Genomic DNA, 56,007 nt, shown 5'->3' with positions numbered 1-56,007 from the left:
AGTCGCAAGGCGACAACGTGGCCGATGCGTCGACGCCGGCCGGTCATCGTGACGCCGCGCAGTCGCGTGCTGCCCGCAACGCCGTCGACGACCTGTACGCGCATTCGTGATCCGTTGCCGCGCCTGCTGCATGCAGGCGCGGCCACCCCAGCAGCACTTCAATTGAACAACACGACAGAGAATGGAGCATGACGATGGCCGGTAAGATGAAACGGGTTCTGGTATCCGCCGCGGTGATCGGCGGACTGTTCGGTGCGGTCGCGGCGCAGGCTGCGCCGCAGGACGACCTGAAGGGCACGAATGTCGTGCTCGTGCACGGCGCGTTCGCCGACGGGTCGAGCTGGAACCGCGTGATTCCGCTGCTCGAGGCGCGCGGGCTGCACGTCGTGTCGGTGCAGAATCCGCTGAGCTCGCTCGCCGACGATGCGGCTGCAACGAAGCGCACGATCGACGAGCAGAAAGGGCCGGTCGTGCTGGTCGGCCATTCGTGGGCCGGCGTCGTGATCAGCGACGCCGGCAACGACGACAAGGTGAAGTCGCTCGTCTACGTCGCCGCGTTCGCGCCTGACAACGGTCAGTCGATCGCCGACGTCACGCAGGGGCTGCCGGCGCCCGCATGGGCCGGTGAATTGCGCAAGGATGCGGGTGGTTTCGCGCGGCTGTCGGACAAGGCGATCGCGCAGGATTTCGCGCCGGACCTGCCGCCCGCGCAGCAGCGCATCGTTGCGGCGACCCAGGGGCCGTGGTATGGCGGTTGCATCTCGGAGAAGGTCGCGCAGGCCGCGTGGCATGCGAAGCCGTCGTCATTCGTGGTCGCGACGCAGGACCGGATGATCGATCCGAAGCTGCAGGAAGCGATGGCGAAGCGGATCGGTGCGACGGTCACGCGCGTGAACGGCAGCCATGTCGCGATGCTGAGCCAGCCGAAGGCTGTGGCCGACGCGATCATCGCGGCCGCGGAACGCGCGAAGCAGGATACGCAGTGAGTGAACGCGGTATCGCGCCTTCGTTGAAGGGCGGCGCCGCGCGTGATTGTGATGTCCTTTCCCAAGGAGAAGTCATGACGCAACTCTGGCAACTGTCGGCAACCGAACTTGCGAAACGCGTGCGGCAACGTGAAGTGTCCGCGCGCGAAGTGGCGGACGCCGTGCTCGATCGTCTCGACGCGGTGAATCCGGCGATCAACGCGGTGATCGAACACCGGCCCGACGACGTGCGGCGGCAGGCCGATGAAGTCGATCGCGCGATCGCGCGCGGCGACGATCCAGGGCCGCTCGCGGGTGTGCCAGTGACCGTGAAAATCAACATCGATCAGGCGGATTTCGCGACGACCAACGGCACGCGTCTGCAGGGGAACCTGATCGCGCGCACCGACAGCCCGTCGGTCGGCAACCTGAGAAAGGCCGGCGCGATCCTGCTCGGCCGCACCAATTCGCCGACGTTCGCGTTGCGCTGGTTCACGTCGAATCTCGTGCACGGCCACACGCGCAATCCGCGCAACCCGTCGCTCACGCCGGGCGGATCGAGCGGCGGCGCGGCCGCCGCCGTGGCTGCCGGGATCGGCCCGCTTGCGCTCGGCACCGATATCGGCGGTTCGGTCCGTTACCCGGCGTATGCATGCGGCGTGCACGGGATCCGGCCGTCGCTCGGTCGCGTGCCGGCATTCAACGCGTCGTCGCCCGAGCGTCCGATCGGTGCGCAACTGATGTCGACGACGGGGCCGATCGCGCGCACGATCGACGATCTCGCGCTTGCGCTGCAGGCGATCGCCGCGCCCGACCCGCGCGATCCGTGGTACGTGCAGGCGCCGATCGAAGGGCGCGCGATGCCGAGGCGCGCGGCGTTGTGCGTGCGTCCGGGCGGATTGCAGGTCGTGCCCGAAGTCGAGGCCGCGTTGCGCGATGCCGCACGCCGGCTCGTCGATGCGGGTTGGACCGTCGACGAGATCGACGATACGCCGCCGATGCGCGAAGCTGCGCTGCTGCAGGAACAGCTTTGGCTCGGCGACGGGTTCGATGCTTTGGCGGACGCGGTTGCCAGCGACGGCGACCCGGGCGCGGCGGCGGTGATCGCCGCCGTGCGCGGCAAGGTGCGCGGCCTCCCGGCCGACGTGATCGGCCGCGCGCTGGTCCGGCGTACCACGCTGACACGGCAGTGGCGGCTGTTTCTCGACGGGTATGCGGTGCTGCTGCTGCCCGTGTCGGCGGAACTGCCGTTCCCCGACGATCTCGACCGGCAGGGGCCGGACGGCTTCGAGCGCGTGTGGGAAGCGCAGCTCACATTGCGCGCGCTGCCCGCGATGGGGCTGCCGGGGCTGGCCGTGACGACGGCGCTCGTGAACGGCGTGCCGGTAGGCGTGCAGGTGGTTGCCGCGCATCATCGCGAGGATCTGTGCCTGCTCGCGGGGCGCGACATCGAGGCGCGCGGCGTGCCGGTTGCGCCGGTCGATCCGGTGCTGTGATGAATTGACGAATGAGGGCATCGGCTGGATGCCTAAAGGCGTTTAGCCGATGCCTCGCGCCATCCGCGCAGGCGCATACCCTCCATTTCGGATTCCATGACAACGCGCCGCACGCCGCGTTGATCGTCTCCCGCCATTCCTTTCAAAGCCCTTCGATGCATGACATCGAACGGTCATCGTCCCGCATTTCCCGCACGCGAGCGGACCCGCGCCGATAGCGCGCGTCTGCTATTGCATTTCGCACGGCGCTGATTAGGAAATGAATTTTTATTGGTTCTGCTTCCCCGGTCGCACTCGCATAGTGGCGCTGACGGCTATAGACAGCACGCAAGCTGCAACAGCCGCATTCCCGGTGTTTTTGATCATACGAATCTGCGAAAACAAGGAAGTGTCATGACGGTTGCATTGGAAGAACGAACCGCTGCGCAGCAGGCGCTCGTAGACGCCCGCGCGGCGGCCGCCTCGGCCGGCACACCCTACGCGGGCGGCGTCGCGCCCGAAGCCGCGTGGGCGCTGTTCTCGGCCGGCGACGCGCTGCTGGTGGACGTGCGCACCGCGGAAGAACGGAAATTCGTCGGCCACGTGCCGGCGTCGCTGCATGTGCCGTGGGCGACCGGCACGAGCCTGACGCGCAACCCGCGTTTCGTGCGCGAACTGGAAGCGAAGACCGGCAAGGATGCCGTGGTGCTGCTGCTGTGCCGCAGCGGCAACCGGTCCGCGCAGGCGGCCGAGGCCGCAACGAAGGGCGGCTTCACACGGGTGTTCAACGTGCTCGAAGGGTTCGAGGGCGACCTCGACGAGGGGCAGCATCGTGGCGGCCGCAACGGCTGGCGCTTTCGCGGCCTGCCGTGGGCGCAGGACTGAGTCACGGCCGATACGGGGAGAAGTCATCATGGCCGCATTCGAAATCGACGACATCGTTCAGTCGCTGCAGACCGTGCGCCGCGCGTGGCGCGAGAAGCAGCGGCGCTCGCTCGAACCGGGCGGGCGCGACCTGCCCGCGCGCGAGGCGCTCGCGCAGATCATCGGCGCGCTGAAGGGCGTGCTGTTCCCGATGCGGCTCGGGCCGCCCGACCTGCGCCAGGAGAGCGAGAACTTCCATGTGGCCCATGCGCTCGACGCGGCGCTGAACGCGCTGCTCGCGCAGGTGACGCTCGAGCTGCGCTATGCGGCGCGCCAGCGCAACGCCGACGGGCCGATCGACACAATCGGCGAAGTCGACACAGTGGCCGCGACGGCGGTGCAGGCGTTTGCCGCGCGGCTGCCCGAGATTCGCCGGCTGCTCGACAGCGACGTGCTGGCCGCGTTCCATGGCGATCCGGCGGCCGGCAGTGTCGACGAGGTGCTGCTGTGCTACCCGGGCATCCTCGCGATGATCCACCACCGGCTCGCGCACGAGCTGTACCGGCTCGGCCTGCCGCTGCTTGCGCGGATCATCGCTGAGCAGGCGCATGCGGAAACGGGCATCGACATTCATCCGGGCGCGCGCATCGGCGCGGGCTTCTTCATCGACCACGGCACGGGCGTCGTGATCGGCGAGACGGCGATCATCGGCGAGCGCGTGCGCGTGTACCAGGCCGTCACGCTCGGCGCGAAGCGCTTTCCGCGCGATGCGGCCGGCCATCTGGAGAAAGGGCTCGCGCGCCATCCGATCGTCGAGGACGACGTGGTGATCTATGCGGGCGCAACGATCCTCGGCCGCGTGACGATCGGGCGCGGTGCGGTGATCGGCGGCAACGTGTGGCTCACGCAGGACGTGCCGGCCGGCGCGAACGTCACGCAGGCCGTGCTGCGCAGCGAAGCGAACGCCGCGCCGCGCGCGGCGGCGTCGGTCGCATAGGGCGCGTCATGAGCGACCTCATCCATCACTTCGGCGCCAACGTGCGCAAGCTGCGCGAAGCGCGCACGTGGTCGCAGGAGCAGCTCGCCGAGCATGCGGGGCTGAACCGCTCGTATGTCGGCGAGATCGAGCGCGGCGAGGCGATCGTGTCGATCGTCACGGCCGACAAGATCGCGCGCGCGTTCGACGTGTCGATCTCGACGCTGCTGCCCGGCGCGTACGTCACCTGAGGTTGCGCCGTTTCCGTTTCGGTTGCACGACATGACGGCTATAGCATGTTGAGCCGGCAGGTGCGTGCTTCCGATAATCACCGAGCGTCATAAGCAATCCCGTTTTTCATCTTAAGAACCCGGAGCCACACATGTCGACCGTTGCAAGCGGCACGGCCGCGCTGAGCGATCACGCCGCCCGCCAACTAGCGAACGCTACCAAGACCGTCCCCCAGCTTTCCACGATCACGCCGCGCTGGCTGACCCATCTGCTGCAATGGGTGCCGGTCGAGGCCGGCATCTATCGCCTGAATCAGGTGAAGAACCCGGAAGCCGTGCGCGCCGCGTGCACGCAGCTCGAGGACGAAAGCGTGCTGCCGCAGACCTTCGTGCCGTACGAGGAACAGCCGCGCGAATACTTCCTGAACGCGGTGAGCACGGTGCTCGACGTGCATACGCGGATCTCCGATCTTTACAGCAGTCCTCATGACCAGATCAAGGAACAGCTGCGCCTGACGATCGAGACGATCAAGGAACTGCAGGAAAGCCAGCTGATCAACAATCCCGACTACGGGCTGCTGGCGAACGTGAGCGACGAACAGCGGATCTTCCCGCTGACGGGCGCGCCGACGCCGGACGATCTCGACGAACTGCTGACGAAGGTGTGGAAGGAGCCCGCGTTCTTCCTCACGCACCCGCTCGCGATCGCCGCGTTCGGCCGCGAATGCACGCGGCGCGGCGTGCCGCCGCCGACCGTCAGCCTGTTCGGCTCGCAGTTCCTCACGTGGCGCGGCATTCCGTTGATCCCGTCGGACAAGGTGCCGGTCGCGGACGGCAAGACCAAGATCCTGCTGCTGCGCGTCGGCGACAAGCGGCAGGGCGTCGTCGGCCTCTATCAGCCGGGCGTCGCGGGCGAGCAGGGGCCGGGCCTGTCGGTGCGCTTCATGGGGATCAACAACCAGGCGATCGCGTCGTACCTGATCTCGCTGTATTGCTCGCTCGCGGTCCATTCGCCGGATGCGCTGGCTGTCCTCGATGACGTCGAAATCGCCAAGTTCCATGACTATCCCGACACCTACCGTTAATCCCGGCCTGGCTGGCGGCGACGCGCTCGCGCTGCCGCACGCGCCGCTGCCGGCCGGGTTGCCCGACCCCGCGACGCTGGCTCGGCTCGCGTCCGAGTTCTTCTCGACACCGCCCGGGCAGGCCACCGCGCCCGGGCTGTCGGCGGGCAGCGGCGCGGTCGGCGGCGTGCCGTCGGCGTTGCCGGCCGCCGCGCCGATCCTTGCGTCGGTGAGCAACCCGGCACCGGCCGGCTCGCCGCTCGCGGGGCCGGGCGGCACGGGCACCGGCGTGCCGGGCCTCGCGCTGCCGCAGGGCAAGGCGGCCGGCACGAACCTCGCGCCGTCCGCGCCGACGCACGTGTTGTCGCTCGGCAATCGCGTGCCCGCGCTCGCGCCGCATGTGGCTGCGCAGAACGGGCTGCCCGACACTGTCGTGTCGATCGCGCCCGCGCTCGAGCCGCGCATCGGCGGCGCGGCGCTCGGCGTGCCGCCGGTGAATGCGGCGGCACCGGAAAGCGCGGCGAAGGCGTCGCCATACTACTTCACCGACGGTTCGCTGCAGGGCTGGCAGGCCACGCCGCAGGACATCGTGGTGCCGTCGAACGGCCTTGCGTCACCGGAAGCGTTCGGGCTGCCGGGCGACGATGCGCTGCGCGAACTGCTCGCCGTGCATCGCGACGTGCCGGTCTCGCGCGCATCGGGCGCCGATGTGCCGCGTTATTTCGTCGACGATGCGCGCGCCGCCGAGCCGCAAGGTCAGCTGCATCGCGGCGCGCACCCGCCGTTCGACGTGAACGCGATCCGCCGCGATTTCCCGATCCTGCAGGAGCGCGTGAACGGCAAGCCGTTGGTCTGGTTCGACAATGCGGCGACGACGCACAAGCCGCAGGCCGTGATCGACCGCCTCGCGTATTTCTACGCTCACGAGAACTCGAACATCCATCGTGCCGCGCATGCGCTGGCCGGTCGCGCGACGGATGCATACGAGCATGCGCGGGACACCGTGCGGCGTTTCATCGGCGCGTCGTCGCCCGACGAGATCGTGTTCGTGCGCGGCACGACCGAGGCGATCAACCTGATCGCGAAGACGTGGGGCGTGCAGAACGTCGGCGAAGGCGACGAGATCGTCGTGTCGCATCTCGAGCATCACGCGAACATCGTGCCGTGGCAGCAGCTCGCCGCGCAGAAGGGCGCGACGCTGCGCGTGATTCCGGTCGACGATTCGGGGCAGGTGCTGCTCGACGAATACCGGAAGCTGCTCAACGACCGCACGAAGATCGTGTCCGTCACGCAGGTGTCGAACGCGCTCGGCACGGTCGTGCCGGTGAAGGAGATCGTCGAACTCGCGCATCGCGCGGGCGCGAAGGCGCTCGTCGACGGTGCGCAGTCGATCTCGCACATGCACGTCGACGTGCAGGCGCTCGATGCGGATTTCTTCGTGTTCTCCGGGCACAAGATCTACGGGCCGACCGGGATCGGCATCGTGTACGGCAAGCGCGCGATCCTCGACGACATGCCGCCGTGGCAAGGCGGCGGCAACATGATCGCGGACGTGACGTTCGAGCGCACGGTGTTCCAGCCGCCGCCGAACCGCTTCGAGGCCGGCACCGGCAACATCGCGGACGCGGTGGGGCTCGGTGCCGCGCTCGACTACGTGAGTCGCGTCGGCATCGAGAACATCGCGCGCTACGAGCACGACCTGCTCGCGTATGCGACGAGCGTGCTCGCGCCGGTACCGGGCGTGCGGCTGGTCGGCACCGCGCGCGACAAGGCGAGCGTGCTGTCGTTCGTGCTGAAGGGCTATGAGACCGAGGAAGTCGGGCAGGCGCTGAACGAGGAGGGCATCGCGGTGCGCTCGGGGCATCACTGCGCGCAGCCGATCCTGCGTCGCTTCGGGCTCGAGGCGACGGTGCGGCCGTCGCTCGCGTTCTACAACACGTGCGACGAGGTCGATGCGCTCGTCCGTGTCGTGCGGCGTCTCGCGACACGGCGCTGACGTCGCTCGCTGGTGGCGGCCCTTGCGGGGCGCCGCCAGCGATTTCCTGTCATCCGGTCAGAAGCGCACGACCGGCTTCTGCTCGACGCTGAAGCCGTCGCGCAGCACGCACGCCGAATCGGCGAAGTAGCGGCGGGTTTCCGACAGCAGGTCGGTATTGCCGCGACGACAGAACACCACGCCCGACCCTTCCTCCGTCAGCAGTTCGTCGATCAGCGACTCGGGTTGCCCGATATCGGCGAGATGGACGTTCTGCACGCCGTGCGCGAGCGCATCGAGTGCTTCCCGCACGCGGGGCGCGACATCGGCTGCCGGATGCTCGGCGAGCCATTGCTCGAGTTCCGTGATGCCGTACAACCCCGCGAGTTCACCGAGTTCACGCAGCGGTGCGCTTTCGACCATCATCACCAGCGTCACCGCGCCCGTACGTTGCGCGAACAGGCTGCCGAGCCGTTCCGGGCGCAGCGCGCGATCCTGACCGGCGTCATCCGGCGCGACGGGCATCACGACGGGCACCAACCCGTTCCCGAGCAATGCGTTCAACGCGGCGCAGTCGAATCGCGCGACCGGGCTCGTGTTCGTCCGGTCGGATTCGGCACCGGCGACCAGCAGGCCACCGTCGTGACCGTCGATGCCGATCGCCTTGGCGCCGTGACTGCCGACCAGGCGTACCAGTTCGTGGTTGACCTCGGCCATCGCGATGCATGCGGCCACCGACACCCATCAGCAGCAGGCCGGCCGTCGTATCGAGCACGGCCTTGCGCCGAACCAGCAGCCTGCGCACCGACGGGTGCGACGCGAGCAGCGCCATCGTGCAATACCACGCGGCCGATATCGCGATCGACAGCGCGACGACCGCGAGATCGAGCCATGCCGGCGCATGGGCCGGCACCATCAGCGCGAAGATGCTGCCGTAGAACGCGATGGATTTCGGGTTCGTCATGCTGACGACATAGCCTTTCTTCGCGGCGTTCCAGTCGGACGTCTCAGCCGGCGCGGAAATGGGCAACGGCTTGCGCGCTGCGGTGTTCCGTCGATCCCAAGCAAAAAACGCGTGACGACTTTCGTCGCCGCGCGTTGTGTCGTTCCCGCGAGACCGGGCGCACGCCGGCGAACCGGCACGTAAAACCAGCCGTCAGAAATCGAACCCCGGCCCGCCCGCGCCCGGGCCGCCCGGCGTCGCGGCCGGCGCCGCATCCTTGGGCGCTTCGAACACGGTCGCATCGGTCGTCAGCAGCAGCCCCGCGACCGACGCCGCGTTTTGCAGCGCCGTGCGCGTAACCTTGGTCGGGTCGAGTACGCCCGATTCGACGAGGTCGCCGTATTCGCCCGTCTGCGCGTTGTAGCCGAAGTTGCCCGAGCCTTCCGCGACCTTCGCGACCACCACGCTCGCTTCCTCGCCCGCGTTCGCGACGATCTGGCGCAGCGGTTCCTCGAGCGCGCGCAGCACGATCTTGATGCCCGCGTCCTGGTCGGCATTCACGCCCTTCAGTTCGCGGATCGCCTGCCGCACGCGGATCAGCGCGACGCCGCCGCCCGGCACGATGCCTTCCTCGACGGCCGCGCGCGTCGCGTGCAGCGCGTCGTCGACGCGGTCCTTCTTTTCCTTCACCTCGATCTCGGTTGCGCCGCCGACCTTGATCACCGCGACACCGCCCGCGAGCTTCGCGACGCGTTCCTGCAGTTTCTCGCGGTCGTAATCGGACGATGCCTCTTCGATCTGCACGCGAATCTGCTTCACGCGCGCCTCGATGTTCTTCGCATCGCCCGCGCCGTCGATCACGGTCGTGTTTTCCTTGCCGACCTCGATGCGCTTCGCCTGGCCGAGTTCGGCGAGCGTCGCTTTCTCGAGCGTCAGGCCGGTTTCCTCGGCGATCACTTGCCCGCCGGTGAGGATCGCGATGTCCTCGAGCAGCGCCTTGCGGCGATCGCCGAAGCCCGGCGCCTTGACCGCGACCGTCTTCAGGATCCCGCGGATGTTGTTCACGACGAGCGTCGCGAGCGCTTCGCCCTCGACATCCTCGGCGATGATCAGCAGCGGGCGACCCGATTTCGCGACCTGCTCGAGCACCGGCAGCAGGTCGCGGATGTTCGCGATCTTCTTGTCGTGCAGCAGGATGTACGGATTCTCGATCTCGGCGATCTGTTTGTCGGGATTGTTGATGAAGTACGGCGACAGGTAGCCGCGGTCGAACTGCAGCCCCTCGACGACATCGAGCTCGTCGGCGAGCGACTTGCCGTCCTCGACCGTGATCACGCCTTCCTTGCCGACGCGGTCGATCGCTTCCGCGATGCGCTGGCCGATCGATTCCTCGCCGTTCGCGGAGATCGTCGCGACCTGCGCGATTTCCTTGCTCGTGGTGGTCGGCTTGCTGATCTTCTTCAGCGCGTCGACGGCCTGCGCGACGGCCTTGTCGATGCCGCGCTTCAGGTCGAGCGGGTTGAGCCCGGCCGCGACGTATTTCTGGCCTTCGCGCACGATCGCCTGCGCGAGCACGGTGGCGGTCGTCGTACCGTCGCCGGCCGCGTCGCTGGTGCGCGACGCGACTTCCTTCACGAGTTGCGCGCCGATGTTCTGCAGCTTGTCCGCGAGTTCGATTTCCTTCGCGACCGACACACCGTCCTTCGTGACGACGGGCGCGCCGAAGCTGCGTTCGAGCACGACGTTGCGGCCTTTCGGCCCGAGCGTGACCTTCACCGCGTTCGCGAGGATGTTCACGCCCTCGGTCAGTTCCGCGCGGGCGACGTCGCTGAAGATGATTTCCTTGGCTGCCATGATCCGGTTTCCTTGCGTTATTGATTGACGACCGCGACGATGTCTTCCTCGCGCAGTACCAGGAATTCGTCACCGTCCACCTTGACGGCCTGGCCCGCGTATTTGCCGAACAGCACGCGCTCGCCGACCTGCAGGTCGAGCACGATGCGCTGGCCGTCCGCGTCCTTGCGGCCGGGGCCGACCGCGATCACTTCGCCCTGGTCGGGCTTTTCCGCGGCGCTGTCGGGAATCACGATGCCCGAGGCGGTGGTGGTGTCCTGGTCGAGTCGTTTCACGATGACCCGGTCGTGCAAGGGGCGAAGGCTCATCTTTCGGTCCTGTCCTGTTCTGTTCTGTCGAGTGGGTTGGCACTCTGCATGAGAGCGTGCTGACGAGTATAGGAACGGGCGCCGACGCGATCCAATAACGGATTCGGAAAAGCATTTGCGCGGATGCGCTTTGGGAGCGAGCCCGGCGGCGCGGCACGGAGGCCGCCGCCGGAAGCAACGAGCGAGGCGGGCGCGTCAGATCAGCAGCGACACCGTCCTGAACAGCGCGAGATCCTCCTTGCGCGCGGAGCGCGCGTGCCGCCGGATGACCTGCAGCAGGCAGTCGATGAAGCAGCGCGCGGCATCGCTCTGCGTGCTGCTGCGGCGCGTGACGATGCCGAGCTCGCGCGGCTCGAAGGTCTCCTTCAGCGACAGCGCACGCATCCGCTCGCCGAACGGCGGCACGGCGGCGAGAATCGTCGGGCACCACGTGCACATGTCGGCCTGCTCGAGCATCGTCTGCAGCATCGCGACCGATTGCGCGCGCACGATGCGTCGCTCGTCGATCTGCGCGCCGTGGCGCGTGAACAGGTAGTCGACGAGTGCCGCCTGGCCGTCCGCCGCGAAATTCAGCACCCAATCGTTGTCGAGCAGGTCGTGGATCGACCGCGCGCGTTCGCGCGGATGGCCGGCGCGCACCATCACCGAGGTTTCGTAGCGCAGCATCGGCTCGAACGCGAATTCCTGCGCGCTGCCCGGCTGCACGTGCCCGAGCGCGAAATCCATGCTGCCGTCGCGCAGCAGCGGCTGCGCGACGGCGATCAACGCTTCGTAGAGTTCGAGACGCACGTCGGGCATCCGCTCGCGAAAACGCAACACCGTTTCCGCGAGGAACGTCATGGTGAGCCACGGCGTGACGCCGACGCTCAGCCGCCCCTCGACGCGCCCGCGCATCCGTTCGAGATCGCTCTGCGCGTGCTCCAGTTGCTTCAGCACGAGCTTCGCATGCGTGAGCAGCGTTTTCCCGTATTCGGTAAAGCCGATGCCCTCGGGCGCACGCACGAGCAGCGGCAGGCGCTCGCTCGCCTCCAGCTCGCGCAACGCGCGCGTGACCGCCGCCTGCGACAGCCCGAGCGTGCGCGCCGCGCCCCGGATGCTCCCGGCCTCCGCGCTGGCGACGAGCGCCTGCAATTGATGCAGCTTCATGGTGCAATACCCGACAACGAAAGGTTGTCATCATAACGAAACCGCGGCTGTTCGCCCGGATTTTCGCTGCATACGATCCCGTCACGATCCGCCATCCGGCGATCGGCAACCGGAACGCAGCGAAGGAGTATCGGGGTTGGATCAAACACGGATTTTTCCCGAAATGGCAGCCATCGAGGCCGAGATGATCGCGCTGCGCCGTCGGCTGCACGCGCATCCGGAGCTCGGCTTCGAGGAGCGCGCGACCAGCGATCTCGTCGCCGAGTGCCTGACAACATGGGGTTATCGGGTGGAGCGCGGCCTCGGCGGCACCGGCGTGGTCGGCACGCTGGCGCGCGGCGCCGGGAAGCGGCTCGGGCTGCGCGCGGACATGGACGCGTTGCCGATCCGCGAGACCACCGGGCTGCCGCATGCAAGCCGGCATGATGGCGTGATGCACGCGTGCGGCCACGACGGCCATACGGCGATGCTGCTCGCGGCCGCGCGCTGCATCGCAGAGCGCGCGCATTTCACGGGCACGCTGAACCTGATTTTCCAGCCGGCGGAGGAAGGGCTCGGCGGCGCGAAGCGCATGCTCGACGACGGGCTGTTCACGCGATTCCCGTGCGACGCGGTGTTCGCGATGCACAACGTGCCGGGGTTGCCGGCCGGCGTGCTCGGCTTCTGCGACGGCCCGGCGATGGCGTCGGCCGACGAGGTGCGCGTGCGCGTGTCAGGCCGCGGCGGGCATGGCGCGGCGCCGCACACGACGGTTGATCCGGTGGTGGTCTGCGCATCGATCGTGATGGCGCTGCAGACGATCGTGTCGCGCAACGTAAATCCGCAGGAGCTGGCGATCGTCACGGCGGGAGCGATCCACGCGGGCACCGCGTCGAACGTGATTCCGCCGCACGCGGAACTCGCATTGAGCGTGCGCGCGCTGTCGCCGGACGTGCGCGCGCTGCTCGAGCGGCGCATCCGCGAGATCGTGCAGGGGCAGGCCGCGAGCTATGGCGCGACGGCCGAGATCGACTACCGGCACGACTATCCGGTGCTCGTCAATCACGCGGCGGAAACGGCGTTCGCACGCGACGTCGCGCGCGAATGGGGCGGCGACGGCGCGCTGATTCCGCACCTGCGGCCGATCGCGGCGAGCGAGGACTTTGCGTTCATGCTGAACGCGTGTCCGGGCAGCTACCTGTCGATCGGCAACGGAGACGGCAACGGCGACGGCGCGACCGGATGCGGGCTGCACCACCCCGGCTACGACTTCAACGACGCGTGCCTCGCGACGGGCGCGAGCTACTGGGTCGCGCTGGCGGAGCGATATCTCGCGTGACGAGGCGCACGCGCGGTGAACCGGCGCCCGATGCGCCGGACGAATTCGATTCATGATTCACACAAGGAGACGGGAAATGAAACAGTGGATGGTGGCGCTCACGATAGCGCTGGCGGCAGGAGCGGCACATGCAGGCGACTGGACGGGCAAGGAGATCCGGCTCGCGGTCGATCCGACCTACCCGCCGCTCGAGTACAAGCTGCCGGACGGCACGCTGACGGGTTTCGGGATCGACATCACGAATGCGCTGTGCGAGGAGCTGAAGGCACGTTGCGTGTGGGTCGAGTCGAGTTTCGACGGAATGATTCCGGGGCTGCTCGCGCGCAAGTTCGACGTGATCGCGTCGTCGATGACGATCACGCCGAAGCGGATGCAGCAGATCGCGTTCACGAACAGGATCTCGAACGCGCCCGCGCGGCTGATCGCGCGCAAGGGTTCGCCGCTGCTGCCGACGGCCGAATCGCTGAAGGGCAAGCGCGTCGGCGTCGAGCAGGGCTCCGCGCAGGCCGACTATGCGGTCGCGAACTGGCAGCGGGCCGGCGTGCAGATCGTGTCTTACCAGAACCAGGATCAGGTCTACGCCGATCTCGTGACAGGGCGGCTCGACGCGGCGTTCCAGGCATCGATCGCGGCCAGCGACGGTTTCCTGAAGAAGCCGCAGGGCAAGGACTTTGCGTTCGCCGGTGCGGCGATCGACGACACGAAGTACTTCGGGCAGGGCGACGGGCTCGGTCTGCGCAAGCAGGACACCGACCTGCGCGATGCGTTCAATCACGCGCTCGCGGCGATTCTCGCGAACGGCACGTATCAGCGGATCAACCGGAAGTATTTCGATTTCGACATCTACGGCGCGAAGTGAACGGCGAGGTGCGGCGCGCTTTCGGGGCGCGTCGCGCATGAGGAGACGGCGCGCGATTAGCCGCGCGCCGGATGCATAAGAAAAACCGCCCGCACGGCCGGCGAATCAGGCAGGCAATCACGTGCGGGACCGGAAACATGAATAAGGATAACGAATGAACTGGAGAACTTTTTTCGTCGCGATTCCGGCGCTGTGCGCAGCGCCCGCGTTCGCGCAGGGCAGCGTCACGCTTTACGGTCTGGTCGATGCGGGCATCGACTATACGAACAACGTCGGCGGCCACAGCGCGTGGCAGATGGCGAGCGGTTTCGCGCAGGGCAGCCGCTGGGGGCTGAAAGGCACCGAGGATCTCGGCGGCGGCTACAGCGCGCTGTTCCAGATCGAGAACGGCTTCAACGTGAACAGCGGCACGCTCGCGCAGGGCGGCCGCATGTTCGGGCGGCAGGCTTACGTCGGGCTTGGCAGCACGCGCTACGGCACGCTGACGCTCGGCCGGCAATACGATTCGGTGGTCGACTACCTCGCGCCGACGACCGCGAACGGCAGTTGGGGCGTCTATCCGTTCTCGCACCCGCTTGACAACGACAACACGGGCAATACGTTCCGCGTCAACAACACGGTCAAGTACGCGAGCCCGGATTTCTCGGGCTTCTCGTTCGGCGGGACCTACAGCTTCAGCAACGACACGGGCTTCGCGAACAACCGGGTGTGGAGCGTCGGTGCGCAGTACGAGCAGGGCGGGCTGCTGGTCGGCGCGGCGTTCCTGAACGCGAACAACCCGGGCGCGACGTCCGGCGGCGCGGTGGCGGGTTCGGGTTCGGTCGGCGCCGATGCGAACTTTGCGTCGGCACGGCTGCGGATCTTCGGCGCAGGTGTCAACTACACGGCCGGGCCCGCGACAGTTGGCTTCGCGTACACGAACAGCAACGTCACGCGACCGACCGCGAACGTCGGCTACCTGTTCGGCGACGAGACGATCCAGCCCGTGACGGGGTCGCTCGCCGGCGGCACGGTGAGCGCGATCAAGTACCAGAACTTCGAGGTGAACGGCAAGTACCAGTTCACGCCGTCGTTCTTCGTCGGCGCGCAGTACGTGTACACGACGGTGCGCTACGACGCGACGACGGGCAGCGCGAAGCCGAAGATCCATTCGATCGGGCTGATGGCCGACTACAACCTGTCGAAGCGGACGGACGTGTACCTGATGGGCGCGTACCAGCGGGTTGCCGGCGACGCGACGGGTTCATCGCTCGATCAGGCGGTTATCCCCGGCGCGGCCGACCTGTCGTCGACGTCGAAGCAACTGATGGTGCATGCGGGGATTCGTCACAAGTTCTGACGGCGTGCGGGAGGAAAGGCGGTGGCGCGATCGCGCCACCGCCTGTGTGACGATTTATACGCCGGTGCTGCCCGTCGCGTATGCGCTGCTCGTGCTCGCATGGCGGATCGCGTCGCGACGCGCGACGCCGATGGCAGCGGGGCGCGCCGGTTGAGCGAAGCGGATGACGGCGACCGTACGCGTTTTTTCTGCCTGACGCACAATCGTGCGGAACGTACATGCGCCGTGCGGCAGCGCGCGCATCGCGCCGTCTTCGATTCTTTCGCCAAAGGCACGAATCATGTCATCTCGCACCTATCTCGTTACCGGCGCGTCGCGCGGCATCGGCCTCGCGGTCAGCGCAACGCTCGCCCGGCGCGGCCATCGCGTCATCGGCCTCGCGCGGCATGCGCAAGGCATCGATTTTCCCGGGGAATTGCTCGCATGCGATCTCGCCGATATCGAACAGACGGCGGCGACGCTCGCGCGCATCGGTGCGTCGGGCGATATCGACGGCATTGTGAACAACGCCGGCATCGCGTTGCCGCAGCCGCTCGGGCAGATCGACTTCCGCTCGCTGCAGGCCGTGTTCGATCTGAACGTGCGGGCTGCGATCCAGGTCACGCAGCATTTCGCCGACGCGATGAAGGCGCGCGGTCACGGGCGCATCGTCAATATCTGCAGCCGGGCGATCTTCGGCAGTCTCGACCGCACCGCCTACTCGGCCGCGAAGAGCGCGCTGGTCGGCTGCACGCGCACGTGGGCGCTCGAACTCGCCGAACATGGCGTGACCGTCAACGCGGTCGCGCCGGGCCCGATCGAGACGGAACTGTTCCGGCAGACGCGGCCGGTCGGCAGCGAAGCCGAACGCAAGATCCTCGCGACGATTCCCGCGCGCCGGCTCGGCACGCCCGACGACGTGGCCGCCGCGATCGCGTTCTTCCTGTCCGACGAAGCCGGTTTCGTCACGGGGCAGGTGCTGTCGGTGGACGGCGGCGGCAGCCTCGGCGGGCGGAGCTGACGCACGGCGGCGCGGGCCGCATTGCATATTCCCCCGCCCCGTTAGCATGTGACGAATCCGACTTTGGGCGCCGCGCGGGCGACGCTAAGATCGCCGATCCCGTAGATCGAGCGTTCCACAACAATGAAAAAGTCCGCGTCGCCGTTGCATGCTTTCCGTTTCCGTGTCGTCTGCGCCGCGATCGCCGGCGCGCTGTCGCTCGCGTCGTGCGGCGGCGTCGACAGCGATGCGCCGTCGCAGTCCGCCGCGACGCCGCCGCAAGTCGATCCGACGCCGGCCGCGAAACGCCCGAACATCCTGTACATCATGGCCGACGATCTCGGCTATTCCGACATCCATGCATTCGGCGGCGAGATCAACACGCCGAACCTCGACGCGCTCGTCGCGTCGGGCCGCATCCTGTCGAACCATCACACGGGCACCGTCTGCGCGATCACGCGCGCGATGCTGGTGTCCGGCACCGATCACCATCTCGTCGGCGAAGGCACGATGGGCGTGCCGACCGACGAGCGGCGCGGGCTGCCCGGCTACGAGGGCTACCTGAACGATCGCGCGCTGTCGTTCGCGCAATTGCTGAAGGACGCCGGCTACCACACGTACATCGCGGGCAAGTGGCACATCGGCTCGGGGATCGTCGGCAGCGCGACCGGCAGCGGGCAGACACCCGACCAGTGGGGCTTCGAGCGCAGCTACGTGCTGCTCGGCGGCGCGGCGACGAACCATTTCGCGCACGAGCCGGCCGGCTCGTCGAACTACACCGAAGACGGTAGCTATGTGCAGCCGGGCCAGCCCGGGCAACCGGGCGGCACGGGCGGCAGCCCGGCCGTGTTCTATTCGACCGATTTCTATACGCAGAAGCTGATCTCGTACATCGATTCGAACCAGCGCGACGGCAAGCCGTTCTTCGCGTACGCGGCGTACACGTCGCCGCACTGGCCGCTGCAGGTGCCCGATCCGTGGCTGCACAAGTACGCGGGCGTCTACGACGCCGGCTACGACGCGATCCGCAACGCGCGGATCGCGCGGCAGAAGGCGCTCGGCCTGATTCCCGCCGATTTCAAGCCGTTCGACGGCCTGCCCGAAACGACGGCGGCGTCGCCCGCGACGGCGAACAACGGCATCGCGGGCGCGAAATACATCAGCGCGGTGCATTCGGCCGCGGACGGCTACAGCGACTACGGCCCCGGCAAGGTCGACAAGCTGTGGTCGAGCCTGTCGCCGGCCGAGCGCAAGGCGCAGGCGCGCTACATGGAGATCTATGCGGGGATGGTCGAGAACCTCGACTACAACATCGGCCTGCTGATCCAGCACCTGAAGGACATCGGCGAATACGACAACACGTTCATCATGTTCCAGTCGGACAACGGCGCGGAAGGCTGGCCGATCGATTCCGGTGCGGACCCGACGGCGACCGACACCGCGAACGCGCAGGAGCCGGCCTATTCGGCGCTCGGCACCGACAACGGCAAGCAGAACGCGCAGCGCCTGCAGTACGGGTTGCGCTGGGCCGAAGTGAGCGCATCGCCGTTCCGGCTCACGAAGGGTTATTCGGCCGAAGGCGGCGTATCGACGCCGACGATCGTGCGCCTGCCGGGCCAGTCGCAGCAATTGCCGACGCTGCGCGCGTTCACGCACGTGACCGACAACACGGCGACCTTCCTCGCGGTCGCGGGCGTCACGCCGCCGTCGCAGCCGGCGCCGCCGCTCGTCAATACGCTGACGGGCGTCGACCAGAACAAGGGCAAGGTGATCTACAACAACCGCTACGTGTATCCGGTCACGGGCCAGTCGCTGCTGCCGGTGCTCACGGGCTCGGCGACGGGCGAGGTGCATACGACGCCGTTCGGCGACGAAGCCTACGGCCGCGCGTACCTGCGCAGCGCCGACGGCCGCTGGAAGGCGCTGTGGACCGAACCGCCGCTCGGGCCGCTCGACGGTCACTGGCAGCTTTACGACCTCGCGTCGGATCGCGGCGAGACGGCCGACGTGTCGGCGCAGAACCCGTCAGTGATCGAGACGCTCGTTGCGCAGTGGAAGACCTACATGAGCAACGTCGGCGGCGTCGAGCCGCTGCGTCCGCGCGGTTATTACTGAGTGCCCCCAAACCTGTCGCTTCGCTCCAGGGCCCCCGAGGGGGGCAAGAAAACTTGGGGCGGCCCGGCGTTTTCTTGAGAGGACGACACGATGCGGTTCCGGTTCTGGACGATCGGCGCGGCGCTCGCCGCCACGCTGTTCGCCGCCGCGTTCGCGGCCGGTTATGCGAATCCGGTAGCGCCGGCGGGCGGCGCTTTCGACGACGCGAATCGCGGCCGCGCGCTGACGCCGCTCGGCTCGGAGCGGCAGTGCGAACGCTATGCGGGGCTGCCGGCGAACTGGCGCGACGACCCGAAGGCCGGGATGGTGCACCTGCGCGGCGGCGCGTTCGTGTTCGGCAGCACGCGCGGTTATGCGGACGAGCGCCCGGTCGGCGACGGCCGCGCGCGCGTCGGCGGTTTCTGGATCGACCAGACCGACGTGACGATCGCGCAGTTCGCCGCGTTCGTGCAGGCGACCGGCTACGTGACCGAGGCCGAGCAGCAGGGCGGCGCGGCGGTGTTTCATGTGCCGACGCGCGACGAGATGAATGCGCGCGACCTCGCCTGGTGGTCATGGGTGAAGGGTGCGTCGTGGCGCCATCCGCGCGGGCCCCGCAGCGGCGTCGACGGGCTCGGCAACCTGCCTGTCACGCTCGTCACGCAGCGCGACGCGCTCGCGTATGCGCGCTGGCTCGGCCGTGACTTGCCGACCGAGGCCGAATGGGAATACGCGGGCAAGGCCGGCCGCGACGACGCATCGCTCGACGCGGCGCCGCGCGACGCGCAGGGCAAGCCGGCCGCGAACTACTGGCAGGGCGCGTTCCCGGTGCTCGACACGGCCGAGGACGGCCATGCGGGGCTCGCGCCCGTCGGCTGCTATGCGGCGAACGGGTTCCGGCTCTACGACATGATCGGCAACGCATGGGAATGGACGAAGGACGCGTACACGGGCCCGCACCAGTCGCACACGAATGGCGACACGGCGGCCGTCGCACCGCCGACGCGCCGGCACGATACGCCGATGGTCATCAAGGGCGGCTCGTTCTTGTGCTCGCGCGACTATTGCGTGCGCTATCGCGCGTCGTCGCGCGAACAGCAGGAAGCCGATCTCGGTGCGTCGCATATCGGTTTTCGCACGATCCTGAGGGATGCATCGTGAAGCGCGTCGCCCATGGTGTTGCCGCGTGGCTGATCGTTGCGTGCGGCATCGTCGATCCGCGTTCGATCCTTGCCGCCGAATCCGCTGCACCGGCCGTGCGCGTCGGCGTGACGCGCGGCGTGCATGCGCAGATCATGGACGAAGTGAAGCGGGTCGCCGCATCGCGAGGATTCGGTGTCGATGTCGTCGAATTCGACGATGCGTCGCGCATCGACGCGGCACTCGCGGACGGCCGGATCGACGCGGCCAGCTTCGAGGATGCGCAACAGCTTGCCGCAACACGTGCGCGGAAACGCTACGCACTGGCGGCAGTCGCGCCGACCGTCACGCTGCCGATGGCGCTCTATTCGCGCAAGCTGAAAAACCTGAACGAATTGCAGCCCGGCGCGACGGTCGCGATTCCCGCCGATCCGCGCGGGATGGCGCGCGCGCTCGTGCTGCTGCAGAACGACACGCTGGTGACGCTGCGCGAGCAGGCCGGCCTGCATGCGACGCTGCGCGACGTGACCGGCAACCGGCTCGGGCTGAAGCTCGTCGCATTGCGCCACGACCGGCTCTACGCCGCGCTCGACACGGCTGCGTTCGTCGCGATCGACAGCGACGATGCCACCCGCGCCGGGCTGCAGCCCGCGCGCGACAGCATCGGCATCGAGGACGCTCGCTCGCCGTATGCGAACGTGTTGACGGTGCGCAACGCCGATCGTGCGAAACCGTGGGTGACGCAACTCGTCGCCGCGTATCACTCGGACGACGTCGCGCGCTTCATCCTCACGCGCTATCAGGATTCGGTGCGGCGGCCGTGGTAGACACGTACCTGCTTGCGTGCAACGTATGTGGACGCTGCTGCAACAGCGCGCCGACGCTGTCGTTGCGTGAACTGTTCCAGCATCGGCGCCGCTTCGTCGGCGCGCTGACGATCCGCCGTGTGCCCGTCCTGCTCGCCGTAGCGCCGGTTTCCGCGCATTCGCGCGTGCCGTGCATCGACTTCATCGACGATCAGGTGCGTTGATCGGCGCGAGCATCGAAGCGGCGCTCGCGCGCCGACGCGCCGACGGCGGGCCCGACGCCGATACGCTCGCCGCGTGACGATCGCGGCACGTCGCGCGTGCCTTACACTTGGCGCCTTTCAACCGCCTTCGATGGAGCGTGCATGTACGCGTCGACCTTCAGTTTCCGTGCCGGACAGTACGACGACGAATTCCACCGGCTCGACCGGCAGATCGCCGACATGGCGCGCGCGACGCCCGGCTATCTCGGCGAGGAAACGTGGGAGAACGCCGAAGCGGGGCTGATCCAGAACGTCTACTACTGGGAATCCGAGGCGGCGCTGCAGCAATTGATGCAGCATCCCGCGCATCTCGAAGCGAAGGCGAAGCAGGCGCGCTGGCTGGACGGCTATCGCGTCGTGATCTCGAAGGTGCTCCGCGAGTACGGCGACGGCAAGCTGGCGCAGCCGCATGCGGGACAGTCCGCGTGACTTGCTGTCTGATTCATTTCGTTCGAATTACGAATAAATAACAGGAGGCCGCGCCCGGCGGCCCGCATTCGTGTGCGGGTTTTGGCGGCATCGCGTGCAATCAATTCTTCATCAAGCATGGCTAAGGTGGCGGGGCTTCACGTCGTCAGTTTGTCCACAAAAACATCCCCATTCGATGTCGTACGGAGCCTTGTCCATGCCGAATTTCGCCTTGTCCGCGAAGCGCCGCCGCGCGCTGCGCGATCGTACCGTTCCTGTCGTCGCACTGACGCTGATTGCCGCGAGCATTGGCGCGCAGGCCGCCTCGCATGACAACGGCGATGAAAGCCGTTTTGCGCCGGGTTTCGTGCCGGGCTTCCTGGTGCTCAGCCGCAGCGTCTACGACAACGTGTCGAGCAACGTCCAGCCCGGCGCGATCCTGCCGCCGAACTGCGCGAAAACCACCGGCGGTTGCGGTGCGGCTTCCGGCGCGACGAACGACGGCACCTATCCGTACGTGTGGAACAACGATCGCTACGACGGCAGCTTCGGCATCACGTCGCGCATCTTCCTCGACCAGATCACGCCGGCGGGCGGCGTCGTCAGCACGCTCGAAGTGCCGAACAGCCTGCAGAAGGGCGTCGCGCACGACCAGCTCGTGACGAGCTTCAGCTCGAAGTCCGAACTCGGTCTGCACCTGTCCGCCGACGGCAACTACCTGACGTTCATGGGTTACGTCGCGCCGGTCAACATGATCGACGTGTCGAACTCGAACACGCCGGCCGCGGTCGATACGACGAACCCGGACGGGCAGAACTTCTATCGCGCGATCGCGCGCGTCGACCGTCACGGGCATTTCCGTTTCACCGAGACGAATGCGTACAGCGGCAACAACGGTCGCGCCGCGATCCTGAACAACCGCGACGGCCGGGAGATCTACTACACGTCGGGCAATGCCGGCAACGGCGCGAATCCGCAGCCCGACGGCGTGATCCTCGGCGCGGGCGCGCAATTCATCGATGCGGCGAAGCACCATGAAGCGCAGCAGGATCCGGGCACGCCGACGCCGCTCGCGAGCTTCTCGGTCACCGAACTCGGCGCGAAGGCCGACAAGATCGGCAAGGACGACAACTTCCGCGGCATCGCGGTGCACGACAACGTCGTGTACTACACGAAGGGCAGCGGCAGCAACGGCGTGAATACCGTGTACTTCGTCGATACGACCGGCGCGGCGTGCCCGTCGGGCGTCGGCGTGCCGTCGCCGAAGGCCGCGCTGCCGACGGCGCCGCTCGCGTACAACGCGGCCACGCTGCAGACGACGGGCCTGCCGAGCAACATGTGCGTGCTGGCCGGCTTCCCGTCCACGCCGAACAAGACCGCGACGACGCTGTCCTACCCGTTCGGAATGTGGTTCGCCGACGCGAACACGCTGTATGTTGCGGACGAAGGCGACGGTTACACGGGCGGCCAGGACCTGTACACGCACGCGGCCGCACAGACGGGCGCCGGCCTGCAGAAGTGGGTGTACGACGCGAGCGCGAAGCAGTGGAAGCTTGCGTACACGCTGCAGAACGGGCTGAACCTCGGCCAGCCGTATTCGGTCGCCGGCTATCCGGTGGGCAACAATGCCGCGACGGGGCTGCCGTGGGCGCCGGCGACGGCCGGCCTGCGCAACCTGACGGGCCGCGTCGAACCTGACGGCACGGTGACGATCTGGGCGATCACGTCGACGGTCAGCGGCAACGGCGATGTCGGCGCCGACCCGAACCGGCTGGTTGCGGTGCGCGACGTGCTCCGGAACACGAGCGCGGCGACGGCTGCGCACGAGCAATTCGCCGTGCTGCGGACGGCGAAGTTTGCGGAAGTGCTGCGCGGCATCTCGTTCGCACCGGGCACCGAAACGGGCCGGTCGCACTGATGCAGGCGATGCCCGGCTGATGCCGGGCACGGGAGGCGCGGCCGCGCGTTTTGGCGGTCGCGCCTCCCAGGCTTATCGTGGCACGCGTTCAGTCGGCGCGTTGCGCTCCGCCGTCTTTCGACTCCGCTTGCGCCACGCGCTCCCAGATCGGGAACATCGCGTTCTGGATCGACGTCTGCGCGTCCCCGCCGCAAACACCTCACGCACACATCACCCCTTCAAAGCGCCTCGACCAGCAGCCGCTTGCTCTTCTCGCAGTACTCGTGACACGCGGCCCGCGCGGCGATCGACGCGCCGTGCACGAACCTCGGCGCGTCCGCGCGCCGCGACATCGACACGACGATCGACGGCGGCGACGGCTGCAGCGGCAGTTCGACGACTTCGCCGCTCTCGATCAGCGCATCGACGAACAGCACTGGAATCGCGGCGACGCCGAAGCCGTCGCGCACGAGCTGCACGATCACCGAGATCGACGGCGACCCGGTGATGCGTGTTTCCGACAGCGGCACGCCGTGCGCGTGGGCGAGCGTGCGGACGATATCCTCGAGCGCGCGGTGGGGCGCGGTGCCGCGCCCGTAGGTCAGGATCGGCTGGCGCAGCACCTGCCGCGCGAGACCCGTGCGCGTGTTCGGCAGCAGCCCGGCCCGCGCGATCCAGCGCACCGGATAGTTCGCGAGCGCGTCGCAGACGACAGACGCCTCGTCGCTGCCTTCGACGCGGATGATCAGGTCGAGCTCGCCGGCCATCAGCCGGCGCTGCAGCACCACGCTGACGTCGACGGTCAGGTCGATTTCGAGCTGCGGATAGTCGGCCGCGAGGCGGCGCAGGTAGTGCGGCAACCAGCTATGCACGACGGTCTCGATCACGCCCAGCCGCAGCTTGCCGCGCAGCGCGCTCTCGCCGGACGCGGCGGCCTGCAGCTCCTGCGTCGCCTCGACCACCGCTTTCGCATAACCGAGCAGGTACTCGCCGTTGGGCGTGAGCCGGAATTCGCGGCTGTCGCGGTCGACGAGCACGGTTTGCAGCTCGTCCTCGAGCGCCTTCAGGCGCTGCGAGATCGCGGCCGGCGTCGCATGCAGCGCGGCGGCCGTCGTGCGGAAGTTGCGCAGCTTCGCGAGCGTGACGAAGGTTTCGAGAAAACGCGTGTTCATGGCGGTCGGTCGGACGGTGGAAGCGCAGCTTGCCGGTGAGGAAAAGTGAACGGGACCGGGGAAAACCCCGAGATCCGTTAAGAAATTCTATACACGAAGCGCAAAAAAACTCGTTGGCGACAAAATTTTTTCTTTTCTATTCTTCGCCGTATCCGATGACGCAACACCGTCATCCCGACGACCTCCCGATCTGCGACTGAATACCATGACGCCTTCCGAATTCCGCCAGTCCGTGCGCCACGGCGCGTTCCGCGGCCCGACCGCAGGCCATTGCGGCCCGTTCGCGCAAGCGAACCTCGCAATCCTGCCCGACGCGTACGCGCACGATTTCCTGCGCTTCTGCCAGGCGAACCCGAAAGCGTGCCCGCTGCTCGGCGTCGGCGAACCGGGTGCGTTCCGGCTCGACGCGCTCGGCGAGGATCTCGACATCCGCACCGACGTGCCGAGCTACAACGTTTACCGCGATGGCCGCCTGACCGAGTGCGTCGAGTCGCTGGAAGCGCTGTGGCGCGACGATCTCGTCGTGTTCGCGATCGGCTGCTCGTTCTCGTTCGAGGACATGCTGGCGCGCGAAGGGATCGGCTTGCGTCACGTCGAGGAGGGGCGCAACGTGCCGATGTACCGCACGTCGATCGCGAACCGCCGCGCGGGGATCTTCGGCGGCCAGCTCGTCGTGTCGATGCGGCCGATGCGCGGCGCCGACGCGATCCGCGCGGTCCAGATCACGAGCCGGTTTCCGGGCGTGCACGGCGCGCCGATCCATATCGGCCACCCGCAGGAACTGGGCATCGCGGATTTGAACGCGCCCGAATTCGGCGACGCGGTAACGATCCGCGACGGCGAGCTGCCGGTGTTCTGGGCCTGCGGCGTGACGCCGCAAACCGCGCTGATGGACGCGAAGCTGCCGATTGCGATCGCGCATACGCCCGGCCACATGCTGATGACCGACATCACGAACGCGTCGCTGGCCGTGTTCTGACCCGGGATGACGGCGACGCACGCACGACACTCATTTGACGGCGCATAACGACAGGAGCACCACCATGGAAAGCAAGACCCTCGCGGCACCCGCCGCCGAGCCCGCGAGCCCCGAGCGCAACGGCCTGTTCTCGTGGTACGGCGACGCGCAGCCACGCGAGCGCCGCGCGTTCTGGAGCTGCAAGGTGGGCTACATGCTCGACGGGATGGACACGCAGATGCTGTCGTTCGTGATCCCGACGCTCGTCGCGACCTGGGGCATCTCGTTCGCGGACGCGGGCTTCATCGGCACGATCACGCTGCTCGCGTCGGCGCTCGGCGGCTGGATGGCGGGCATCCTGTCCGACCGGATCGGCCGCGTGCGCACGCTGCAGCTCACCGTGCTGTGGTTCGCCGTGTTCACCGCGCTGTGCGGGCTGGCACAGAGTTACCACCAGCTGCTCGCGGCGCGCGCGCTGATGGGCTTCGGCTTCGGCGGCGAATGGACGGCCGGCGCGGTGCTGATCGGCGAAGTGATCCGCGCGCGCGACCGCGGCAAGGCGGTCGGCCTCGTGCAGTCGGGCTGGGCGATCGGCTGGGGGCTGTGCGCGCTGCTGTATGCGCTGCTGTTCTCGGTGCTGCCGGCCGAGCAGGCATGGCGCGCGCTGTTCCTCGTCGGGCTCGCGCCCGCGCTGCTGGTCGTCGCGATCCGCCGCTACGTGAAGGAGCCGGACGTCTACGAGAAGGAGAAGGCCGCGCAGGCGCAAGTGGCCGATGCGCCGCGCCTCACCGAGATCTTCGCGCCGAAGCTGATCACGACGACGCTGCGCGCGGCGCTGCTGACGACCGGCGCGCAGGGCGGCTACTACGCGATCACGACGTGGCTGCCGACCTTCCTGAAGACCGAGCGGCACCTGACCGTGATGGGCACCGGCGGCTATCTCGCGATGATCATCTTCGGCTCGTGGGTCGGCTACCTGACGAGCGCGTACCTGACCGACCGCCTCGGCCGCAAGCCGAACTTCATCCTGTTCGCGGTCGGCTCGATGGTGATCGCATTCGCGTACACGTCGCTGAACCTGACCAATGCGTCGATGCTGTGGCTCGGCTTCCCGCTCGGCTTCTTCGCATCGGGCATCTTCTCGGGGATGGGCGCGTTCCTCACCGAACTGTTCCCGACCCGCGTGCGCGGCTCCGGCCAGGGCTTCTGCTACAACGTGGGCCGCGCGATCGGCGCACTGTTCCCGTTCCTGATCGGCGCGCTGTCGAAGCAGTACGGGCTCGGCACGAGCATCGGGATCTTCGCGGTCGCCGCGTACGGCGTGGTGATCGTCGCCGCGCTGACGCTGCCCGAGACGCGCGGCCGCGAACTCGACGCCGCGTAAGCGGCAGCGCGGCCCGCCCTTCGTTTTCTCCCCTTTTCATCGACCCGTGACACGGCGCGCGACGCGCGCCGTGCGGCGGCGCTCGTCCTTCGATTCAACGACGCATCGACCCGACATCATGACTGACCGACAGACTTCCCCCGTTTCCTCCGACGCCGCACGCTGGCAATTCTGGATCGACCGCGGCGGCACGTTCACCGACATCGTCGCGCGCCGGCCCGACGGCACGCTCGTCACGCACAAGCTGCTGTCGGAGAATCCCGAGCAGTACCGCGACGCGGCCGTGGCCGGCATCCGTCACCTGCTCGGCCTCGCCGACGGCGAGCCGATCACGCCCGCGCGCGTCGACATGGTGAAGATGGGCACGACGGTCGCGACCAACGCGCTGCTCGAACGCAAGGGCGAGCGCACCGCGCTCGCGACGACGCGCGGCTTTCGCGACGTGCTGCGCATCGCGTACCAGAACCGGCCGCGCCTGTTCGATCTCGACATCGTGCTGCCCGATGCGCTGTACGAGACGGTCGTCGAGATCGACGAACGCATCGGCGCGCACGGCGACGTCGTCGTGGCGCTCGATGCGGCGGGCGCCGAAGCGTCGCTGCGCCGCGTGTTCGACTCGGGCGTGCGCTCGCTCGCGATCGTGCTGATCCACGGCTATCGCCATACCGCGCACGAACGCGCGCTCGCCGAACTCGCGCGCCGCATCGGCTTCACGCAGGTGTCGGTGTCGCACGAGGTGTCGCCGCTGATGAAGATGGTGTCGCGCGGCGATACGACCGTCGTCGACGCGTACCTGTCGCCGATCCTGCGTCGTTATGTCGAGCAGGTCGCGCACGAGATGCCGGGCGTGAACCTGCAGTTCATGCAGAGCAGCGGCGGGCTGACGCGCGCCGACGCGTTCCAGGGCAAGGACGCGATCCTGTCGGGCCCGGCGGGCGGCATCGTCGGGATGGTGCGCGCCGCGCGCGCGGCCGGCTTCGCGCAGGTGATCGGCTTCGACATGGGCGGCACGTCGACCGACGTGTCGCACTACAACGGCGAGTTCGAGCGCGTGTTCGAGACGCAGGTGGCCGGCGTGCGGATGCGCGCGCCGATGATGAGCATCCACACGGTCGCCGCGGGCGGCGGCTCGGTGCTCGGCTTCGACGGCGCACGGCTGCGCGTCGGGCCCGAATCGGCCGGCGCGAACCCGGGGCCGGCTGCCTACCGGCGCGGCGGCCCGCTGACGGTGACCGACTGCAACGTGATGCTCGGCAAGATCCAGCCCGATCATTTCCCGCGCGTGTTCGGCCCGCATGCGGACCAACCGCTCGACCGCGACGGCGTGGTCGCGAAGTTCGCAGCGCTCGCCGATGAAATCCAGACGGCGACCGGGCGGCGCGAGACGCCCGAGGCGCTCGCCGAAGGCTTTCTGGAAATCGCGATCGGCAGCATGGCGAACGCGATCAAGAAGATTTCCGTGCAGCGCGGCCACGACGTGTCGCGCTACGTGCTGACGACGTTCGGCGGTGCGGGCGGCCAGCACGCGTGCGGCGTGGCCGACGCGCTCGGGATGACGCAGGTGTTCGCGCATCCGCTCGCGGGCGTGCTGTCCGCGTACGGGATGGGCCTCGCCGACCAGACCGCGATGCGCGAGCGCGCGGTCGAAGCCGTGCTGTCCGACACATCGCTGCCGGCGCTGAACGCGGCGCTCGACCGGCTGGCCGACGAGGCCGTCGGCGCGCTGCTCGAACAGGGCGTGCCGGCGGAGCGGATCGCGACCGAGCGGCGCGTGCACCTGCGCTACCAGGGCACCGATTCGGCGCTCGACGTGCCGGCCGGCAGCGTCGACGCGATGCAGCAGGCGTTCGAGGCCGCGTACCGGCAGCGCTACGCGTTCCTGATGCCCGGCACGCCGCTCGTCGCCGAGCTGGCCTCGGTCGAGGCGATCGGCCGCTCCGACGCGCCGGTGGAAATCGCACCGCTCGCGCCACGCGGAGCGGATGACGGCGGCGCGCCGCGCGCCGATTCCGCCGTGCGCTTTTATTCCGGCGGCCAGTGGCACGATGCGGCGCTCTACGTGCGCGACACGCTGCTGGCCGGCGACGCGATCGACGGCCCGGCGATCGTCGCCGAACGCAATGGCACGACCGTCGTCGAGCCCGGCTGGCGCGCGCGGATGACCGCGCAGGGCAACCTCGTGCTGACGCGCACGACGCCGCTGCCGACGCGCCGCTCGCTCGGCACCGACGCCGATCCCGTGCGGCTCGAGATCTTCAACAACCTGTTCATGTCGATCGCCGAGCAAATGGGGCTGCGGCTGCAGAACACCGCGTACTCGGTGAACATCAAGGAGCGGCTCGACTTCTCGTGCGCGATCTTCGACGGCGACGGCAACCTGATCGCCAATGCGCCGCACATGCCCGTGCACCTCGGCTCGATGGGCGAGAGCATCCGCACGGTGATCGAGCGCAACCGCGGCCGCATGCGCGACGGCGACGTCTTCATGCTGAACGACCCGTATCACGGCGGCACGCACCTGCCGGACGTGACGGTCATCACGCCGGTGTTCGCGGACGGCGCGGTGGAACCGCTGTTCTACGTCGGCTCGCGCGGCCACCATGCGGACATCGGCGGCACGACGCCGGGCTCGATGCCGCCCGATTCGACCCATATCGACGAGGAGGGCGTGCTGATCGACAACTGGCAGCTCGTGTCGGCGGGTGTGCTGCGCGATGCCGACACGCGCGCGCTGCTGGCGTCGGGCCGCTACCCGGCGCGCAACGTCGAGCAGAACATGGCCGACCTGCGCGCGCAGGTCGCCGCGAACCAGAAGGGCGTCGACGAATTGCGCCGGATGGTCGCGCAGTTCGGCCGCGACGTCGTGCTCGCGTTCATGGGGCACGTGCAGGACAACGCGGAAGAAGCCGTGCGGCGCGTGATCGGCGCGCTGCAGGACGGCGCGTACCGCTACCCGCTCGACAACGGCGCCGAGATTCGCGTCGCGATCCGCGTCGATCGTGCGGCGCGGCGCGCGGAGATCGACTTCACCGGCACGTCCGCGCAGCTCGACAACAACTTCAACGCGCCGAAGGCCGTCTGCATGGCCGCCGTGCTGTACGTGTTCCGCACGCTCGTCGGCGACGACATCCCGCTGAACGCCGGCTGCCTGAAGCCGCTCACGGTGATCGTGCCCGCGCGCTCGATGCTTAACCCCGAGTATCCGGCGGCGGTCGTGTCGGGCAACGTCGAGACGTCGTCGGCGATCACCAATGCGCTGTACGGCGCGCTCGGCTGCGTCGCGTCGAGCCAGGGCACGATGAATAATTTCACATTCGGCAACGCTCAGTACCAGTATTACGAGACGATTGCGGGCGGCAGCGGCGCGGGCGACGGGTTCGCGGGTGTCGGTGCGGTGCAGACGCACATGACGAACTCGCGGCTCACCGATCCGGAGGTGCTCGAATGGCGCTATCCGGTGCGGCTCGATTCGCACCGGATCCGCGCCGGGTCGGGCGGCGGCGGGCGCTGGCGCGGCGGCGACGGCGCGGTGCGGCGGATCCGCTTCCTCGAGCCGATGACCGCGTCGATCCTGTCGAACAACCGGATCCACGCGCCGTTCGGCGCGGCGGGCGGCGAAGCCGGCGCGCTCGGCCGCAACACGATCGAGCGCGCGGACGGCTCGGTCGAGGCACTCGACCATATCGGCCGCGCGCAGATGGCGCCGGGCGACGTGTTCGTCGTCGAAACGCCGGGCGGCGGCGGTTACGGCGCGGCGGGCTGAGCCGCGCAACCGGCGCGGGGGGGCCGCGCCGGTGGGCTGACGAAATTGCAACGAACTGTGGGATAAAACTACGCATTCACGCACGAACGGAATCAAAAATGGCCGAAAGTCGCGTGGCCAGAATGCGATCCGACCCTGCCGCCACGGTTCTGCAATGTCTTGGTCCCGATCTTCTGGAATCGACCGCAAACGCCCGCCCGGCGGGGCGCTCAGCCCGTCTAGCCGGCCCCGTTGCGCGGCGCCGCACCGGCGCTTGCGCATGGCGCCAATCATGAAAAATCCGGCTTGCCAATCGAGTTCCGATTCCTTGACACTCTGCTCCAAATGTGAGTGCCAATCCTGTTCGTCATTTGATAAGATGGCTCTCATCGTTCGTTAGGCAGAACCTGCGCGCATCACGCGTGAACGCCGGGTCGCATTGGTTGGAAACAAGTACGGGACGCGGGCCGCTGTCACGGCAATCACGACTGCCGTGCCGGGAACGCGCGCTGCGCGGCCCGGGAAGGCGGTCGGCCAGTTCGCCTCCGTCTACACTGTGCGTTTTTTCTGGATCGGGGCGTGTCCATGGATGACGAAAACGATAGCGCGGTGCTCGAGGCGCATGTCGGTACGCGCAGCCCCTGCTGGCGTCTCGGCAGTGACAGCAATGCGCTCGAACTGGCCGCCGTCCGCGGCCTGACCAACGTCGCCGTTGCGCTGACGGTCGAGCAGGCCGCGCGCATCCGCGCGCTGACGGGCGTCACGTCGCACCTCGTGCTCGAGATCGCGCTGTTCGGCCATTCGGTCAGCCTCCATCTCGTCGGCAAGAAGGTCGACACGTCCAACTGGGCCGGCACGGCCTGCGCCTATTCCGATGCCGTGTCCGTCGCGGGCGATCTCGCGCACGGGCTCTCGTTCGCCGAGCAGGTCGTGTCCGAAGTGAATTCGCTCGTCGTGATCCTCGACCGCAACGGGATGGTGCAGCGCTTCAACCGCCTGTGCGAGGAAGTGACGGGCAAGCGCGAGGTCGACGTGATCGGCCGCAGCGCGTTCGAGCTGTTCATGAGCGCCGAGCAGGGCGCGCAGTCGCGCAGCAACATCACCGGCTTTTTCGCGAGCAACCACTCGTTCGCGGTCGAGCGCTACATCAACACGGTCAACGGGCCGCGCCTGTTCCAGTTCCGCAACAAGTTCGTGCAGAGCGGCAGCGGCGTCGAGGAGCAGTTCCTGATCTGCTCGGGCATCGACGTCACCGAGGAACGCAACGCGCAGCAGCGGCTCATCGAGCTCGCGAACACCGACGTGCTCACCGGGCTGCCGAACCGCCATGCGATCAGCGAGCGCATCCACGCGGCGATCGCCGCGGAGAGTGCCGAGTCGCACGGCCAGGTCGGCATCCTGTTCCTCGATCTCGACAACTTCAAGCGCGTCAACGATCACTACGGGCACATCACCGGCGACCGGCTGCTGCAGGACGTGTCGACGATCATCAGCGGCTGCCTGTCGTCCGGCGCGACGCTCGCGCGGCTCGGCGGCGATGAATTCCTCGTGCTGTTCGAGCACGGTACGCGGCCGCTGCTCGAAGCGACCGCGCAGATCATCCTCGAACGGCTGCGCACGCCGATTCACCTCGGGCTGATGGAGGTCTACACGAGCTGCTCGATCGGCATCGCGATGCATCCGCAGCACGGCGATTCGCTCGAGACGCTGATCCGCAGCGCGGACACCGCGATGTACGTCGCGAAGGAAGAAGGCAAGCATACGTACCGCGTGTTCTCGCTGGAGATGAACCAGAAGGTCGCGAAGTACATGTGGCTCGACACGAACCTGCGCAAGGCGCTCGAGGAAGAGCAGTTCGTGCTGCACTACCAGCCGGTCGTCGATATCGCCACGGGCGACGTGCACGGCGTCGAGGCGCTGATCCGCTGGCAGTCGCCCGATCGCGGGCTGGTCGCGCCGGTCGAGTTCATCCGTTTCGCGGAGGAGTCGGGCCTGATCGCACCGCTCGGGCGCTGGGTGATGCGTACCGCGGCCGCGCAGGCCGCCGCGTGGAAGGCGAAGGGGCTCGGCATCCGGATCGCGGTGAACATGTCCGCGCGGCAGTTGCAGGACATGAACATCGTGCACCAGCTCGCATCGATTCTCGACAGCGCGGGGCTGAAGCCCGGCCTGCTCGACATCGAGCTGACCGAGAGCTGCTTCATCGAGGACGAGGATGCGGCCAACGGGCTGATGCGGCAGTTCCGCCAGCTCGGCGCGGAGATCCATCTCGACGATTTCGGCACCGGCTATTCGTCGCTGTCGCAGTTGTCGCGCCTGCCGCTCGACGCGATCAAGCTCGACCGCAGCTTCATCACGGGCATCGACCGCAATCCGCGCTCGCAGGCGCTGGTGCGCTCGGTCGTGTCGCTCGCGAAGGCGCTGAATTTCTCGGTGGTCGCCGAAGGCGTCGAAACGCATGCGGAAGCCGACTTCCTCAAACAGCTCGACGTCGACCACGCGCAGGGCTACTACTACGCGCGCCCGATGCCGGCCCAGGCATTCGAGGCGTGGCTCGCGGAGACGAGAAAGCTCAGGCTGATCGCCTGAGCTTCGTTCCCGCGCGGGGCGCCGCCGGCAAGCGGCGGCGCCGGTCGCATTACACCGTGCGCAGCTTCGACACGCGCCGGTTCTGCAGCATCACGAGGCGTTCCATGTACGCGAGGTCCTTCGACTCGATCGTGAACGCCGCCTGCACCCACGCTTCCGTGATGTCCATCAGCTCCGAGCGCGTCAGCTGGAACACGCGCTCGCGTGCGCGCAGCATCGCGCGCACGCCGTTCAGCTTCGGCTTCGTCACGTCGATGAAGGTGCGCGTCGCGAGATACGCGTCACCGGCGTCGAACGTCTGGTCGATCAGCCCGCAGTCCTCGTACCACTCGGCCGCATGCGTTTCGCCGGTCGCGATCAGCGATTCCGCGAGGCCGCGGTCCGCCTTGCGCGCAACCAGCGAATAGCCGCCCATGCCCGGGAACAGGTTGAACGCGATCTCGGGGAACCCGAGCTTCACGCCCTTCTGCGCGAGCATGTAGTGATGCGCGAGCGCGGCCTCGAAGCCGCCGCCGAGCGCGCTGCCCTCGACCATCGCGATCGAGATCGCCCCGGTGCCGAAGCCCGTGTAGATCTCGTATACGCCGTCGATGCAGGAGCGCGCATAGGCCATCAGTTGGTCGCGCCGGCCGCTGCGGATCGCGTCGACGAAGAAGCTCAGGTCGCCGCCGACGTTGAACAACTCGGGGACGAGCGAGCCCGTCACCCAGAAGTCGAACGGCAGGCCCGAGTCGCGTGCGACGCGCGCGAGATGGATGATGTCGGTGACGAGTTGCTGGTTGAAGCACGGCCGCGGCTCCGATCGCAGCATCATCCACATGACGTTGCGGCCTTCTTCGTAAAAGGCAGTCAGTTGCGTCAGTTCGCCGGCTTCATAAAACGGACGGCACGCCGGATGGGATTGGAGTTGCATGGTATGTCCTCGAGAGTTGTGGTTTTTGACGGCCGTCGCACCAGGCGCCATGCGGGAGTCGGGTTGCCCGCCGGGCGCCGGGCGCGAGGCATCGCCATTGTTGCGCGCACACAAATGTCGAATTGCGGGGAACAACGCACGACCGGAACGCGGGCGCCGATCGCGTCCATGCGGACGGGGCGGGCGGCGACGGGGGGGCGGGTATCGGGAGGCGGCGGCCGGCGCGCCGGGCGCGGCCGATACGGGCGGGAAGGCGGGCGGGGAGCGGGCCGGAAGCAGGCCGGGGCGGGTTCGCCGCCCTGCGCGAACGCGTGCAAACGGCTGACCCGGCGTGCCGCCGCGGCCATTCGCATCCGCTTACACGCTGAAAGCGGCGCCGGGCCGCCGGACGGCTCCTATGGAATGTGCGGACTGGCGCCGCGCCTGCGCGTCGATTAGCTTTAGAGGATTGCGCCGACGCGCCCGGAATTCCGGGAGGGGACCATGACCGCATTCGAGAAGGTGTGGCAGTTGCTCGTCGGCAAGCCGCTGGACCCGCTCGATCCGCGCACGCGCCATGCGATCGCCGTGACGCCGTTGCTGGCCTGGGTCGGGCTCGGCGCCGACGGCCTGTCGTCGTCGTGTTACGGCCCGGAGGAGGCGTTCCTCGCGCTGGCGCACCACACGCCGCTCGCGCTGTTCCTCGCGCTCGCGACCGCGGCGACCGTGTTCATCATCGCGCTCGGCTACAACCAGGTGATCGAGCTGTTCCCGACGGGCGGCGGCGGCTACCGCGTCGCGACCTCGCTGCTCGGGTCGAAGCCGGGGCTCGTGTCGGGCGCGGCGCTGCTGGTCGACTACGTGCTGACCGTCGCGACCTCGCTCGCGAGCGGCGTCGATGCGTTCTTCAGCCTGCTGCCGGTCAGCGCGCAGGTGTTCAAGCTCACGGCCGAGATCGTGCTGATCCTGCTGATGACGGGGCTCAACTTCCGCGGGATGCGCGAATCGATCATGGTGCTGCTGCCGATCTTCATCGGCTTCGTGATCCTGCACTTCGGGCTGATCGTGTATGGCGTCGCCGTGCACGGCAGCAACCTGGCGATGATCGTGCCCGACGCCGTGCACGAAGCGCACGGGATGTCGCAGTCGCTCGGCGTATTCGTGATGCTCGCGTTGCTGATGCGCGCGTTCTCGCTGGGCGGCGGTACCTATACGGGCCTCGAGGCCGTGTCGAACAACGTGAACATGCTGGCCGATCCGCGCGTGCCGAACGGCAAGGTGACGATGTGGTACATGTCGACGTCGCTCGCGTTCACGGCCGGCGGCATCATCCTGCTGTACATGCTGTGGAACGCGCGGCCCGTCGAAGGCGAAACGCTCAACGCGGTCGTGTTCGGCAGCGTGATCGACCATCTCGGGCTCGGCTCGGCGTTCGCGCGTCACGCCTTGCTCGCGGCCGTGCTCGCGTTCGAGGCCGGGCTGCTGCTGGTCGGCGCGCAGACGGGCTTTCTCGACGGCCCGGCCGTGCTGTCGAACATGGCGTCGGATTCGTGGGTGCCGCGCCATTTCCGCGACCTGTCGACGCGCCTCGTGCGGCAGAACGGCATCATCGTCGTCGGCCTGTCGAGCCTGCTGATCCTGCTGTGGACGCACGGCAACGTCGACGTGCTCGTCGTGCTGTACAGCATCAACGTGTTCCTCACGTTCAGCATGTCGCTGCTCGGGATGTGCACGTACTGGTGGCGCCATCGCAGCGAGCGCGGCTGGTTCAAGCACTTCTTCCTGTCGGCGCTCGGGCTGAGCGTGACGGCGACCGTGCTCGTCATCACGCTGGTCGAGAAGTTCACGGCGGGCGGCTGGCTCACGGTGCTCGTGACGAGCGCGGTGATCGCGCTGTGCTTCGTGATCAACCGCCACTATGCGTACACGCGCACGCAGCTCGCGAAGGAAGATGCGCTGTTCTCCGGGCAGCCGCCCGAAGTCGACGAGGCGAGCGCGCCGGGCCAGCCCGATCCGTCGCAACCGACGGCCGTGCTGCTGGTCGGCAAGCATCGCGGCGCGAGCATGCACGCGCTGCTGTGGGTGAACCGGCTGTTTCCCGGGCATTTCCGCAACGTGATCTTCCTCGCGGTGGGCGAAGTCGATGCGAAGGCGTATGACGGGCACGAGCATCTCGAACGGCTGCGCGGCACGATCACCGAAGCACTCGACTACTACGTCGCGCATTGCCGGCGCAACGGCATCGCGGCCGACTACCGGATCGCGTTCGGCACGAATCCCGTCGTGGAATTCATGAACCTCGCGTCGTCGACACTCGACGCGTATCCGAACGCCGTGTGCTTCGCGAGCAAGCTGATTTTCCGGCGCGTGAATTTCCTGACCGCGTGGCTGCACAACCAGACGCCTGTCGAGCTGCAGGCGCGCCTGCATGTCGAGGGCAAGCAGATGGTGCTGCTGCCGATGAATGTCGGGTAGCGGCACGGCGCGCATCATGCGCCGCGCGCGGCGCCGATTGCCGGATTCGCCATACGATTGCGGCCGTTCAGGGTCTGCACGCTTGAATGCATCACAATGTGATATAAAATCAAAGCAGGCCTTCGTGCCATCCGGCCTCTACGCCGCAAACGAACCCGGCCGCGCGACGCGCGCATCGTGCCGGGCGAACGTCCGGTTCAGAAGAACGGGGCGGCGATCACGCGCAGCGGGATGGCCGACAGGCCTCGCCGCGACCGGCGGCGCGATGCGCCGTACGGGTTCGCGGCGACGACAAGGGGAAATGACGATGCTGGTGACGTTTCGGTCCTCCGCCGCACCCGATATCGTGATGTTGCGCGATCTGGCGCAGTATCTGCTGGGGCTGGTCGGCAAGGGGCTCGACGTACGCGGCGTGATTGCCACCGACGAACTGCCGGGCGCGATCGCGCGGCTCGAGCAGGCAATCAGGGACGATGCGGCACGGGAACGCGCGCACGAGCATTCGACGCTGGCATTGCGCGACGACGCGTCGCCGCATGCGAGCGGGCTCGCGCAGCGCGCGTGGCCGCTGCTGGACATGATGCGTGCGGCTCACGATCAGGGCCGGCACGTGATGTGGGGCGTGTAGGCGCGCATCGCGCGCGTGCCGCCCGCAGAACCGGACCTCCGCTGGAAGGCCGACGGCCTCGCGTCGAACGACGCGCATGCCGTCGGCCGATTTTTTTGCGCGGCACGCTCGTCGGCGCGGTTACGGATGATGATGCGTATGCGAGCGTGACGAGCGTCGTGCGGAGCGGTGCAGCAACCTGTCGCGCGTACGATCGCGGCCGCGTTGGGCAGCGAAAAACAGCACCGCGAACACGAGAACCGCGAGCATCACGACGATCTGGACAATACCGTTTTCCATGTCACCTCCGGCAGGATGGGGACGAGGTGTGCCGCGACCGGCCGTCAGCCGCCGGGCACGCAGGGGCCGGCGAGCTTCGTGTCGATGAAGCGCTTGGCCAGCGCGATCGAGATCCTGACCGCGTCCGCGTCGTTGCGGAACACGTGATGCTTCGGATCGAGCAGGTGCGCTTCGTGGCATCCGCCCGCATCGCGCCAGATCACGACGGCGAGCGGCTGGTACAGCGCGCCGAGTTCGAGCCCTTCGCCGGCCACCGGGTCGACGAGCGCGACCGCGCGGATCGCGCACTGGCGATAGGTCAGGCAGAGCGGCGATACCATGACGGTCTCCCCGGCGGGCGCCGGTCGTTCCGACCCCGCGCCGCGCACGTGTGCGGCGACGCAGCGGCTGATCGGACGAATGGGCGCCGGGCCGTGTTCACGTCAGTATCGGCATCGCTTCGATCAGCGCGATGCCGATCAGCGCGCCGATCGCGGCGCCGACCAGTTTAGGATGCCACCGTTCGAGATGCAGCGCCGTCAGCAGCGCGCCGAACAGGATCACGCCCAGCAGTGCGAACGCGATCACGAGGTACCCGATTTCGAAATCGTTGTTGATCAGCATGATGTCTCCTTCCCCATGTCGGCGTGTCGCGTTCGGCGGAGCTTCGTTCCGGCGACGTCGCACGCACGTATGACCTGCCTGAATTATATATCACAACATGATATAAAAATCGATCGCATGGGGAGTGGGTTGCACTGGAGCGACATGGCGGCGTTGCGAAGCCGGTGGCGTCGTTGCGGCGGGCCGGACGCGTCGCGGGCAGGCCTTCCGCCACGCGGCTTGACGCTCGCCGGCACGTCACCCACACTGGGTTGCACGACGGCCACGCGGCGCGCGGCCCTGGCGTCCAGCAACGAACGCGCGGAGAGCTTCGACGTGGTGCGTTTTCCTTCCGGATGGACCGGCTGCCTGCTCGCCTGCGCCGCTGCGCTCGGTGCAGGCGCGGCCATGGCCGACACGGGCGACACGGGTGACGAAGCGCCCGTCACGCTCGTCAGCGATGTCCACGAGTTCGTGATCCAGCACGACGGTTCGCTCGACGAGCACGACGATGCGACGCTGCGCGCGAACAACGCGATCGGCATCGACGCGGTCGCGCAGCGCTACGTGTGGTTCGACAAGAATCTCGAGAAGGTCGACCTGCTCGCGGCCGAGACGATCGATCGCGACGGCGTCGCGCATCCGGTCGGCGCGGACGGCATCCGCGACGTGCAGGAGCCGCGCTCGGCCGGCGCGCCGACGTTCCAGGACGGGCTGTTGCGCACCGTCGTGTTCCCCGGCGTCGAAGCCGGGTCGAGCACGCGCGTCGCCTTCCGCAAGACGCGCACGAAGCCCGTCAATCGCGGCTACTTCGGCTACTACGTCGAGCCGTCGCGCGATCCCGTCGACAGCCAGCGGCTGATCTTCGACGTGCCGGCCGACCTGCCGCTGTACGCCGACGCGCGCGGCTACGTCGCGCTGCCGCCGGTGACGGCGAACGGCCGCACGCGCTACGAGTTCGACTACCGGCACGGCCCGTACGACCGCATCGAGAACGGCGCGGTCGGCTACCCGACCTACGGCGACCGGCTCGTCGTGTCGACGCTGCCCGACTACGCGGCGTTCGCCGAGCGCTACCGCAACGCGGCCGTCGACCCAAGCGTGAACGATCCGGCCGTCATGCAGCTGGCGCGCGCGCTCACCGCGGATGCCGCCGATCCGCGCGACAAGGCGCGCATCCTGTACGACTGGGTGCAGGCGAACGTGCGCTACGTCGGGCTGTTCTTGGGCGAAACGGCCGCCGCGCCGCATCGCGTGACGGATATCCTGCGCAACCGCTACGGCGACTGCAAGGACCATGTCGCGCTGTTCGGCGCACTGCTCGCGGCGGTCGGCATCCGCAGCGAACCGGTGCTGATCAATCTCGGTTCCGTGTACACGCTGCCGTCCGTGCCCGGTTACGGCGGCGGCGCGATCAATCACGCGATCACGTGGCTGCCCGATCTCGCACTCTATGCGGATACGACGACGGCCGGCATCGCGTTCGGCTACCTGCCGCCGATCGTGATGGATCGCCCGGCGCTGCTCGTCGACACGGGCGTGCTGTCGCGCACGCCGGCCACGCAGCCGCGTGGTCGCATCGCGCGGCTCGAGATCGACGCCGCGCAGCGCGACGCCACGCGTTTTCATGCATACATCGAGGACGACGGCTGGACGGCCGAACTCGAACGCAACCTGTTTCGCCGCGCGACGCACGACCGCATCGAGCAGCTCGCAACCGAACGCCTGCGGCAAAGCGGCTTGCGCGGCCGCGCGCAACTGTCGACCAGCGACCGGCGCGTGACCGACGGGCCGTTCGACGTGACGGTGTCGGGCACGCTCGATCATTTCGTGTGGCCCGACGGCACGACCGCGTTGCCCGCGCTGTCGAGCCTCACGGGCGGCATCGCGACGCAGGTCGAAGGCTGGTTGGCCGAACCCGTGCGCACGCAGCCGTGGGGCTGTATCGGCGGCAGGTTCGACGAGACCGGCCAGATCGCGCTGCCGGTCGACGTCGTCGTGACCGACCTGCCGGCCGATGCGGCCGTGCACGACCGCTTCGTCGATTTCACGTCGCATTATGTGTTCGACGCGGCCGCGCGCGTCGTGCAGGTCACGCGGCGGATGACGGCGGATTTCGGCCGTCAGGTGTGCACGCCCGACGATTTCGCGGCGCTGCGCGCGTCGCTCGAACGCATCGAACGCGACACGCAGGCGCAGATCGTCGTGCGGGCGACAGGGCGTTGAACGGGTAGGGCAGTGAAGCGCGTCGCCGCCATCGGTCGACGCACAGGAGGGAAATCATGACGGAACGGGACTACGAGATCGCCGATCTCTCGAAGGAATTGCTGGGCCGGATCGTGCAGGGCACCGTCGCGAGCGGCGCGGCCGTGGATGCGCAAGCGTGCGCGGCGCTTGCCGTGCAGTGCGCGATGGCACTGGTGGACACGCTCGAGGCGCGCAGCGGCTGAACGCGGAAGGACGTCACGCGTGGCGGCGACTTGAGCGACTTGAGCGACGCCGGCGCGCGCGATTCCGAAGCGAAGCGGGCCTCGATCGGCGTGACGCGTTACGCTTCGACGCGCACCTCGCCGTCCGCGCGCACGGCGCCCGGCGGTTTTCCGACCACCCGCTTGAACGCGCGGCTGAACGCGGCGAGCGAGCCGTAGCCGAGCCGGTACGCGACGGCTTCGATCGACTCGTGGTCGCGCGCGATCCACTGTGCGGCGAGCCGCATCCGCAACTCGGTCAGGTAGCGCACGGGCGTCATGCCGGTCGCCGCGAGAAAGCGCTCGGCGAACACCGAGCGCGACACGCCCGCTTCGGCGGCCAGTTCCGCGACGCTCCAGTTGCGGCCCGGGTCGCGATGCAGCGCAACGATCGCGCGGCCGAGCCTCGGCTCGCGCAGCGCCTGCACCCAGCCCGTCGCGTCGCCGCATCCGCACTCGACCCAGCCGCGCACGATGAACGCCGCGACCACATCCGCGAGCCGCGCGAGGATACCCGCGAAGCCCGCGCGCGCCGAGCAGGATTCGCGCTCCATCGCGTCGAGCATCGGGCGGATTTCCGGGTAGCGCGCCAGCAGCGTGCCAACGTGCATGAACTCGGGCATCGTGCCGACCAGCGGCTGCATGCCGCCGAGATCGAGCTCCATGCATGCGCTGAAGATCAGCGCATCGCCTGCGCCCGGTTCCGTCGCCGCGCAGGACGCGGGCGATGCGCCGGTCGATGCCACCGACGCGACCGTATCGCAGATCTTCGCGACTTCGAAACCGTTGATCTCGCGGCACGGCGCATCCGGATCGGACACCAGCGCGTGCATGCGGCCGTGCGGCAGCAGGATTGCGTCGCCGGCCTCGAGCCGCATCGTTTCGCCGGACGCGTCGCGCAGCAGCACGGGCCCGCGCCCGACGAAATGGAACTGCGCGCGGCCCGGCGCCTGGCCGAAGCTCAGCCCGAACGGCCGCGCGACCTGGATGCGGCGGTACTGGACGCCGCTCAGGCGCATCCCCAGCAGCAGCTCGCTGACGAGGTCATGCACGTCGGGCACGGGGGGAAGCAGGGGCTCGGACATAACGAGATTCGGACGATCGATCAATAAGAGCGGATTGTACGTCATAGACCGTCCTGCTGACGTTCCTTACGATACGGCGTTATTGGTACTTTCCCTATACGACAACGGACCGACGCATGAATCCCGGAATTTCCTCCACTGCCTCGACGGCAGCCCCCCGCGAACCGGCCTGGGGTGCGGTATTCGCGATGACGCTCGGCGTCTTCGGGCTCGTCACGGCCGAATTCCTGCCCGCGAGCCTGCTGACGCCGATGGCCGACAGCCTCGGCGTGACCGAGGGCGTGGCCGGGCAGGCCGTCACGGCCACCGCGACGGTTGCGCTTGTCACGAGCCTGCTGATCTCGGCCCTGACGCGCACGATCGACCGGCGGCGCGTGCTGCTCGTGTTCTCGGTGCTGCTCGTCGCATCGAATCTCGCGGTCGCGTTCGCGACCAGCCTGACGACGCTGCTGATCGGCCGCGTCGTGCTCGGCGTCGCGCTCGGCGGCTTCTGGACGATGGCAACGGCCACCGCGATGCGGCTCGTGCCGACGTCGATGGTGCCGCGCGCGCTGTCGATCATCTTCAGCGGCGTGGCGGTCGCGACGATCGCGTCCGCGCCGATGGGCAGCTACTTCGGCCACCTGATCGGCTGGCGCAACGTGTTCCTGATCGCAGCCGTGCTCGGCGGCGTCGCGTTCGTGTCGCAGGTCATGACGCTGCCGTCGATGCCGCCGAGCGGCACGACGCGGCTGCGCACGCTGATCGACGTGCTGCGCCGGCCCACCGTTGGCCTCGGGATGTTCGCGACGATCCTCGTGTTCACCGGGCATTTCGCGTTCTTCACCTATCTGCGGCCGTTCCTCGAACAGGTTGCGGGCGTCGGCGTGAACGGGCTGTCGGCGATCCTGCTCGGCTACGGGATCGCGAACTTCGTCGGCACGTCGCTCGCGGGCCGCGTGCTCGAACACCGGCTGCGGCCGATGCTGATCGCGATGCCCGCGCTGATGGTCGTGCTCGGCATCGCGCTCGTCGCGCTGGGCCGCGCGCCGATGATCGACGCGGTGCTCGTCGCGTTGTGGGGGATGGCGTTCGGCGGCGTGCCCGTCGCGTGGTCGACGTGGGTCACGCGCACGGTGCCCGACGAGGCCGAGAGCGCGGGCGGGCTGATCGTCGCGGCCATCCAGCTCGCGATCGCGACGGGCGCGGCGGCCGGCGGCGTCGTGTTCGACGCGAACGGCGCGGCCGGCGTGTTCGTGGGCGCGGCCATCGTGCTGGCCGTCGCGGTCGCGACGATCGTGACCGGCGTGCCGAAGCGGGCCGGCGTGGCGGTGTCCTGACCGGCCAGCGGGCCCGCGCTTCGTTGGCCCGCCGGCGGTCGTCTGTCCGTCAGGCGGCGCTGGCGTCGGCGATGCGGTCGAGTTCTGCGAGTGCGTCTTCCGGCAGATCGAGGTCGGCCGCCGCGAGATTCTCGCGCAGATGTGCGACCGACGACGTGCCGGGAATCAGCAGGAGGTTCGGTGCACGGCGCAGCAGCCACGCAAGCGCGACCTGCATCGGCGTCGCGCCAACGCGCGCCGCCACGCCGGACAGCGTCGACGACTGCAGCGGCGAGAAGCCGCCGAGCGGAAAGTACGGCACGTAGGCGATGCCGTCACGGGCAAGCGTGTCGATCAGCGCATCGTCGCCGCGATGCGCGATGTTGTAGTGGTTCTGCACGCAGACGATGTCGCAGATCCGCCGGCCTTGCTCGACCTGCGCGGGCGTGACGTTGCTCAGGCCGACGTGGCGGACGAGCCCGCGCCGCTGCAGTTCGGCGAGCGCGCTCAGCGGCGCTTCGATCGACCCTTCGGCCGGCCCGTGTGCGTCGAACATGATGCGCAGGTTGACGACGTCGAGCGCATCGAGTCCGAGGTTGCGCAGGTTGTCGTGCACGGCCCGTTCGAGTTCGTCGGGCGCGAACGCGGGCAGCCACGATGCGTCGTCGCCGCGTCGCGCGCCGATCTTGGTGACGATCACGAGATGGTCGGGATACGGATGCAACGCATCGCGGATCAGCCGGTTGGTGACGTGCGGGCCGTAGAAGTCGCTGGTGTCGATATGGTCGACGCCGGACGCGACGGCTTCCCGCAACACGTTCAATGCCGCGTCGCGATCCTTCGGCGGGCCGAATACACCGGGCCCCGCGAGTTGCATCGCGCCGTAGCCGATTCGTTTGACGTTGCGATTGCCGAGCCTGAAGGTGGCGGTGTGACGAATGTCGGACATGACTGTGCTCCTGTCGATGAATGCGACCAGCATAGGCATTGGCCGTCTGCGCGATAAGTCGTCATAATCCGCACGGGTTGTACGAAAAGGCGAACAATGCAAGCCGATCTGGGTGATCTGAATGCGTTCATGGCCGTAGCGCGCGCCAGCGGATTCCGCGACGCCGCACGCGTGACGGGCTTGAGCGCGTCGGGGCTGAGCGAGGCCGTACGCCGGCTGGAAGCGCAGCTCGGGGTGCGGCTATTTCACCGCACGACGCGCAGCGTCGTGCCAACCGAAGCCGGCGAGCGCCTGCTCGCGCGTCTCGGGCCCGCGTTGACCGAAGTGGCGGCGGCGCTCGACGGTATCGGCGGATTCCGGGACAGACCAGCCGGCACGCTGAAGCTCAACGTGCCGCTCAGCGCGTCGCGGCTCGTGCTGCCCGCGATCGTGCCGCGCTTTCTCGATGCGTACCCGGAAATACGGCTGGAAGTGATCGCCGACGAAAATTTCGTGGACGTGCTGGCGGCCGGATGCGACGCAGGCATCCGCTACGACGAACGGCTCGAACAGGACATGATCGCGGTGCCGATCGGCCCGCGCATTCAGCGGTTTGCGACCGCGGCCGCTCCCGGCTATCTCGATCGTCATGGCCGGCCGCGACATCCGCGTGAACTGCTCGACCATCGTTGCCTGCGCGGACGCTTCGCGAGCGGGGCGATGCCGCCGTGGGAGTTCGAGCGCGACGGCGAGGTCGTGCGGGTCGAGCCGGCCGCCGGGCCGCTGCTGGTGCAGATCGGCGGGGCGTCGGACCTGCTGGTCGATGCGGCGATCGCCGGCACGGGCATCCTGCATCTCTTCGAAGACTGGTTGCGCCCGCATTTCGACAGCGGCGCACTCGAACGCGTGCTCGAACCGTGGTGGCGGCCGTTTTCAGGCCCCTTTCTCTACTACCCGGGGCACCGTCTCGTGCCGCCGGCACTGCGCGCGTTCATCGATTTCATCAAGGTATCCTGAATTCTGCCGGGTGGCGACGCGCCGGCCCGCCGCTCAGCGCACCGACGCGTGCGCGTCGAGCAACTGCCGGTGGCGTGCGTCGGTCGCGTCGTCGGCGGGAAACATGCACTCCATGCGCAGTTCCTGCGCAGCGGCGCTTTGCGGCGTGCCGACCGTCGTGACCAGCGAGAAGTAACGCAGCACGACGCCTTCGTGGACGAAGCCGATCGGAATGACCGGCAGCGATGGCCCGGCGGCCGGCGCCGGCGGCGTTTTCCAGTCGCGCGGCGCATCGGGGCAGGCGAGCAGGTCGTCGAGCAGCCGCCGCGTCTCGTCGTCGATCACGCGGCCGACCGATTCGCGCTGCACCCGCTGCAGCAGGCTGCGCGATACGTTGTCCCAGTCGGCCAGGAACGGCCGCATGCCATGCGGATCGAACATCAGGCGCAGCAGGTTGCGCGGGCCGTCGCGCGCAGCCATGTCGATGAAGCAGCCGAAAAAGCGCGGCGCCGCATCGTTGGTCATCAGCACGTTCCAGTGGCGGTCCATCACGATCGCCGGAAACGGATCGTGCTGGCGCACGACCCGCTCGAGCGCGCGGATCACGCCGTGCATCTCCTGCGCGTCCCACGGCGCTTCCGAATACACCGGCGCATACCCGGCCGCGAGCAGCAGCGCGTTGCGCTCGCGCAGCGGCACGTCCAGCGTCTGTGCGAGCGTCAGCAGCGTATCGCGGCCCGGCACGCTGCGCCCGCTTTCGATGAAGCTGATCTGGCGCTGCGAGATGCCCGCGTCGAGCGACAGGTCGAGCTGGCTCACGCCGCGCACGTCGCGCCAGTAGCGCAGTAACTGGCCCAGTTCGTGGGGCGGCGTATTCGGATCGCGACGGCTGGCGTTCATCCGGCCTCCCTGATCGTTCCGTGATCGACGCGAACGACTATATCGGACTCACGCGGCGCTCGCATGCCACACGAACGCGTCGAACGGCGCTTCGAGCGTGGGCCGCGTCACGCTGCCGACGTAGTTCGTGATCGTCGACGCGGCGACCACCGCGATGACTTCCAGCAACTGTTCGGCGCTGAATCCGGCTGCGACGAAGGACTGCCGGTCGGCGTCGGCAAGGCGGCCACGGGTTTCGATCAGCGCGCGCGCCGTGGCCGACAGCGCGGCCAGCTTCGCGTCGCCGGGCAGGCCGCCGTGCCGGATCGCGTCGACGTCGGCGGGGAGCACACTGTGTTTCAGCGCGAGCGCGGTATGGAACGCGACCGGCCATTCGCTCGCGTTCGTGACCGCGTTGGTGAGCAGCAGCGTCTGGATCTGCGGCTCGGTGAGGCTGCTTGCGTGCACGCGCTCGAACAGGCCGATGAAGCCGTTGATCAGCACCGGCGATGCGGCCATGGCCGCCGCGATGTTCGGGACCAGGCCGAAGGTTTGCTGAAGCTGCCGAAGCACGGGCTTCGACTCGGCAGGCGCCGAATCGATCGTATGAAGCGGATAGGCGGACATGATGTCTCCGGGGCGATGCGCGCCGCCGGAATGGCGGCGCGACACCCGAAGCGTAGGGACGGTCGTGCCGCGCGCCAATTACATCCCGTGTAATCGTTCGACGCGCGACGCGATGGCCGGCCGCCCCCGGAAATCCGCTAGCCGCGTTGCCTGACCAGCGCCGCAAGCGCCTTCATTGCCTGCAGATACGGATACGGACCGTGGCTGATGCGGGCTACGCCGTATTCCGCGAGTTCGGCGAGCGTCGGCGTTTCCGCGACGCGCATCACGTTCACGGGCAGCGGTGATGCGGCCGTCAACTTGCGAACGAGCGCCGGCGAGCGAAGGCCCGGCACGAAGAGGCCGTCGGCGCCGGCGGCCGCGTACGCGCGTGCACGGGCCAGCGTTGCGTCGAGCAGGCGTTCGTCGTGCGTGTCGGCCGGCGCCTTGAAGAACACGTCGGTACGCGCGTTGATGAAGTAATCGGCCCCCGCGCGATCGGCCGCCTGCCGTGCCGCCGCGAGACGGGCCGCCGCCTGTTCGACGTCACGCAATTCGCCCGTCGCCGGATAACTGTCTTCGAGGTTGCAGCCGACCGCGCCGGCGTCGATGCTGAGCGCGATCGTGTCGGCGACATCCTCCGGCCGCTCGCCGTACCCGCTTTCGAGATCGACGGTGACGGGCAGGTCCGTCGCGCGTGCAATCCGCGCAAGCACTTCCATCACGAGCGCGCGCGGCATCTGCTCGCCGTCGACGAAACCGTTGGCCACCGCGACCGACCAACTGCCGGTCGCCAGCGCGACGGCGCCTGCGTCGGCCACCGTGCGCGCGCTGCCGGCGTCCCACACGTTGAACAGCGCCAGCGGCTGGCCCGCGCGGTGAAGCGACCGGAAATACGCGCCTTTCTCATTGCTGGTCATGCCTGTCTCTCCTTGTGAAAACCGGATCGGTTGTCGTGCCGAACGATACTGCCACCGTATCGAGCGCCGCGAGGAAATCGCGTGCGTCGAACAATTCGCCGAGGCTGCGTACGCCGCCTGACGTCAGGGCCCTGCCGGTCATCAGGCGTACGGCCGCCTCGACGATGATCGGCGCGCTGACCGCGTAGATGTCGCGCCCCGACGCCGTGACGCGATGCGTCGTGTCGCCCTGCACGATGACGGCGTCCATCGCGAACTGCTGCGCCGACCGGCCCAGCGCGTCGGCCGGCTCGGGCGGCGGCGTGGCGGCATCGCGCACGTCGCGCAGCGCGCGCGTCGCGAGCCACGATTCGATCGTACCGATGCGCAGATGACGCGACAGCGTCATCACTTCCGAAAACGGCAGCAGCGTCACGTCGACGTTGCCGATCGGCGGCGGAAACGGCCACACGCGTTCGCGTGCCGTCGACGGCACCGGCGTCGGCTTCCCGTCCTGCTGGACGAGCCGCACCGCGCGATTGCGTTCGCCCGTCACGCGCGTGCCGCGCGTCGGGTGCCAGCGGTCGAGTCCGGTCGCGATATCGACGCGATCGATAGGCTTGTTCTTGTCGACGACGGCCGTGACGAGCAGGTCGGCCAGGCCACCGTAGAACGCGGCGGCGGGCACGACGGTCACGCCCGCGGCGCGCGCACGGGCATCGGTCCGTTCGGCCAGGGCCAGCACCGACGGCTGTTCGGCCGTCAGGTCGAGATAGGGAATGCCGGCCCGCAGTGCGGCATCGGCCAGCGGCAGCGCGGTATCGAGGTACGGGCCCGCGCAGTTGATCACCGCATCCGCGCCGCGCAAAGCGGCGTCGAGCGCGGCCGGATCGTCGATCGTGGCGACGCGCGCGAGCGTCGCATCGCCGCCGCTTTCCGCGAGCCGCACGGCATCGCGGCCGATGCGGATCGCGCCGAGGCCGCGCCGGGCCAGTTCGGCGACGACAAACCGCCCGGTGTGACCCGGGGCGCCATAGACTGCAACCGTCATTCGATCGTTCATGATCCACTCCGCTACAGAACGGTCTGTTTTATAGTACAGACCTGTATCGTCGTCAACCTCGCGGTGCTATGATCGGTCCACTGTTGCGGTAAGGGCGGCCTGAGCGGCCGAGCTTGGATGAAAAAGGGAACGGACACACAAGGGGGCGCGCCCGATACGCGCGAGCGCATTCTGCAAACGGCCAGCGCGCTGTTCTACCGGGAAGGCACGCGCGCGGTCGGCGTGGACCTGATCGTCGCGCAGGCGGGCGTCGCGAAGACGAGCCTCTATCGTCACTTCACGACGAAGGACGACCTGATCGAGGCGTTCCTGCTGCGCGAGGACGCGGATTTCTGGGCGCATTGGGATGCAGTGGCCGGGCAGTACCGGCGCACGCCGCGCGAGGAACTGGACGCGCAGCTTCAATGGATCGGCGAGCGCATTGCGCGCCCCGGTTATCGCGGCTGCCCGCAGATCAACATCGCCGCCGAATATGCGGACGACAACCATCCGGCCCGCAAGGTCGCGGTCGCGCACAAGCAGGAACTGCGGCGCCGGCTGACGGAACTGGCGAGCGCGCTGCGGATCGACGAACCGGAAACCTTCGCGCTGCGGCTCGCGACCGTCATCGACGGTGCGCTGAGCAGCGGGCGTGCGCTGCATGAGCACGGGCCCGTGCATTTCCTGCAGGAATTCGCGCAACTGCTGCTGCCGAAGAAGGGCAGGAAGTAAGGCGGCACGCGGCCGCGATCCGCGCGCGGGTTCAGCCGCGCGCAGCCGGCTCCGCCGACAGCGCGCGCAACTGGCCGCGCAACTGATCGACTTCCCCCGGCGCGAATTGCCGCTCGATGTCGGCATGCGTCTGCTGCCACAGCGGAAACGCGTCGGCCAGCAGGTCCTGGCCGGCCGGCGTCAGTTCGAGCAGGCGGCTGCGCCCGTCGTCCGGATCCGGCACGATCGTGACGAGGCCGCGCCGCTCGAGCGGCTTGAGCGCGGCCGTCAGCGTGGTGCGATCCATCGCGAGCAGCGACGCGACCGATTTCATCGGGGCCGGCTGCGGCCGGTTCAGCGACATCAGCAGCGAAAACTGGCCGTTGGTGAGATCCAGCGGACGCAGCACATCGTCGAAGATGCGCGCAAGATTGCGCGCCGCGCGCTGCATGTGCAGGCACAGGCAGCAATCGCGCACCATCAGCGTCGTTTCGAAGGGGAGCTGTTCTTTTCGTGCCATGTTGCAATTGTGTTGATATCAACCTATCTTGTCAAGGTCGAGACGCGGCAGCTCGCCGCGCCCGTCACCGGAGGAGGAAGCATGAGTGCTCAACAGGAGTTGTATCTCGCCGTATTCCTCGGCAGCAAGGAGAACCCGCGGATGAAGGCGTGGTTCGCGCTGCCGGACCAGGAACGGCGCGCGAAGGAGCAGGAGGGCATTGCCGCCTGGAAGGCGTGGGTCGAGCGGCATCGCGACGCGATCGTCGAACTGGGCGGGCCGCTCGGCAAGACCAAGACGATCGACGAACGCGGCATCAACGACACGGCCAACGCGATGAGCGGCTTTACCGTCGTGCGGGCGGCATCGCACGACGCGGCCGCCGCGATGTTCGAAGGCCATCCGCATTTCACGATTTTCCCGGGCGAGACGATCGACGTGATGCCGGTGCTGGCGATTCCCGGCGCGTGAACGACGGCGGTCGCCGCGCGTCGCGTTGCGTCGATGCGTCGTGGCCTGCATGCGGAGATTTCCCCGACATTCTGGATGGAGATTTGCGATGAAGCTTTACGGATTCGCCGGCACCCGCTCGCAACGCGCGCTGTGGGGGCTGAAGGAACTGGATGCGGATTTCGAGTTCGTGTCGGTCAATCTGCTCGCGGGCGAGCAGAAGCGGCCCGAATTTCTGCGCCTCAATCCGGCCGGCAAGGTGCCCGTGCTGGTGGACGGCGACCTCGTGATTCCCGAGTCGGCCGCGATCGTGTTGTATCTCGCGGACAAGTACCCGGAGAAGGCGCTGCTGCCGGTCGATCCGGCGCTGCGAGCCGAGGCCTATCGGTGGGTCATGTTCGCGGTGACGGAGCTCGAGCAGCCGCTGTGGCGGATCACGCGTCATTCGTTCATCTATCCGCCGGAGAAGCGCTCGCCGGCCGACATCGAACTGGCGCGCGAGGATTTCGCGACGATGGCCGCGATCCTCGACAAGCATCTCGAGGGGCGCGAATTCATCGTCGGCGACACGCTGACGGTGGCCGATTGCGTGACGGCCTACCTGATCGACTGGGCCAGCGAATGCCATCTGATCGATGCATTCCCGCAACTGCGCGCGTATCTCGAACGGCTGTATGCGCGGCCGAAGGCGCCGCAGCGGATCGCGGAGGCGCGCAAGGCGGCGTGAAACGGGTGGTGGGTCATGCGCCGGATCGGCATGACCCGCCGCGTGCGCCCATGATCAGGATACCGTATCGGGCCCGCCGAGCGCACGGCACAGCATTGCCAGGTCGCGCAACGTAAGATGCGGCGTCGCCGGATGCGGCGGAGCCTGTTCTTCCGCCCGAGGCTCGCGCACGACCCACGCGGCCTGAAGCCCCGCATTCAACGCGCCGGCGATATCGAGGTGGAAGTCGTCGCCGACATGCAGCAATTCGGCCGGACGTACGTCGAGTGCGTCAGCCGCCGCATGGAAGATCTCGGGTTCTGGCTTTGCGAAGCCGAATGCACGCGCGCTGAGCGTCGCGCGGAAGAATTCGCCGCCGCCGGTCAGCCGGAGATCCGCGTTGCCGTTGGTGACCGCGATCAACGGAAAGCGGGAGCTCAACCACGCCAGCGCGGGCAGCGCGTCTTCGTAGAATTCGACGCGGTTGCGCGCCGTATAGAAGACGTCGTAAGCACGGTCGGTCAGCGAGACGTCTTCGTTCGCGCGTCCCAGCGCGAGCCGGATCGATCCGATTCTCATCGCGCGATAGTCGCCGGCGAGATCCGGACGTAAAAGTTCGTATTCCTCACGTAGCGAACCGAGTGCCCGTTGCGTCGACAGCACGCTCGCGGTATTGGGGGCGTGCTCGATCAGCCACGCGCGAAGCGCCGCCTCGGCCCGGACGACGGACGGCCCGAATGGCCACAAAGTGTCGTCGAGGTCGAACGAGAGGGCGGAAATGTTGGCGAGTCGCATGGCGGTCGAAAGCGGGAAGTCGTTTTACCAGGGCCATGGAACGGCGGTTCCGGTGCCGTTGTCGAGGGCGTGTCGATACAGGAAGCGCGCGACGGTCAGATCCTGAAGCGCGAGCCCGGTCATGTCGAAGACGGTGATCTCGTGCGCGGCACGGTCGACCGATGTCGCACCCGTGAGGATGTCACCGATTTCCGTACGCGGCAAATCGGGCGCCCACTGGCACTCGCCGATGCTGCGCGCCTGGTCGTGATCGTCCACGACGATGCGCGCGCGTTCCAGCACGCCCGCCGGAAGTTCGCGCTTGCCCGCGGTATCGGCTCCCACGCAGGTCAGGTGGGTGCCCGGCTGAACCGCGTCCGCGTCGAACAACGCGCCGCCGCCGGGCGTGGCCGTGATCACCACGTCGCTATTGGCGACCGCATCGTTCCGGCCGCGCGCCACGCCGATCTTGCACCGTTCGACGAAGCGCGATTCGAACGCCGGCTCCGGCTCGCCGCCGACGTTCACGTACTGTACCGTGCATCGCCGCGGCAGCAGCCTGAGCGCGTAGTCGAGCTGGACGCGCGCCTGCACACCCGTGCCGAACACGCAGATCCGGGTGCTGTCGCGGCGGGCGAGCAGTTGCAGCCCCACGCCGCCCGCGGCGCCGGTCCGCGCAGTGGTGATCGCGTTGCCGTCCATGATGCACAGCGGCCTGCCCGTCGCCGGGTCGAACAGTGCGACGGTGGCCTGATGCGGCTCGCCGCCGCGTGCCCGGTTGCCCGGCCAGAACCCGGCGGCCTTGAAGCCGAGCAGATCCTGGCCGGCGACGTCGCCCGACTTGATGCCGAACACGCCGCCGGTATGCAGCTTCTCGCGCACGACGGGGAATACGCGTCCGACCCTTTCACTGTGCAGCACGAAGGCTTCGCGAACGGCCGCCATCACTTGCGCGGCCTGCAGGGCGGGCTCGACGGCATCGCGGTCGAGGAGAAGGAGGCGGGCGTCGGTCGGCATGGTCGGGGGTGCCTGTTGGGCACGAGACGAATCGAGAATGTTTAATGTTTGTCCAGAATTGGATAAATTGTCAATTCGCGGATGACACGGCATGAACGCCGGACTTCGCTCACCAGCCGTAGAAACGCGGCCACGTCTGCGCGTCGCCGTCGTCGCCAACGGCCTGGTATTCGGGATGTTGCGCGCCGGTGGCGCACGCGTGATTCGGCAGGATGCGCAGGCGCGTGCCGATCGGAAACCGCTGCGCGATACCCGTATCCGGCGTGCCCGCGCGCGACACGATCCCGTGTTCCTGGTTGGCGGCGCTCATCACGTAGTCGCCGAGCACTTCGCCGGCTTCGGTGCAGATCTGCCCGTAGCCGAAATCGCGCGCCTGGCGTTGCGTGCCGCGGTCGCGGCTCATCGCCATCCAGCCCGCATCGACGATCGCCCAGCCTTTCTCTTCCTGGTGGCCGATGACGGTGGTCAGCACCGTCAGCGCGATGTCGGACAGTTCGCACACGCCGATGTTGTGCATCACGAGGTCGAACATCACGTACACGCCGGCGCGCACTTCGGTCACGCCGTCGAGCCGCTCCGCCCCCAGCGCGGTGGGCGTCGATCCGATACTCACGACCGGGCACGGCAACCCGGCGCCCCTCAGGCGCTCCGCGGCCCGCACGGTGCGGCTGCGCTCCTGTTCGGCGATCGCGACCAGCGCTTCGTGCGTGTCGTATTCGTAGCTGGAGCCCGCATGAGCCAGCACGCCGCCGAGCAGCATGCCGCCGTCGGTCAGCGCGCGGCCGACGTTGATCAGCAGGTCGGACTCGGGCGGGACGCCCGAGCGGTGGCCGTCGACGTCGACCTCGATCCACACGTCGAAACGTTCGCCGTGCTCGCGCCCGAAGGCGGCGATTGCGTGCGCGGCCGGCAGGCTGTCGGCGACGATCTTCAGGTCGCAGCCTTGCCGGCGCAGCGCCAGCGCCTGGCCGAGCCTGGCGGGCACCATGCCGACCGCATAGACGATGTCGCGGATGCCGTCCGCGAAGAACTGCTCGGCTTCCTTGAGCGTCGACACCGTGATGCCCTGCGCGCCCGCCGCGATTTGCGCGTCGACGACGTGCCGGCATTTGGTGGTCTTGACGTGCGGCCGGAACCGGACGCCGAGTGCGTCCAGATGCGTCTGCATGCGCGCGATGTTGCGACGCATGCGGCCGACGTCGATTAATGCGGCCGGGGTGTTGAGGGTGTGAAGGTCCACGGTGGGTCCTGTTGCGAGGTTGCCGAGATGGACACTGTAGGGAAGCTGGCCCGCATCATGTTTAATGCAGGATTAATCTGCCATTAAGCGGGATTTAATGCGAAAAATCTCGCGGATCGCGCCCCGGCTCACGCTTTGCCGCGCCACGGCGGCGGATCGAGGAACTGCCGCGCGGCATCGAGAAAAACGCGCTGCCGCGCGGAGCGGCCGGTACGTGACGGCAACAACGCCGTCACCGGCGCTGGCGGCAGGCTCCAGCCCGGCAGCAACCGGACGAGCTTGCCGTTCGCGAGCAGCGGGGCGACGTCCCGCTCGGAGCGTTCGACGATGCCGAGCCCGGCGAGCGCCCATTCGGTGATGACGGTGCCGTCGTTGGACGACAGCGCGCCGGTGACGCGGATGACGGCAGACCGTCGCGATTCGCCCTTGACACCGCTACCGGGCGAGAAGCGCCAGCGCGGGATGTCTTCGTCGTTCTCGCGCAGGCACAGGCAGTCGTATCGTGTCAGGTCGGACGGATGGTTCAGGTCCTTGATGCGGCGCGCGTACGCGGGGCTCGCACACAGGAAGCGCTCGTTGGGCGCGAGCGGATAGCCGATCCACGACGACGACTTGAGGCTGCCGACATGGACGACTACGTCGGCGCCCGCCGCGCTGGTCAACGGGCTTTCCGACAGGTGGAGCGAGATTTCGAGTTTCGGATGCGCACGCTGCAGGTCGCGCACGATCCGGGCGACGTACTTGCGGCCGAAGCCGAGCGGGGCGACGACGCGCAGCGTGCCCTGCACGTCGCCGTGGTCGCCCGCGATGCTGACCGGCAGCGCTTCCACGCGCTCGAGAATGCCGACGGCTTCCTGATACAGCCGCTGCCCTTCGTCGGTCAGCGCAATCCCCTTCGGCTGCCGCACGGCGAGCCTTGCGTTCAGGCGCGCCTCCATCCGCTGCAGGCGGATCGTGACAGCGGGGGGCGTGAGGTCGAGCAGCCGGGCGGCAGCGGCCAGGGAGCGCGACGTGCCGATCGCGCGGACGAGTCGAAGGTCGTCGAGGTCGAGCATTTCGTGGCTCTTGATGCGGGTGGTGCCGAGCATTAAACCGCACATCGCAATGCGAAGCCATCGACGTGCAGTGCCCTCCGGTTGAAGGAGACATATGAGTCGGTCATGCAATTCATGATGAGGGACGTCAAGGTAAAGCGGAGCAATCCGTAGAATTCTCGTCTGCCGGACGCGATGGAGGCAGCTGTTCTCGCCTTTGAGCCGCTAGGTTTTTCTCAAAATGGCCGTCTGGCTACGTCGCATATCTGCACACCATACACGAAGACAGGGGAGATGCTGCCACATCAATTGCGACAACGTTCGCCAGTATTTTCGCTTCCTTCAGGGGCGGCACCTGCGCAGGTCAATAGAGGAGTCTGTGGTCTGTGCCGCTCTTCGTTCACATTTTTTCAAGTTTTAATGAGGCTGAAAATTCTAGGGCGGGTTGCCTTTGCCTCCCAATTTTACGAAACGTCAGCGGCCACTTTTTCGAGCCTGCCTCAGTCAAGAACCGCGACAGCAGCGCGGTCAGCCTAGCGTTGAGCGACCAAGCCTACGGTCAACTCGGATTGCAGGAACCAGATCCTGACGCTTTTGGGTCTTCTGAAGTCTGTGCGTTGACTTTACCGACCAATTCCGTCTGCTTGTGTAGGGCATATGAATTGGATTAGCATTCGTGGCACAGTATTTCGTAATGGAAATGAAATATTGCGATGTGCCACCCAACGGCTTAATGGCCATCTATCTCAAATTCAGGCCGTTCGATTCGAAGGCATGGAAGTGGGTTCGAGGTTGCGGTGCGGTCGTGTGTTTGAGACGGATTGTCGTTTTTCCGTAAGAAATTTTACTAAACCACGCAAGCCTTTAATTTTTATAACTCAAGGAGAAGTAAAAATGTCAGGAAGCAACCTGCAACTGCACTCGAAGATTAAAATCGAATCGGTAGCGAACCAGCTCAATCTTGAGCGGCTTGAAAGCAGTCGTGCCAGTTATGATGATTTGATGGATGCCTTCGCCCGCGAGTTGACGTCTGATGAGATCCTGCTCATCTCGGGCGCATCGAAGTCAGGCGGGCGCTATTCCGGGACCGTGTACGCGTAAATGAAACTAACTAGCTAACCAGTGACTCGGCTGCCAGATCACCTTCTGGCAGAAAATCTCCGGTCTTACGCAGTCAAAATATCAAAGTGTTGCAAGAGGGAGTGTGCGATTCAAGTGTCGTCCGTAAGAGTTGGATACTCGAATCGAGAGAACTCAATCAGTTCGTTGGGAATTGTGTGCGCAGGAGATGTTGCATTGACTGCCTTTTTCTTGACTGATGCTGCAAAGAACCTGCAGAGCTGAAATAGACTTCATAAAAATGAAAATTAATTTCAAGATCAAAGCCGATGAATTCAAGCAGAAGTATCAAGAGCGATTGCCCTTTATTATCAAGGGGGCGGTTGATACGTCGAGCGTTCACTGGGCAGACATCAACGACATCATCTCCAGGTGCGATCCTCAGTCTGAACACTTCCGTGTTTCATTCCCGAGTGGAAATGTCGACAAGGAGAAGTACGTGCACACGTACTTTCATGTCGGGGACGTGCGGCGCAAGTTGAACAGGCCTGCTCTCTATGGTTTCCTGCGCCAGGGCGGGACGCTGGTCGCCAATCATATCTACGATGAACCGAAGTTCAATGACTATGCGAAGGACGTCGCACAGTTTACCGGGCGCCAGACCGTCACCTCCGCATATGTTGCATTTGGGAAGACGGATTCCTACCGTGAG

At 67.6% G+C, this 56,007-nt stretch carries 52 protein-coding genes and 2 pseudogenes (2 of these 54 running past the window's edge); 33 read left to right on the top strand and 21 right to left on the bottom strand.

The annotated features are described in order from the left end of the window. The 8 genes from CUJ89_RS29775 to CUJ89_RS29740 form a co-directional block, all read left to right on the top strand. Positions 1-110: the final stretch of a DUF4148 domain-containing protein gene (locus tag CUJ89_RS29775; RefSeq protein ID WP_114180855.1), read on the top strand. 238 nt of this gene lie to the left of the window's left edge; 110 of the gene's 348 nt are visible here — the last part of the coding sequence; the start codon falls outside the window, past its left edge; the stop codon is at positions 108-110. Positions 111-194: 84 nt separating this feature from the next. Then, positions 195-986 carry an alpha/beta fold hydrolase gene (locus CUJ89_RS29770; RefSeq protein WP_114181627.1) on the top strand — a complete coding sequence of 264 codons (792 nt, stop codon included), beginning with the start codon at positions 195-197 and terminating at the stop codon, positions 984-986. A gap of 74 nt (positions 987-1,060) precedes the next feature. Next, the gene (locus tag CUJ89_RS29765) at positions 1,061-2,461 is read left to right on the top strand and encodes an amidase family protein (protein WP_114180854.1); all 1,401 of its coding nucleotides are present in this window, start codon (positions 1,061-1,063) and stop codon (positions 2,459-2,461) included. Positions 2,462-2,854: 393 nt separating this feature from the next. Beyond that, positions 2,855-3,325, top strand: a complete 471-nt coding sequence (locus tag CUJ89_RS29760; RefSeq protein ID WP_114180853.1) for a rhodanese-like domain-containing protein — start codon at positions 2,855-2,857, stop codon at positions 3,323-3,325. A 28-nt stretch (positions 3,326-3,353) separates the two neighbouring features. Next, on the top strand, positions 3,354-4,301 hold the full coding sequence (gene epsC, locus CUJ89_RS29755) for a serine O-acetyltransferase EpsC (protein ID WP_114180852.1): 948 nt from the start codon (positions 3,354-3,356) through the stop codon (positions 4,299-4,301). 8 nt (positions 4,302-4,309) lie between these two features. Beyond that, positions 4,310-4,531 (top strand): helix-turn-helix domain-containing protein, encoded by a 222-nt coding sequence (locus CUJ89_RS29750; RefSeq protein ID WP_114180851.1) that lies wholly within the window; start codon positions 4,310-4,312, stop codon positions 4,529-4,531. A 131-nt stretch (positions 4,532-4,662) separates the two neighbouring features. Beyond that, entirely contained in the window at positions 4,663-5,595 is a 933-nt protein-coding gene (locus CUJ89_RS29745; protein WP_114180850.1) for a family 2A encapsulin nanocompartment shell protein, read from the top strand. Continuing rightward, positions 5,570-7,570, top strand: coding sequence for a family 2A encapsulin nanocompartment cargo protein cysteine desulfurase (locus CUJ89_RS29740; protein WP_114180849.1), 2,001 nt, complete (start codon positions 5,570-5,572; stop codon positions 7,568-7,570). The genes CUJ89_RS29745 and CUJ89_RS29740 overlap by 26 nt, the downstream gene beginning before the upstream one ends. 57 nt (positions 7,571-7,627) lie before the next feature. Here the strand turns inward: CUJ89_RS29740 and CUJ89_RS29735 are convergent, their stop codons facing one another. From CUJ89_RS29735 to CUJ89_RS29715, 5 genes and pseudogenes are all read right to left on the bottom strand, one after another. Then, complete coding sequence (locus tag CUJ89_RS29735) at positions 7,628-8,284, bottom strand: acetylglutamate kinase (protein WP_236654989.1); 657 nt, start codon at positions 8,282-8,284, stop codon at positions 7,628-7,630. Beyond that, positions 8,274-8,591, bottom strand: a pseudogene (locus tag CUJ89_RS29730) (LysE family translocator); the annotation flags it as partial. The gene CUJ89_RS29735 and the pseudogene CUJ89_RS29730, both read right to left, overlap by 11 nt. A 114-nt stretch (positions 8,592-8,705) precedes the next feature. Beyond that, complete coding sequence (gene groL, locus CUJ89_RS29725) at positions 8,706-10,346, bottom strand: chaperonin GroEL (protein ID WP_114180848.1); 1,641 nt, start codon at positions 10,344-10,346, stop codon at positions 8,706-8,708. A 17-nt stretch (positions 10,347-10,363) separates the two neighbouring features. Then, the gene (locus CUJ89_RS29720) at positions 10,364-10,654 is read right to left on the bottom strand and encodes a co-chaperone GroES (protein WP_114180847.1); all 291 of its coding nucleotides are present in this window, start codon (positions 10,652-10,654) and stop codon (positions 10,364-10,366) included. 195 nt (positions 10,655-10,849) lie between these two features. Continuing rightward, positions 10,850-11,800, bottom strand: coding sequence for a LysR substrate-binding domain-containing protein (locus CUJ89_RS29715; protein WP_114180846.1), 951 nt, complete (start codon positions 11,798-11,800; stop codon positions 10,850-10,852). A 163-nt stretch (positions 11,801-11,963) separates the two neighbouring features. On the opposite strand from CUJ89_RS29715, the gene CUJ89_RS29710 reads away from it, so the two are divergent. The 10 genes and pseudogenes from CUJ89_RS29710 to CUJ89_RS29660 all read left to right on the top strand — a co-directional run bounded on the left by CUJ89_RS29710 (position 11,964) and on the right by CUJ89_RS29660 (position 22,924). Beyond that, positions 11,964-13,118, top strand: a complete 1,155-nt coding sequence (locus tag CUJ89_RS29710) for a M20 aminoacylase family protein (RefSeq protein ID WP_415859048.1) — start codon at positions 11,964-11,966, stop codon at positions 13,116-13,118. 76 nt (positions 13,119-13,194) lie between these two features. Further along, entirely contained in the window at positions 13,195-13,977 is a 783-nt protein-coding gene (locus CUJ89_RS29705) for an ABC transporter substrate-binding protein (protein WP_114180844.1), read from the top strand. A gap of 154 nt (positions 13,978-14,131) precedes the next feature. After that, entirely contained in the window at positions 14,132-15,316 is a 1,185-nt protein-coding gene (locus tag CUJ89_RS29700; protein ID WP_114180843.1) for a porin, read from the top strand. Between the two features lie 280 nt (positions 15,317-15,596). Beyond that, positions 15,597-16,316, top strand: a complete 720-nt coding sequence (locus CUJ89_RS29690) for an SDR family oxidoreductase (protein ID WP_114180841.1) — start codon at positions 15,597-15,599, stop codon at positions 16,314-16,316. A 123-nt stretch (positions 16,317-16,439) separates the two neighbouring features. Further along, positions 16,440-18,410 (top strand): arylsulfatase, encoded by a 1,971-nt coding sequence (locus tag CUJ89_RS29685; RefSeq protein ID WP_114180840.1) that lies wholly within the window; start codon positions 16,440-16,442, stop codon positions 18,408-18,410. Between the two features lie 90 nt (positions 18,411-18,500). Continuing rightward, on the top strand, positions 18,501-19,550 hold the full coding sequence (locus CUJ89_RS29680; RefSeq protein WP_114180839.1) for a formylglycine-generating enzyme family protein: 1,050 nt from the start codon (positions 18,501-18,503) through the stop codon (positions 19,548-19,550). Then, on the top strand, positions 19,547-20,356 hold the full coding sequence (locus CUJ89_RS29675) for a MetQ/NlpA family lipoprotein (RefSeq protein WP_114180838.1): 810 nt from the start codon (positions 19,547-19,549) through the stop codon (positions 20,354-20,356). The genes CUJ89_RS29680 and CUJ89_RS29675 overlap by 4 nt, the downstream gene beginning before the upstream one ends. Further along, positions 20,263-20,481 (top strand): annotated as a pseudogene (locus CUJ89_RS38690) (flagellin N-methylase); the annotation flags it as partial. The gene CUJ89_RS29675 and the pseudogene CUJ89_RS38690, both read left to right, overlap by 94 nt. Positions 20,482-20,700: 219 nt before the next feature. Beyond that, positions 20,701-21,027: an antibiotic biosynthesis monooxygenase family protein gene (locus CUJ89_RS29665; protein ID WP_114180837.1), complete on the top strand. Its 327-nt coding sequence runs from the start codon at positions 20,701-20,703 to the stop codon at positions 21,025-21,027. Positions 21,028-21,223: 196 nt separating this feature from the next. Next, complete coding sequence (locus tag CUJ89_RS29660; protein ID WP_114180836.1) at positions 21,224-22,924, top strand: hypothetical protein; 1,701 nt, start codon at positions 21,224-21,226, stop codon at positions 22,922-22,924. A gap of 218 nt (positions 22,925-23,142) precedes the next feature. On the opposite strand, the gene CUJ89_RS29655 is transcribed toward CUJ89_RS29660, so the two are convergent. Continuing rightward, positions 23,143-24,075, bottom strand: a complete 933-nt coding sequence (locus CUJ89_RS29655) for a LysR family transcriptional regulator (RefSeq protein ID WP_114180835.1) — start codon at positions 24,073-24,075, stop codon at positions 23,143-23,145. A 205-nt stretch (positions 24,076-24,280) separates the two neighbouring features. On the opposite strand from CUJ89_RS29655, the gene CUJ89_RS29650 reads away from it, so the two are divergent. The 4 genes from CUJ89_RS29650 to pdeR all read left to right on the top strand — a co-directional run bounded on the left by CUJ89_RS29650 (position 24,281) and on the right by pdeR (position 32,748). Beyond that, on the top strand, positions 24,281-25,054 hold the full coding sequence (locus tag CUJ89_RS29650; protein WP_114180834.1) for a putative hydro-lyase: 774 nt from the start codon (positions 24,281-24,283) through the stop codon (positions 25,052-25,054). Between the two features lie 64 nt (positions 25,055-25,118). Beyond that, the gene (locus tag CUJ89_RS29645; protein ID WP_114180833.1) at positions 25,119-26,417 is read left to right on the top strand and encodes an MFS transporter; all 1,299 of its coding nucleotides are present in this window, start codon (positions 25,119-25,121) and stop codon (positions 26,415-26,417) included. A gap of 118 nt (positions 26,418-26,535) precedes the next feature. Beyond that, positions 26,536-30,180 carry a hydantoinase B/oxoprolinase family protein gene (locus CUJ89_RS29640; protein WP_114180832.1) on the top strand — a complete coding sequence of 1,215 codons (3,645 nt, stop codon included), beginning with the start codon at positions 26,536-26,538 and terminating at the stop codon, positions 30,178-30,180. Between the two features lie 564 nt (positions 30,181-30,744). Then, positions 30,745-32,748 carry a cyclic di-GMP phosphodiesterase gene (gene pdeR, locus CUJ89_RS29635; RefSeq protein WP_114180831.1) on the top strand — a complete coding sequence of 668 codons (2,004 nt, stop codon included), beginning with the start codon at positions 30,745-30,747 and terminating at the stop codon, positions 32,746-32,748. Between the two features lie 49 nt (positions 32,749-32,797). Here the strand turns inward: pdeR and CUJ89_RS29630 are convergent, their stop codons facing one another. Then, positions 32,798-33,661, bottom strand: coding sequence for a crotonase/enoyl-CoA hydratase family protein (locus tag CUJ89_RS29630; RefSeq protein WP_114180830.1), 864 nt, complete (start codon positions 33,659-33,661; stop codon positions 32,798-32,800). A 483-nt stretch (positions 33,662-34,144) separates the two neighbouring features. Between CUJ89_RS29630 and CUJ89_RS29625 the strand changes: the two genes are divergently transcribed. Further along, positions 34,145-36,115, top strand: coding sequence for an APC family permease (locus CUJ89_RS29625; protein ID WP_114180829.1), 1,971 nt, complete (start codon positions 34,145-34,147; stop codon positions 36,113-36,115). Between the two features lie 307 nt (positions 36,116-36,422). Next, the gene (locus CUJ89_RS29620; protein ID WP_114181626.1) at positions 36,423-36,743 is read left to right on the top strand and encodes a DUF1840 domain-containing protein; all 321 of its coding nucleotides are present in this window, start codon (positions 36,423-36,425) and stop codon (positions 36,741-36,743) included. A gap of 120 nt (positions 36,744-36,863) precedes the next feature. Here CUJ89_RS29620 and CUJ89_RS38390 read toward each other — a convergent pair whose 3' ends face one another. The 3 genes from CUJ89_RS38390 to CUJ89_RS29610 form a co-directional block, all read right to left on the bottom strand. Continuing rightward, positions 36,864-37,022: a hypothetical protein gene (locus CUJ89_RS38390; protein WP_201752344.1), complete on the bottom strand. Its 159-nt coding sequence runs from the start codon at positions 37,020-37,022 to the stop codon at positions 36,864-36,866. Positions 37,023-37,066: 44 nt separating this feature from the next. Then, positions 37,067-37,342, bottom strand: a complete 276-nt coding sequence (locus CUJ89_RS29615; RefSeq protein ID WP_114181625.1) for a hypothetical protein — start codon at positions 37,340-37,342, stop codon at positions 37,067-37,069. Between the two features lie 97 nt (positions 37,343-37,439). Beyond that, entirely contained in the window at positions 37,440-37,625 is a 186-nt protein-coding gene (locus tag CUJ89_RS29610) for a hypothetical protein (RefSeq protein ID WP_114180828.1), read from the bottom strand. Between the two features lie 315 nt (positions 37,626-37,940). Between CUJ89_RS29610 and CUJ89_RS29605 the strand changes: the two genes are divergently transcribed. Both CUJ89_RS29605 and CUJ89_RS38385 read left to right on the top strand, forming a co-directional pair. Beyond that, positions 37,941-39,830 (top strand): DUF3857 and transglutaminase domain-containing protein, encoded by a 1,890-nt coding sequence (locus CUJ89_RS29605; RefSeq protein ID WP_114181624.1) that lies wholly within the window; start codon positions 37,941-37,943, stop codon positions 39,828-39,830. 56 nt (positions 39,831-39,886) lie between these two features. Then, a complete protein-coding gene (locus CUJ89_RS38385) occupies positions 39,887-40,054 on the top strand; it encodes a hypothetical protein (RefSeq protein WP_201752343.1) in 168 nt (55 codons plus the stop codon). A 98-nt stretch (positions 40,055-40,152) separates the two neighbouring features. On the opposite strand, the gene CUJ89_RS29600 is transcribed toward CUJ89_RS38385, so the two are convergent. Next, positions 40,153-41,202 carry an AraC family transcriptional regulator gene (locus CUJ89_RS29600; protein WP_114180827.1) on the bottom strand — a complete coding sequence of 350 codons (1,050 nt, stop codon included), beginning with the start codon at positions 41,200-41,202 and terminating at the stop codon, positions 40,153-40,155. Between the two features lie 71 nt (positions 41,203-41,273). Between CUJ89_RS29600 and CUJ89_RS29595 the strand changes: the two genes are divergently transcribed. Further along, positions 41,274-42,476, top strand: a complete 1,203-nt coding sequence (locus CUJ89_RS29595; RefSeq protein ID WP_114180826.1) for an MFS transporter — start codon at positions 41,274-41,276, stop codon at positions 42,474-42,476. Positions 42,477-42,525: 49 nt separating this feature from the next. Here CUJ89_RS29595 and CUJ89_RS29590 read toward each other — a convergent pair whose 3' ends face one another. Next, complete coding sequence (locus tag CUJ89_RS29590; RefSeq protein ID WP_114181623.1) at positions 42,526-43,404, bottom strand: aldo/keto reductase family oxidoreductase; 879 nt, start codon at positions 43,402-43,404, stop codon at positions 42,526-42,528. A 96-nt stretch (positions 43,405-43,500) separates the two neighbouring features. Here CUJ89_RS29590 and CUJ89_RS29585 point away from each other — a divergent pair, with 96 nt between their 5' ends. Beyond that, positions 43,501-44,400 carry a LysR family transcriptional regulator gene (locus CUJ89_RS29585; RefSeq protein ID WP_114180825.1) on the top strand — a complete coding sequence of 300 codons (900 nt, stop codon included), beginning with the start codon at positions 43,501-43,503 and terminating at the stop codon, positions 44,398-44,400. 33 nt (positions 44,401-44,433) lie between these two features. On the opposite strand, the gene CUJ89_RS29580 is transcribed toward CUJ89_RS29585, so the two are convergent. The 4 genes from CUJ89_RS29580 to CUJ89_RS29565 form a co-directional block, all read right to left on the bottom strand. Further along, the gene (locus CUJ89_RS29580; protein ID WP_114180824.1) at positions 44,434-45,279 is read right to left on the bottom strand and encodes a helix-turn-helix domain-containing protein; all 846 of its coding nucleotides are present in this window, start codon (positions 45,277-45,279) and stop codon (positions 44,434-44,436) included. Between the two features lie 48 nt (positions 45,280-45,327). Beyond that, positions 45,328-45,885, bottom strand: a complete 558-nt coding sequence (locus tag CUJ89_RS29575) for a carboxymuconolactone decarboxylase family protein (RefSeq protein WP_114180823.1) — start codon at positions 45,883-45,885, stop codon at positions 45,328-45,330. A gap of 137 nt (positions 45,886-46,022) precedes the next feature. Next, positions 46,023-46,784: an isocitrate lyase/PEP mutase family protein gene (locus CUJ89_RS29570; RefSeq protein WP_114180822.1), complete on the bottom strand. Its 762-nt coding sequence runs from the start codon at positions 46,782-46,784 to the stop codon at positions 46,023-46,025. After that, positions 46,771-47,826 carry a saccharopine dehydrogenase family protein gene (locus tag CUJ89_RS29565; protein ID WP_114180821.1) on the bottom strand — a complete coding sequence of 352 codons (1,056 nt, stop codon included), beginning with the start codon at positions 47,824-47,826 and terminating at the stop codon, positions 46,771-46,773. Before CUJ89_RS29565 ends, CUJ89_RS29570 begins: the two co-directional genes overlap by 14 nt. Before the next feature lie 117 nt (positions 47,827-47,943). On the opposite strand from CUJ89_RS29565, the gene CUJ89_RS29560 reads away from it, so the two are divergent. Beyond that, positions 47,944-48,537, top strand: a complete 594-nt coding sequence (locus tag CUJ89_RS29560) for a TetR/AcrR family transcriptional regulator (protein WP_114180820.1) — start codon at positions 47,944-47,946, stop codon at positions 48,535-48,537. A 31-nt stretch (positions 48,538-48,568) separates the two neighbouring features. Here the strand turns inward: CUJ89_RS29560 and CUJ89_RS29555 are convergent, their stop codons facing one another. Further along, entirely contained in the window at positions 48,569-49,036 is a 468-nt protein-coding gene (locus tag CUJ89_RS29555; RefSeq protein ID WP_114180819.1) for a MarR family winged helix-turn-helix transcriptional regulator, read from the bottom strand. An 81-nt stretch (positions 49,037-49,117) separates the two neighbouring features. Here CUJ89_RS29555 and CUJ89_RS29550 point away from each other — a divergent pair, with 81 nt between their 5' ends. Both CUJ89_RS29550 and CUJ89_RS29545 read left to right on the top strand, forming a co-directional pair. Continuing rightward, entirely contained in the window at positions 49,118-49,486 is a 369-nt protein-coding gene (locus tag CUJ89_RS29550; RefSeq protein WP_114180818.1) for a YciI family protein, read from the top strand. Positions 49,487-49,574: 88 nt separating this feature from the next. Continuing rightward, complete coding sequence (locus CUJ89_RS29545) at positions 49,575-50,192, top strand: glutathione S-transferase family protein (RefSeq protein ID WP_114180817.1); 618 nt, start codon at positions 49,575-49,577, stop codon at positions 50,190-50,192. Positions 50,193-50,246: 54 nt separating this feature from the next. On the opposite strand, the gene CUJ89_RS29540 is transcribed toward CUJ89_RS29545, so the two are convergent. The 4 genes from CUJ89_RS29540 to CUJ89_RS29525 form a co-directional block, all read right to left on the bottom strand. Further along, positions 50,247-50,966, bottom strand: a complete 720-nt coding sequence (locus CUJ89_RS29540) for an HAD family hydrolase (protein WP_114180816.1) — start codon at positions 50,964-50,966, stop codon at positions 50,247-50,249. 24 nt (positions 50,967-50,990) lie between these two features. Continuing rightward, positions 50,991-51,962 (bottom strand): ornithine cyclodeaminase family protein, encoded by a 972-nt coding sequence (locus CUJ89_RS29535; protein WP_114180815.1) that lies wholly within the window; start codon positions 51,960-51,962, stop codon positions 50,991-50,993. 109 nt (positions 51,963-52,071) lie between these two features. Continuing rightward, positions 52,072-53,202, bottom strand: coding sequence for a DSD1 family PLP-dependent enzyme (locus CUJ89_RS29530; protein ID WP_114180814.1), 1,131 nt, complete (start codon positions 53,200-53,202; stop codon positions 52,072-52,074). 128 nt (positions 53,203-53,330) lie between these two features. Beyond that, entirely contained in the window at positions 53,331-54,290 is a 960-nt protein-coding gene (locus tag CUJ89_RS29525) for a LysR substrate-binding domain-containing protein (protein ID WP_114180813.1), read from the bottom strand. An 840-nt stretch (positions 54,291-55,130) separates the two neighbouring features. Here CUJ89_RS29525 and CUJ89_RS29520 point away from each other — a divergent pair. Beyond that, a complete protein-coding gene (locus CUJ89_RS29520; RefSeq protein WP_114180812.1) occupies positions 55,131-55,337 on the top strand; it encodes a hypothetical protein in 207 nt (68 codons plus the stop codon). A 259-nt stretch (positions 55,338-55,596) separates the two neighbouring features. After that, positions 55,597-56,007, top strand: partial view of a JmjC domain-containing protein gene (locus CUJ89_RS29515; protein WP_161556571.1) — the start only. Its footprint extends 738 nt past the window's final position; 411 of the gene's 1,149 nt are visible here — the first part of the coding sequence; it begins with the start codon at positions 55,597-55,599; the stop codon falls past the right edge of the window.

Origin of the sequence: Burkholderia pyrrocinia (genome assembly GCF_003330765.1) — a bacterium.
Lineage (GTDB): Bacteria > Pseudomonadota > Gammaproteobacteria > Burkholderiales > Burkholderiaceae > Burkholderia > Burkholderia pyrrocinia_B.
Note: the sequence above shows the minus strand (reverse complement) of the source record. Positions and strands in the feature narration are given on the sequence as shown.

What these genes read in the sequence shown, in the direction of transcription:
- CUJ89_RS29700 (WP_114180843.1), top strand. Translation starts at nt 14,132, where the DNA reads ATGAACTGGAGAACTTTTTTCGTCGCGATTCCGGCGCTGTGCGCAGCG.
- CUJ89_RS29760 (WP_114180853.1), top strand. Translation starts at nt 2,855, where the DNA reads ATGACGGTTGCATTGGAAGAACGAACCGCTGCGCAGCAGGCGCTCGTA.
- CUJ89_RS29715 (WP_114180846.1), bottom strand. Translation starts at nt 11,800, where the DNA reads ATGAAGCTGCATCAATTGCAGGCGCTCGTCGCCAGCGCGGAGGCCGGG.
- CUJ89_RS29565 (WP_114180821.1), bottom strand. Translation starts at nt 47,826, where the DNA reads ATGAACGATCGAATGACGGTTGCAGTCTATGGCGCCCCGGGTCACACC.
- CUJ89_RS29645 (WP_114180833.1), top strand. Translation starts at nt 25,119, where the DNA reads ATGGAAAGCAAGACCCTCGCGGCACCCGCCGCCGAGCCCGCGAGCCCC.
- CUJ89_RS29650 (WP_114180834.1), top strand. Translation starts at nt 24,281, where the DNA reads ATGACGCCTTCCGAATTCCGCCAGTCCGTGCGCCACGGCGCGTTCCGC.
- CUJ89_RS29640 (WP_114180832.1), top strand. Translation starts at nt 26,536, where the DNA reads ATGACTGACCGACAGACTTCCCCCGTTTCCTCCGACGCCGCACGCTGG.
- CUJ89_RS29680 (WP_114180839.1), top strand. Translation starts at nt 18,501, where the DNA reads ATGCGGTTCCGGTTCTGGACGATCGGCGCGGCGCTCGCCGCCACGCTG.
- CUJ89_RS29540 (WP_114180816.1), bottom strand. Translation starts at nt 50,966, where the DNA reads ATGCGACTCGCCAACATTTCCGCCCTCTCGTTCGACCTCGACGACACT.
- CUJ89_RS29710 (WP_415859048.1), top strand. Translation starts at nt 11,964, where the DNA reads ATGGCAGCCATCGAGGCCGAGATGATCGCGCTGCGCCGTCGGCTGCAC.
- CUJ89_RS29570 (WP_114180822.1), bottom strand. Translation starts at nt 46,784, where the DNA reads ATGACCAGCAATGAGAAAGGCGCGTATTTCCGGTCGCTTCACCGCGCG.
- CUJ89_RS29720 (WP_114180847.1), bottom strand. Translation starts at nt 10,654, where the DNA reads ATGAGCCTTCGCCCCTTGCACGACCGGGTCATCGTGAAACGACTCGAC.
- CUJ89_RS29550 (WP_114180818.1), top strand. Translation starts at nt 49,118, where the DNA reads ATGAGTGCTCAACAGGAGTTGTATCTCGCCGTATTCCTCGGCAGCAAG.
- CUJ89_RS29630 (WP_114180830.1), bottom strand. Translation starts at nt 33,661, where the DNA reads ATGCAACTCCAATCCCATCCGGCGTGCCGTCCGTTTTATGAAGCCGGC.
- CUJ89_RS29590 (WP_114181623.1), bottom strand. Translation starts at nt 43,404, where the DNA reads ATGTCCGACATTCGTCACACCGCCACCTTCAGGCTCGGCAATCGCAAC.
- CUJ89_RS29535 (WP_114180815.1), bottom strand. Translation starts at nt 51,962, where the DNA reads ATGCCGACCGACGCCCGCCTCCTTCTCCTCGACCGCGATGCCGTCGAG.
- CUJ89_RS29600 (WP_114180827.1), bottom strand. Translation starts at nt 41,202, where the DNA reads ATGACGTACAATCCGCTCTTATTGATCGATCGTCCGAATCTCGTTATG.
- CUJ89_RS29765 (WP_114180854.1), top strand. Translation starts at nt 1,061, where the DNA reads ATGACGCAACTCTGGCAACTGTCGGCAACCGAACTTGCGAAACGCGTG.
- CUJ89_RS38385 (WP_201752343.1), top strand. Translation starts at nt 39,887, where the DNA reads ATGACGGAACGGGACTACGAGATCGCCGATCTCTCGAAGGAATTGCTG.
- CUJ89_RS29685 (WP_114180840.1), top strand. Translation starts at nt 16,440, where the DNA reads ATGAAAAAGTCCGCGTCGCCGTTGCATGCTTTCCGTTTCCGTGTCGTC.
- CUJ89_RS29620 (WP_114181626.1), top strand. Translation starts at nt 36,423, where the DNA reads ATGCTGGTGACGTTTCGGTCCTCCGCCGCACCCGATATCGTGATGTTG.
- pdeR (WP_114180831.1), top strand. Translation starts at nt 30,745, where the DNA reads ATGGATGACGAAAACGATAGCGCGGTGCTCGAGGCGCATGTCGGTACG.
- CUJ89_RS29690 (WP_114180841.1), top strand. Translation starts at nt 15,597, where the DNA reads ATGTCATCTCGCACCTATCTCGTTACCGGCGCGTCGCGCGGCATCGGC.
- groL (WP_114180848.1), bottom strand. Translation starts at nt 10,346, where the DNA reads ATGGCAGCCAAGGAAATCATCTTCAGCGACGTCGCCCGCGCGGAACTG.
- CUJ89_RS29770 (WP_114181627.1), top strand. Translation starts at nt 195, where the DNA reads ATGGCCGGTAAGATGAAACGGGTTCTGGTATCCGCCGCGGTGATCGGC.
- CUJ89_RS29705 (WP_114180844.1), top strand. Translation starts at nt 13,195, where the DNA reads ATGAAACAGTGGATGGTGGCGCTCACGATAGCGCTGGCGGCAGGAGCG.
- CUJ89_RS29665 (WP_114180837.1), top strand. Translation starts at nt 20,701, where the DNA reads ATGTACGCGTCGACCTTCAGTTTCCGTGCCGGACAGTACGACGACGAA.
- CUJ89_RS29625 (WP_114180829.1), top strand. Translation starts at nt 34,145, where the DNA reads ATGACCGCATTCGAGAAGGTGTGGCAGTTGCTCGTCGGCAAGCCGCTG.
- CUJ89_RS29575 (WP_114180823.1), bottom strand. Translation starts at nt 45,885, where the DNA reads ATGTCCGCCTATCCGCTTCATACGATCGATTCGGCGCCTGCCGAGTCG.
- CUJ89_RS29660 (WP_114180836.1), top strand. Translation starts at nt 21,224, where the DNA reads ATGCCGAATTTCGCCTTGTCCGCGAAGCGCCGCCGCGCGCTGCGCGAT.
- CUJ89_RS38390 (WP_201752344.1), bottom strand. Translation starts at nt 37,022, where the DNA reads ATGGAAAACGGTATTGTCCAGATCGTCGTGATGCTCGCGGTTCTCGTG.
- CUJ89_RS29745 (WP_114180850.1), top strand. Translation starts at nt 4,663, where the DNA reads ATGTCGACCGTTGCAAGCGGCACGGCCGCGCTGAGCGATCACGCCGCC.
- epsC (WP_114180852.1), top strand. Translation starts at nt 3,354, where the DNA reads ATGGCCGCATTCGAAATCGACGACATCGTTCAGTCGCTGCAGACCGTG.
- CUJ89_RS29555 (WP_114180819.1), bottom strand. Translation starts at nt 49,036, where the DNA reads ATGGCACGAAAAGAACAGCTCCCCTTCGAAACGACGCTGATGGTGCGC.
- CUJ89_RS29525 (WP_114180813.1), bottom strand. Translation starts at nt 54,290, where the DNA reads ATGCTCGGCACCACCCGCATCAAGAGCCACGAAATGCTCGACCTCGAC.
- CUJ89_RS29595 (WP_114180826.1), top strand. Translation starts at nt 41,274, where the DNA reads ATGAATCCCGGAATTTCCTCCACTGCCTCGACGGCAGCCCCCCGCGAA.
- CUJ89_RS29545 (WP_114180817.1), top strand. Translation starts at nt 49,575, where the DNA reads ATGAAGCTTTACGGATTCGCCGGCACCCGCTCGCAACGCGCGCTGTGG.
- CUJ89_RS29560 (WP_114180820.1), top strand. Translation starts at nt 47,944, where the DNA reads ATGAAAAAGGGAACGGACACACAAGGGGGCGCGCCCGATACGCGCGAG.
- CUJ89_RS29520 (WP_114180812.1), top strand. Translation starts at nt 55,131, where the DNA reads ATGTCAGGAAGCAACCTGCAACTGCACTCGAAGATTAAAATCGAATCG.
- CUJ89_RS29740 (WP_114180849.1), top strand. Translation starts at nt 5,570, where the DNA reads ATGACTATCCCGACACCTACCGTTAATCCCGGCCTGGCTGGCGGCGAC.
- CUJ89_RS29585 (WP_114180825.1), top strand. Translation starts at nt 43,501, where the DNA reads ATGCAAGCCGATCTGGGTGATCTGAATGCGTTCATGGCCGTAGCGCGC.
- CUJ89_RS29580 (WP_114180824.1), bottom strand. Translation starts at nt 45,279, where the DNA reads ATGAACGCCAGCCGTCGCGATCCGAATACGCCGCCCCACGAACTGGGC.
- CUJ89_RS29655 (WP_114180835.1), bottom strand. Translation starts at nt 24,075, where the DNA reads ATGAACACGCGTTTTCTCGAAACCTTCGTCACGCTCGCGAAGCTGCGC.
- CUJ89_RS29610 (WP_114180828.1), bottom strand. Translation starts at nt 37,625, where the DNA reads ATGCTGATCAACAACGATTTCGAAATCGGGTACCTCGTGATCGCGTTC.
- CUJ89_RS29750 (WP_114180851.1), top strand. Translation starts at nt 4,310, where the DNA reads ATGAGCGACCTCATCCATCACTTCGGCGCCAACGTGCGCAAGCTGCGC.
- CUJ89_RS29615 (WP_114181625.1), bottom strand. Translation starts at nt 37,342, where the DNA reads ATGGTATCGCCGCTCTGCCTGACCTATCGCCAGTGCGCGATCCGCGCG.